This is a genomic window from Methylocystis sp. MJC1 (genome assembly GCF_026427715.1).
GTDB lineage: Bacteria > Pseudomonadota > Alphaproteobacteria > Rhizobiales > Beijerinckiaceae > Methylocystis.
The window spans coordinates 3,397,964-3,452,669 of record NZ_CP107558.1; the positions used below are offsets into that span (position 1 = coordinate 3,397,964).

The following is a 54,706-nucleotide window of genomic DNA, read 5'->3' on the forward strand; positions in this document are numbered from 1 at the left end:
TCGATAGAATGGCGCAGAGATGGCCCGCCATACCCAAAGTGGCCGAAGTCGTTCATCGCGTGGCGAAAATCCTCGAAACCCTCGGGCGCCCCCGCGCCCTCCACGAGTTCGGTCCGATAGGCCGGGAGATCATAGGCCGCCCAGAGGTAAGATTTGTTCGCCGACTCGCCCGTGTTCGTGCATAAAACAACGAAGCTTTTGGCGTTTGCTGGCGCTTCGCTCCATTGAAGCGCCGGAGAGATATTCCCTTCCTCCCGAGCGCATTGCCGCGGAAGTTCAGCGCCGTCGTTGAATGCGGGAGACGTCAGACGCATCAGTATTGCCCTCTGAGGAAGACTTTCCTCTCCGAGGGGTAAGCTCCAAAGATGTCGTGAAGCTTGAGAACCGGCGCAGATGGCGCCTCAAGAGGTCGCGCTCGGCTTGTTGGCCGGGCCGGAGGCGGGCGGCTTGATGAGTTCATCCAAATCCGGCTCGCCGCAACTCGCCAATATTGCTCGCCTCGCTTCGTCGCGCAGCTTCAGCAGGGAAGCGAAATCTTTTCCGGCGGCGCCTATGGGTTTAGCGATAACGACGCTGAGCGGCGCCCATCGCGGAAACCACTGCTCGCCGCGCAACATGGAGCGCGTCCCTCGCAATGCGCCCGGCGCCACCGCAAGGTTTGCTTCCGCGGCGATTTTGAAGGCGCCCAGATAGAAACCCGAAAGCCCTGCTCTGCGGGTGAAAGTGCCTTCGGGAAAGTAAACGAGATTGCGCCCGCCGCGCGCTGTGGCGATCAGCGCGTCGACATCGCCGAGGCTGCTCGCGACATCGTAACGTTCGACAAATTGTACCCCGAGGCGACGGAGGAAAGTTCCAGCGAACATCTGCCGGGCCAGCTCCTTTTTCGCGACGAAGGCCGGCTCGCCGGGCAATATAGCGGTAAGGAGAATGGCGTCGGCGTAGCTCGAATGGTTGAAAACGAGCATGGCGTTTCCCGCCGGGATATTTTCGAGCCCGCTCTTGGAGACCGGCACGCGCAACGCCGCGAGCGCGCCATTTGCGAGGCTTCTCACGAACGCCCAACGTCGCCTGAGTCCCGGAAGCGCCATCACGCCCAACCAGGCGGCGGCATAGCCCAAACCGACGACCAGCCACCACCAGACCGCATAAAGGCCGCTACTGACGAAGGTGACGGATCGGCGCAGTTGCGGACCGAGGCCGGCGAGCGCCAGGTGCAAAAATTGCCGCCATACCGCCTGCTGCGCGCCGCCAACGGCGCCGCGCTCGTAAAGAGCCTTGGCGGCGCTTCTGCGAATTTTGCCGCTCGATGTTTTCGGCACGCTGCGGGGCGGGGCAAGCAGGATTTCATCGGCGATGGTCCCGCTGACATCCGCTGTGACCTCCTGCACCTGTGCTTCGAGCGTCGCGCGCGCCATTGAATCTGTCTCGGCGGTTTCGGCGAGCACGACGACGCGCTCGGTGGCCGAACGCGGATCGGCGGCGCCGAATACGGCGACGCAGCCTTTGCGAATTCCAGGTATTCGAGCGACGGCCTCCTCGATCTCCTGCGGATAGAGATGCTGGCCGGCGCGGATGATAATGTCCTTGATCCGCCCCGTGATGAAAACGTCGCCATTGGCGACATAGGCGCGGTCGCCGCTGTCGAGCCAGCCATTGTGAACGAGTTCCCGGGTCTTCGCTTCATTCATGAAATAACCTGACGTCGCCGATGGCCCTCGGAATTCGAGCCGTCCTTCCTGGCGCTCGCCGAGCTCGCGGCCGCCATCGTCGACGATGCGTATGTCGTTGCCTGGCAAAGGCTGGCCACTCGCGGCGAGCTCAATCGCCTTGGCGTGCGAGTCCGCAGCCGGCTTGGCAAGACCGCGGCTTGTCAATGCGTCGCGTTCGATGCGGTCAATCAAGGGACGACGGCCCATCGGCGGAAAGGCGAGGCCGACGGCGTTTTCGGCGAGGCCGTAGACCGGCGCCATCGCCTCTTCCCTGAAGCCGAAACGGCCGAACTTTTCGCAAAAGCGGCGGAGCGTGTAGACGCTCACCGGCTCGGCGCCATTCGCAACCATTCGCAACGCGCCGAGATCAAGCCCGTGAAGGTCCGCCTCGTCGATTTTGGCGACGCATAGCTCGAAGCCGAAATTCGGCGACGCGCTCAGGGTGGCGCGATAGCGATGCATGGCCCAGAGCCAGTTCGCCGGCCGCGCCAGAAAGCTCAGAGGCGACATGACGAACAGCGGCGCGGCATAATAAAGCGAGCCGAGCCATGCGCCGATGAGCCCCATGTCGTGATAGAGCGGCAGCCAGCTCACAAACACATCTTTGGAGCTTGCGCCGATCGCCTCGCCCATTGCCCTCACATTGGCGAGCAGATTGGCGTGGCTGAGCACGACGCCTTTGGGGTCGCCCGTGCTACCGGAGGTGTATTGTATGAGCGCCGTCGATTTTTCATCAAGCGCGGCAGGCAGGGCGACGTCCTCAGCTGCGGATAGGCTCTCGGCGCTCTCGATCGAATCGAGACTCTCGACCTGAGCGCGCAACAGCTTCGCAAGGCGCAGTCCCTCGGGCATTGTGACGAGAATTCTCGCGCCGGCGTTGCGCAGGATGCCAGCCTGGCGCTGCAGATGATCCTCGATCTGCGACAGCCGCATCGGCGGATAGATCGGAACCGGCGTCGCGCCCGCATATAAAATCCCGATAAAGACCGTGAAAAAATCGAGCCCGGTCGGAAGCATGATCGCGACCCGGTCGCCTGGAATAATGTCGCGATCGACAAGACCGGCCGTAACGCGGCGGGCCTGCGCCGCCAGTTGTCCATAGGTCAGTTCGCCAATGATTTTGCGATCGTCTTCCAGCACGCTGAGATGACGCCTCTCGGGGTGATGCGCGACATGCCATTCGAGCGCCTCGATCAAGGTGCGCGCCATGGTCGGCGTCGCTGCGCTCGGCAATGGCGGCGCGGCGGAGACAACCGCCGGCTCGGCGGCCACGCCGCCGGCCGGCGCATTTCCGAGCGCCGTAAGAAGATCTCCGACTGTCTCGGCTTGGCTAACCGCGTCGAAAGGCAAGCGAACGCCGAAACGCCGCTCCATGCGCGCGCTCAATTCGGTTCGCGCCAGACTGTCGATCCCGAGGTCCTGCTCGAGCCTGCTCGGCATTCGAATGTCGAAGGGCTGGCTTTGCTTTGGGCGCAGCTCATGCAAGAGCGCCTCTAGCAAAGCGATGAGGACGGCCTCGCGCGATGGCCCGCTTGAAGCTGAGCCCGATCGCGCATTTACGTTCATGTCCATGGGCAACTTCGATTGCGCAGCGCCGGAAATGAAACTCGTTCGTCTCGTTAGCTAGAGCAGATTCCTGAAAAGTTGAGAGCGCTTCTCGGATAAGAATTCGCTCTCCTGTCGCCCGCCCTTCGAACGCTACTCCGGCGCCTTTTCGGCGATCGGCATGACGCGGCTGGCCTGCGGCCCCTGCCCGCCGTCCTCTTCGATGAAGTTGACGCGAACGCCGAGCTCGAGATGATCAAATCCCGGCTCTCTCACGCTATTGCGATGGAAATAGATTTCACGCCCATCAGCGCTTTCGAGAAAGCCATAGCCGTCCTCGCGCATCAGCCTCCTCACAACCCCCGTCGGCGCCTCCTCGTGATGCTTAACTTTCCCGCGCATGTGCCCCACTTGGTCCTGCAGCTGACGTCCGGCGCGGCTGAAAGCGTCGTTGAGGGCGAATTCAAATCGCTGGAAGCGCTCGTCGAGATGCGGCGTGCGATCGACGGCGACTTCTCTTTCATCCGGCAAGGCCAAGTAGATATGAACCTCATAGAGGCCGCCGGTACGGTGGCGCCCGCCAGGCGCCTCGACCACGACGCGGCAGGCAGTCAGCCGGCCGTATTTGTCCTCGAGTCGCTCAATGTGTTCTAAAATTTGCTCGCGATAAGCAGGCGACGGCTCCATGCCCTGAAAATCGATTTGAGGCGTTGTTTCCATGCTCGCGCTCCCTCGCCGGGGTCGGCCGCGGCCGACCCCGTTTTGAGCATCTAGTTCAGAGCCGGACATGAGCCAGCGTGGGCAGCTGCGACATTTTGTTTGACGTAAGACGCCACAGCCTTGTTAGCCTTTTACGCAAATCAGCGGTTTCAAATAGGCCACCTTCCTGGCAAGGCCAGCCGCCTCCGCTGAATCGACAACGGCGCGAACGTCCTTGTAGGCGCCGGGCGCCTCCTCGGCGACGCCGCGCATCGAGGGGCTCTTGACGATAATGCCCCGGGCGCGAAGCTCGTCGACCACCTGTCGCCCGCCCCAGATGCGTGTCGCCGCGTGGCGGCTCATGCGGCGGCCGGCGCCATGGCAGGCGGAAGAAAAGGCTTGCGCCTCGCTGGTCGCCATGCCGGCAAGAACATAGGAGCCGGTTCCCATGCTACCGCCAATGAGCACCGGCTGCCCGAAGAGCCGCAATGCTTCCGGAAGGCGGTTGTCTCCTGGGCCAAACGCCCGGGTCGCGCCCTTGCGATGCAAGTAAAGCTCGCGCTCCTCGCCGTCGACCTCATGTGTCTCGACTTTGCACGTGTTGTGAGACACGTCGAACATGAGCGGCAATTCAGCGTGCGAAAAGAGCTGCGCAAACACCTGCCGGGTGAGATGGCCGATGATTTCGCGATTGGCCAAGGCGCAATTGATTGCGCCGCGCATCGCGCCGAGATAGCGCTGGCCGAGTTCGGACAAGATCGGCGCGCACGCCAGTTCCCGATCCGGCGGAGAGACGCCGAGCGCCGGCCCAGAGACGACCATTTCCCGCAGAAATTCAGTGCCGATCTGATGCCCCAGCCCGCGTGAGCCGCAATGGATCGTCACCACGCATTCGCCGAGACGAAGGCCGAAACCCGTCGCCGCAACATCGTCGAAGATCTCTGCGATCTCCTGAACTTCGAGGTAATGATTGCCCGAGCCCAGCGTGCCCATCTCGTGACGCTGACGCTTGCGCGCGAATTCCGAGACGGCGGCAGGGTCGGCGGCCGCCGCGCGGCCACCTTCTTCGATACGCTCCAAATCCTCAGCGCGCCCATAACCATTTTCAACCGCCCAGACCGCGCCGTCCGACAGCATGAAGGTCATCGCCTGGTCGTCGAGGTGAATTCCGCCTTCCGAACCGAGCCCCGCCGGCACATGCTCATAGAGCGCATTGGCCAGCTTCTCACGGACGGCGAAAATTTGCTCGCGTTTGAGCCCAGTAAGATGCGTGCGCACGCCGCAGGAGACGTCGAAGCCCACTCCGCCTGCCGAAACGACGCCGCCGGACTTCGCGTCGAAAGCCGCAACGCCGCCGATCGGAAAGCCATAGCCCCAATGTGCGTCGGGCATGGCGTAGGACGCGCGAACGATCCCCGGCAGCTTGGCGACATTGGTCACCTGATCGAATACCTTGTCGTCCATTTCGGCGATCAGCGCGCGCGAGGCATAAATGATCGCCGGCGCGCGCATCTCCCCAAAGGGCTCGACGCGCCAAGCGGTGTCGGACAGCTGCTCGAGGCGAGACATATCCATGGCGTTCCGCCTTTTTAAACGTCGACGACGCATTGAGCGCGCCACTGGCCAGGCGCAATTTCGGAAACATCGAGTTCTGTGAAAGTAGCGCCCTTCGGCTCAACGGCTGGAGCGTGGCGTTCGCGCGAAACCGCCTCGCCATGCGCGCGCGCAATTAGCTTCGTGGCGCTTATCGTCACTTCGAAAGCGCCGAAGATCATTCGCCGTTCAGCCATCTCATAAACAATCGCGTTGAGCCAATCGACGAGAAGCAAATCGAGCGACGGCGCCTCAGCGTGAATTTCGACCGTCTCTTTCGGCGTTATCGACGCCAGCTCAGCGATGGCCGCGGCGAGCGCTAACGCCGCCTGCTCGAAGGCCTGCGCGGGCGTTGCGCCATAGCCGCGCACGCCGAGATCAGCGTCATGGGGAAAATGTTCCCAACACGCAACATTTGTCGTGGCGCTCTCCCATGCCCGCGGAGACCGAGCTGCCAGAATATTTTCAGGTACACTCCGCGCTAGCAAGGACATTTGTAGCGATCGCGGGCGCGCCGAAAAAATGCTCGGCTTACGTGCAGACGCGGCAGCGCCTTACCATCGCCGGCTTCGCCGCCGTTTGAATTCGCTCCTTTCGAGATCGCTGGCGGCAGTGTGCGCATTGAGGCGCGATGGCGCGTGGCCGCGTCTTTCCGCCATGGTCTCTATCCTCCGTAGCTCACCGCGCGCAGGCTGCCAATGCGACGCGACAGCCTCTTGCGCCGAGCGAAGCGCGTGCAGCATGGGTTCGCATAAAAGACGGCCGGCGCAGGGATCGTGACGATGCAAAGGATCCCACAAGCCCATAGGCGTCCAGACGTTTCGATCATGCCATTCTGGCATGCCCAGGATCGGGTAAAGACACACGCCCCGCAGCGGCGCGCCTTCGCCGAGCAGCGTCTCGCAAGCGCTTGCGACCTCAAGCAGCCAGGGTCCGCGATTGTCGCCGACGTGGCTTGTTTCCGTAATCATCACCTCGCGGCCGTAGCGCTTGCAAACCGCTCGCACGAGATCGGCAAGCGGCGCGCGGCGCGGATCATCGTCGGCAAGCGGCGGAATGACCCCTTGCTCATTTGGGAGATCATCGAGCGCCCACTGGTTCGTCCAGTAGTAATTGATTCCAATCACGTCGAGATGTTCGGGGCTACCGCCCAATTCCGGTAGCAGCCGTCCGCAAAGCATATCCCAAGACTGGAAGACGAGCGTCTCATTGAAATGATGCGCTTCCGCCGCGAGATCGGGCCGATTGGGCGGCGCGACGACCCGGCACAGCGGATCGACGTTGACGAAACGCGCATTCGGACAAGCCGCCCGGATCGCGTCTATGCCCGCGATCGCCGCGCGCGCGAGCGCGACCTTGAGCTCCAGGCCGCGGCCTGTCCCATGCGGCGCGAACAAGCCCTTTTCGCCCGCCGCATAGGACATGAAGGACGGTTCGTTCACCGGGGTGAAAACATGGGGCCCTTCCATATGCGCGGCGACATAGCGAGCGAAGGCGTAGCAATAATCCGCAAAGCGCCGCGGAAATGCGTTCGACCAGAGATCGAGGTCGCTCGGGAAGCCGTAGTGGAAGAGATCCCAGATCACTTCCACACGGTGACGCTTCGCCGCCTCGATGAAAGGCTTCACAGTGGAAAAGTCGTGGCGCCCTGCGATATCGACAAGCGGCCACCGAACCGTTTCCCGGACCGCATGCAGTCCGACCCCGGCGATGTCGCGGTAATGCTCATCGACTAAAACATCGTGGCCGGTCGCGGCCACCTGATCGAACCATTCGCCATGCCGATTGTAGCCAGTCGACCCTTCAAAACCGGCAAGAAAGAAGCTGCGAAACATGATTGTTCCTCCGCATTCGTCGTTGGCCAAAGAGGAGGCGAAGCGCGCGCTATCCGACGCGCAGGCTGTCAAGAGAAGCCTCGGCTTTTGCGAGGCGTCCCACCGCCGTGGCGCCGCCGGAAATTAAACCGCGATAAGCGCCGACCAGCGGGGTTTCGATCCGCGCCAAACGTCCCTTTGGATCTGGATCGAGATTCCACAGACCCATTTGCAGGAGATGGTCGTGCAGTGGCCGGAAGCCTTGGCGATAGGCCCAGGTCACCAGCGCGAACATCGGCCACCATGTGTAACCGACCATGGGAATTCCCTGCGCGCGAAGGGCGCCGACCGCGGCGACGGAGCGGCGCAGCCATTCGAGCCGCCGCTCGACGGAGCCCTTATCGGCCGTCTCGGAGATCATCAACGGGACGCCATAGCGCTCGAAATACATGTGGCCGATCTTCTCGACCAGGTCGCCGGACGCATAGGGCATTCTAATTCGCAGCCGCCCCGCGTGGTCGCGCAGCATCCGTTTTTTGGTGAAGATCGGATAGAGGTTGACGCCGATGATCTGCAGTTCCTGAGGCTGTACACGGAAACTTTCCAGCTGCTTTTCATCCGCCCCATTGCTCAGCAGCCAGCCCCATAGCGCGTGCTGCGAATCGACCCGGCCGCTGATGAGATCGAGCGCGAGGAAGACGATCTCTTGGCGCCTGCCAGCCTCCGTCGCGAGCGCAGGATCGTCGGTCTCGAACACATCCGTGGCGTCCACATGGAATGGCGTGATTTCGGGATCGACGTTGCGCAACGCGCGGACCGTCTCGACAATGCCCTGGCAGATCGCGAGCATGAGCGCGACGAAGCCGCGCCAGCTCCGCTGATATGGCGGCCACCAGCCGAGCCGGCCACAATACCAGGCTGTGATGCGCGGTTCGTTGAGCGGCGTGTACCACTTCACGCGTCCACGAAACCGCTCCGCCAGCCGCGCGGCGTATTCAGCGACGTAACGGGGGTAATCGGGGTTGAGGAAAGCTTGATCGATCCAGGCTGGCAAGCCGTAATGGACGAGATCGACGATCGGGTCGATCTTCAGCGAGAGCATCCGCTCCAGCGCCGCGTCGACGAACTCCCATTGCCAGACAGTGGGCGCAGGTTGAATGCGATGCCACGGGACGCCATAGCGCGCGCAGGGGGCCCCCAGCTGCGCCATCAGGCCGATGTCGTCGCGCCAGCGCCCGTAATGGTCTGTCAGCTCATATTCGTCCAGCGTCCGCCCGGTCTTGTGATCCGGAGCGGTGATGAAAGTATCCTCGATTCCGACCGCCCATAGAAATGCCTCGGGCGAGGTTAGTCGCCCGATATCGGACGCGAGGGGGAGCATGATCAGCTGTGACCTGAACAGGACCAACCGCCGGTCCCGCGCGTTACAGGCGGGAGCGACATGGGTCGCTGGGCGGTCGATCTCTGAGCGAAAGGCATTTTATTCCCTTCAAGCGTCGCGTCCGCGGCCGGTTTTCAACCGGGGCCACGAATCGTCTCGGCAAAGCCGAAAAACGCGGTCGGAAGGGTTTTGTTCCTGCTGGCAGGGCAGCCTGCCAGCCGAATTGATCTTCACCGCGCGGCTTTTACTGCGCGGTGAATGAAGAAGATCACTGCCGGGGCTTAGCGTGGCGCTTCGCATGAGCCGCGTGATCTGCGTGCGCCGGCTGTGGCTCGGTCTTCACCGGGGCCGATTGCGAGATAGGCTGGGCCGCGGGTTGGGCGGCAGGCTGCAGGACAGGCGCCTCGGCTGTTCTTTCGGCCGCTGGTTCGGCGACAGGCGTAGAGGCAGCGGCAGGCTCGGGGGCTATGGCGGGCGTAGGCGCCAGCTCGACGGCGAGAGGAGCGCTCTCTTCCGCCGGCGGCTTTGTAGCCGTCTCCAACTTACCCGGCGCGGGAATCCAGCCGGCGTTCATGGCGAAAGCGATAACGCAGAGCGCCGCTCCGGCAATCAGATAGCCCTTCACTTTTGATCCTTTTCGAATGAAGCCGCGAGAGGATGCCGATCTTTCGGCGCAAAAAATACGCGTGAGTGGCCCTCACGCCCGAGGGATGTAAGGTCGATTAGTCGATAATATGACGTGCGCCGCACCGCGGCATTGCTCGTTTGTTTCCTCTGCCCCTCGCATCGGCAGATAATATCTCGGCGCATGTTTCTCCTGATATTGACCAGAAGACAGACAGGTGCGCGCAGAAACAATCTGGAAACAGTGAACCCTCAGCGACAATCAGACAGGAGCCTCGACCATCGCCTCGGCTTTATAGCAATTGTCGAATTCCATCTGAACGAGGCCGGCCGACATGCAACGATGCAGGGACGCGTTCGCGCGCGCCATGAAACCCGGCGTGATTGTGCGGCCGTAGACCGCCTTGCCATCTTTGCGCCTCGCCCCGTCATTGAGGCGTTTTGCGCCGACGAACCGCACCATCTGCTCGCCCTGCTCAGAAACGGCGATCATAAAGACGGGCAGACGCGGCAAAGCGAGCCGAGTCATTTGCGTCATGCGCCAGGAAAGAAGGCTCGCCAGCAAAATCGAGCGGGTGACCATGCTGAAGCCGTCTTTCACAACGACGGAGCCGACGTAAGCGTGGCCCGTTTTGAAATTCGGATCGGACAGAGGAAACAGCATATCGGGAGTTAAATCCGGCTCCGCCAGCTCCCCGGAAATAAATTGGAGCGCATACTCCTGTCTCATAAGGAAGACGCTCGAATATCCGACAATCTCGCCCGTTTCCTCATAGATGGCAGAATAAACTTCCGGACAAAAATCAAAAATTGCCAATGAATCGTCGGGGGATAAAGCCATTCCCCCGAAGAGCTCGTTCTCCATCTCGACTATTTTGAGGAAATCGGACTTGCTTCTGGGAACGTCGCACACGAACATCAAACCCGCCTTCCACACCCTTCGGCCCCGGCCGCCAACTATGAAAGCTGTGCGAGGGGCGAGCGTCAAGTAGATCATTTTAGACGCTTTTTAGCATCTGGACAAAATCGGCGTCGCCATCGATTTTGAGCCCGCGAAGATCATCGAAGGCGCTCGTCACAAAGAAACAGGCCCGCAACAATGCTGTTTTGTAAAACCCGTATCACAAAATCAGCAACTCGCCAGTCGCGATTCTAGCTGCACAGCAAAATAAGGGGACAATCGGCCGTGCAAGCGCTCGTGCACCAGCTTCAGCAACAGATCGTGAGCATCCTTCAAAATATGACGCCGTCGCTTCTGGCAGGCGGCGTCATTTTCACGGGGCTGGCTCTCATCCCGGGCGCCGCCTGTAATCCCCGAAAGCCATGGTGGCGAAATCCCGGCCTCTCGATCGACGGCTTCTATGCTGTGCTGAACGCCCTCCTGGCCCCATATCTTTCATCGGCGGTCGTGGTCGTTCTTGCGCTTACTTTGACCTTATTCCTCCCGACGACCCAAGTTATCGAGATCTTAAAAGGGCGCGGCTTGTTCGCCGGTTTGCCGTTTCTGACGCAATGCGCTCTCTATTTGGCAATATCCGATTTTTCTCTTTACTGGATTCACCGCGGGTTTCACCGAAAGATTCTCTGGCCGTTCCATGCCATTCATCACGCCAGCGAGGAGGTTGATTGGACAACTGGATATCGCATGCATCCAATCAATTTGATGCTCGGCGCCAATTTGGTTCCGTTCCTGATGCTTTATCTTGGAATCCCGCTCGACGTGATCATCCTGCTGGCGCCCTTGGATACGGCGGTCGGCTATTTTGTGCATTCCAATCTCAACTGGACTCTCGGCCCGCTCAAATATGTGATTGCGACGCCTGTCTTTCACCGCTGGCATCACACTCGGGTAAATCAGGGAGGCGGCGCTAATTTCGCGCCGACTTTCGCGATCTGGGACGTTTTGTTTGGCACATTTTTCATGCCGGCCGGGGAGCTTCCCGCAGGCTATGGAATCGACGACGAGTCCTTTCCCTCGAGATTCTCGAGCCAGCTCGTCTATCCGTTCAAAGCGCTGATCCGCCTTATCGGCTTTCGTAAGCGCTTGCCGCCGGCTGGAGAACTAACGCCTTAATCTGCTTGACTGCTTTTTCGATCTTTATCGCGAGCAAAGCCTGCCCACGTTCTGCCGAAGCTCGCTTCGGGTTGCCGATGACGCCGCTCGCTGCAAAGGGAGACTTTTCATCATAGCGAGATAGATCGACGCTCTTCGGATTTATCGCCATCAGTTCGGACGTATCGACAATGCCGGCATGCTCTCCGATCGTCGCCGGCGTCTCGCCTTGGGCTTTCAGAAAATCATTCTGAGCCGGGATCGATCCGTAGTAGTCGGAAACGTCGAAGACGCGCACGCCGTCGGCCGCCCATTCGCGCGTCAGGCGAGATGCGACCTCCGCTTGCGGCCCCACGCTGCCGCCGTGGTCGGCAATCAGACAGATATTCTTGAACCCGCTTGCCCTCAGGCTCCGCGCGACGGCTTCGAGCACCCCGGCGAAAACCTCTTCGGGCACGCCGATGGTCCCGGGAAATTGCATGAGCGCCGCCCCAGGATCGCCCTCCGGCACAAAGGAGATCACCGGCGCCACAAGCGTGTTTCCGAGCGCTCGCGCAATGTCGTGGGAGGTCCGCCGCACGATCTCATCATGTTTTCCCAGGACCATGTGAGGCCCGTTTTCCTCGATCCCCCCGCTCGGGACAATGACCGTCGTATAGCCATGTTCGATCGCCTGGCGCAGCTCCACCCAGGTCATATCGGCAAGGTCGATCTGTTCCGGCTTGCTTGTTTCCGCGGCCGCGCCGGACGCAATGAGAATTGCGGTCAACAGGCTCACCGCGCCGCGAAACGAACTCATGAACATCAGCGATCCTCGAACATATCGGCGCGCGCGCTTGTTGGCGCGCTCTTGACGCCGTTGGCTGCAGCGAAGCAGCGCTATCTATTATGCTTGAGGCTCAGCATATAGGCCACGACCTCGTCGATCTGGAAATCGGCGAGCTCGGGATTGGGCATCTTCCCATGCGGCGTCCTCAGAAAACCGCGAAGGAACGCTTCGGTCACGCTCGAGCGCCGCGCAAGGACGAGAAACCTCGGCGCAGGCGGCTTCAGGATGGGCCGCTTCGTCTGATCTCTCGCAACGACATGGCACGCCGCGCAAACCTGGAGCGCGAATTTATGTCCTGCCGCGACGCGCGCATCGGCGGCGCCCGGATTAGATTCCTCGCCTGCGCGCGCGGCGACGCCCCCGAAGAGGCTCACTATCACCGCAAACGCAAAGATCAACGGCCGCATCACCCGCGCCTCACTCATATCGAAGCGCCTGGATGGGATCGAGGCGCGCCGCTTTCCTGGCGGGATAATAGCCGAAAAATATGCCCACCGCAGCGGAGAAGATAAAGCCGATCGCGATGGCGCTGAAGGAGACGGGCGAGGACCACGCCGAAAACAGGGCGATGACTTCCGATATGGCGACGCCGGCTGCGATCCCTGCGAGCCCGCCGCTGACGCTGATCAACACGGCTTCCGCGAGGAACTGCATCAAGACATGCAGACGCTGCGCGCCGACCGCCATGCGCAGGCCGATCTCACGCGTGCGCTCGGTCACGGAAACGAGCAAAATATTCATGATGCCGATCCCGCCGACGATCAAAGAAATCGAGGCGACGACGGCGAGGAGCGCCGCCATGACCCTGCTGCTGCCCTGGGCCGTCTCGGCGATCTGGCTCAGGTTGCGGATGTCGAAATCCTTGACGTCCGTCGGCTTGACGTGATGGCGTCGCATGAGAAGGCGATTGATCTCGCCGATCGCGGCCGGAATCTTCTCCTGCGCCGTAGCCTGCACATAGATGGAATTCACGTAGCCGGTCAGGCGCGGCTGCAGATTGAAGGGATTGGGCGGCGGCGGATAGAGGCTCGTGAGATTGGTGGGCTGATTGGGCGACGCGACGCCTAAGACTTTCTGCTCGCCGGTCTTGAAGGGGATCATCACCAGATCGTCCTGGTCCTGCCCCCACATGCTTTGGCCCTTCGCCGCCAGCACGCCAATGACGCGCAAAGGCGAACCCTTGACCAATATCGTCGCGCCCAGAGGATTTTCGCCGCGCGCGAAGAGCTGCTTGTAGATTGTGCGGCCGATCACCACGACCAACGCCCCGCTCCTTTCGTCGTCGGAGCTGATCCCCCGCCCCTCGGCGATGCGCCAGTTGGTGACGGGGGGATAATTCAACGAGACGGCCTGTATGTTGGTCGTCCAGTTCTGGTTGCGCAATTGCACCTGTCCCATTTGCCGCATCATATAAGCGACAAGTCCAACGGCCGGGGCTTCGCGCCTGATCGCTTGCGCGTCGGCCACCGTCAGTGTGGAGGCGCTGCCAAATCCCGCGCGGGCGCCGCCGGTCAGGACAGCGCCGGGCAACACCACGACAAGATTGGTGCCCAGGCTCTCGATTTGCTTACGCACGGCCGCATTGGCCCCATTGCCCACAGCCACCATCGCGATGAGCGCGGCGACGCCTATGAAGACGCCCAGCATCGTCAAGGCGGAGCGCAGCTTGTTGCGCAAGATGGCTTGAGTGGCGGCGGAAACGATCATCGACGCGAAGGCGAGCGTCGAAACCTGCGCCAAAGCTTTCCGCGCGGGCTGCGCGGGGTGGAAGATCGAGCTCGCGGCCGACGTCTCGGTCTCCTGTGACGAGCGCGCGGTCGAAGCCGCTGGCGCAACGCGCGCGGCGCGTCTCTCGTCGGAGATAATCCGGCCGTCGCGCATGGTGATGACCCGGTCGGCATATTCGGCGATGTCCGGCTCATGCGTGACGACGATGATCGTCACGCCCTGATCGCGGTTGAGCGCGACCAGCGTCTCCATGATCTCATGCGAGGTTTTGGTGTCGAGATTGCCGGTGGGCTCGTCCGCGAACAAAACCGAAGGAGCGTTGATAAGAGCCCGCGCGATCGCCACGCGCTGCTGCTGGCCGCCGGAGAGCTGCGCCGGCGTATTCTGCGCGCGCTCGCCGAGGCCAAGCAAGGTCAGGGCGGCGCGCGCCTTTTCCAGCCGTTGCGCGCCATCCATCGCCTTGTCCGAATAGAACAAGGGGAGCGCGACATTCTCAATTGCGCTGGCGCGGGCAAGCAGATTGAAGCTTTGGAAGACAAAGCCCAACCGTTCGCGGCGCAGTCTGGCGAGCTGAGGTTCGTCTAGAGCGGCGACGTCGACGCCTTCGAGCAGGTAACGCCCGCCCGTCGGCGAATCCAGACAGCCAAGTATCGCCATGAGCGTAGATTTTCCGGAGCCGGACGCGCCCATGATCGCCACGAACTCCCCGCGCGCGATTGCAAGATCAACGCCCCGCAAGGCGCGCACTTCCACATCGCCGACAAGAAAGGTCCGGGTAAGATTTTGGACCTCTATGACAACATCTGGCGCCGTCACAGCGAACCTGGGGACCGAGTTTTCATGGCGCGGCTTCTTCCCCGACAATGATTTGGTCGCCAGCCCGCAAGTCGCCTTTCAAGACTTCGGTGAAGCTGTCGTCGTCGAGGCCGGGGATGATCACTTCCATTTTCGGCGCGCCGTCTCTGAGCACCCAAAGTCGGACGCCGCCGGATCCATCGAGTTGGGGCGGGGCGCTGGCGAGGCCGGGAATGGCCCCCGGCTGATAGCGAAACGCCTGGTCGGGGATGCGCAGAACGTCCCTGCGTTCATCGACGATAACGCGCGTCGTCGCCGTCATTCCCGGCTTCAGAACGAGATCCCCGTTGGAGGTCCCGACGACGACATCATAGGTCACGACATTCTGGATCGTCTGCGGCGACTGTCGGACCTCCGTCACTTCTCCCGAGAAGGTCCGATTGGGAAAGGATTCGACCGTAAATGTCGCCCTGTGGCCGCGCCTGATGGCGCCGATGTCGCTCTCGGAGACATTGGTGTCGACCTGCATCGTCGTCAGATCGGTGGCGACAAGGAAAAGCGTTGGCGTCTGGAAGCTCGCGGCGACGGTCTGTCCCATCTCGACGCTGCGGCTGACGACCGTGCCGTCGACGGGGGACACGATGTCGGTGTAGCCGAGGTTAATTTCTGCGGCGCGCAACTGCGCCTCCTGCAGAGCGATGGTCGCCTCGTCCAGGCCGATCTGCGCCGTCGCGCGGTCGAGGGCGCTCTTCGAGGCGTCGAGCACGTCGAGCGACACGGATTTCGTCGCCGCGAGCCTCCTGTTGCGATCATAGGCGATCTTCGCATAAGTCAGATCCGCCTGATCCTTGACCATCTGAGCGCGCCCGACGCCAAGCGTGGCCTTGTCCTGATCCACGACGACCTGATAAGGTCGCGGATCGATCTTGGCGCAAACTTGGCCTTTCCGAACCCGTGTATTATAATCGCAGTAGCGCGCCTGGATGACGCCCGAGACATAGGTGCCGACCTGAACCGTGATGACCGGATTCACCGTTCCGCTTGTCGTTACGGCTTTGACCACGGGCCCGCGCGTTACCTGCTGGGTCAGGTAGCGCACCCCCGCCCCCTTATTGACGAAGCGGTAGATTTCAACGCCCGCGAAGGCGGCGGCGGCGAGGCCGATGATCACGGGAACAAGCCAGCGTCGACTTTTCGGTGAATAGGCGTTTTGGGCTACCGCCGCTTCTTCCGCTGTCAGGGCCATCTGGTCACGCCGAGCAGGCTACGAGTTAGGCGCTAGCATATTGCTTTCGGGTCGAATGGGACAGCACTGAGTAATCGTCGCGCGGCGGCGCCCTCGCCTGCATGGCAGATTTTGTCAGATTTCAGTTCTTTTCGGCGAATCGGCGACTGACAGGGCCCGCTTATGACGAAAGGGCCCGACCCGGCTGGACCTAGGAAGGGCCGCTTTCAGCGGGCGTCCAGTGTCAATTTATGTTGCACAAGTACCGCAGCGACCGCGAATGTCGACCGGTTTGACCAAGAGCAAGGACTTTTTGAGTTATTGGCTGTTTCGTTTGTGTTAGGCCGATTTACCGTCGCCTGCAAATTGGGATCAAAGACAAATGCAGAAAATTGCTCTTTCGGCTCTTGCCCTGACGATGACCGTCGGGTCGGCGCTCGCCGCCGACCTCCCCTCGCGCAAAGGCCCGCCGCTCCTTCCGCCGCCGCCCCCGCCGCCGCTGTGGACGGGCTTCTACGTCGGCCTGAACGCTGGCGGCACCTGGTCCAACAGCAATACTATTTCTTATGCGTCTTTCCCGGGCGCGTGTAATCCCGGGTTCCCCGGCTGCGCCGCTGTTCCGAACTCCAGCCAGCTCCTGGCCGCGGTTTCTTCCGGCAATCTCAACTCTGGAAACCAGGGCGGCTTCATCGGCGGCGGCCAGGTTGGCTACAACTGGCAGTTCTACAACAGCTTCCTGGTCGGCATCGAAGCCGACATTCAGGGCATCGCCTCGTCGCGCCGCAACACGACCTCGTCGGCCGCGCTCCAGAACCCGAACTTCGTCAATCTGCTGGTCCAGACGACCTCCGTGTCGCGTTCGCTCGATTACATCGGAACGGTGCGCGGTCGTCTCGGCTGGTTGGCCACGCCGACCCTGTTGGTTTATGGCACGGGCGGCCTTGCTTACGGCGGCGTCAGCCTGAACTACGGCTCCGTCGGCACGGAACTCCGGGATCCGAGTCTGCCGAACAGCTATTTCTCCGGCGCGGCGTTCTCGGATACGCGCGTCGGCTGGACGGCTGGCGGCGGCGTCGAATGGATGTTCTGGCCGAACTGGTCCGCCAAGGTCGAGTATCTCTACTATGATCTGGGCCGCGTCACTGTGGCCGCTAGCCCGCTGATCAATGTCGGCGGCCCGACGTCGGCCGTTCCCGGCGGCACTTACAGCTCCGCCTTCCCGCAGGTCACGACCCGCTTCAACGGCAACATCGTCCGCGCGGGCCTGAATTACCACTTCAACTGGGGCGCCCCCGCTCCGGTCGTGGCGAAATACTGAGCGAACAACTCCAGTTTCTTGTTCGTGAAGTAAGAGATGGCCCGGCTAACGCCGGGCCTTTTCTTTTTGCGGCTCCTATGCCGCCAGACGGCCAAATCCGCTGTCCCTGCCCCCGGTCGACGACCCCACCCTGGACTGGTCGACAAACCCGCTCGCCACCTCTGCGACGAATCTCACCGCCGCCCCAGCCACGCCATGCGCTCTGTGGCCGTGGAATGCGCGCGCGCAGCGCGTAGGAGCGCCCCTGCGTAAGACCGCCCGAAAGCCGGTCGGATGTGGTTCGGCCTGGGATATCGGGCCCGGAAGACGCCTCCCTCCCGAGCTGTAAGCCGGACTTCCGGTTCATCTGCTCGCCCAAAACGGAAAGGGCGAGCGACAACCAGATGAAAATTCAGCGTTAGTCCATCGAGAACACGAACTTGCGTGTCCGGATCAGCGTTTTGCCTCCATTCAGAGTGATGACGGAGGCCGCCTAGAAGTCGAACGCGGGGAATCGGTCGAGCGGCGCTGCCGCCAACCTGAAGAGGGCTTCGGATTTGGATCGATGTTCTGAACGGTTGCGAGCGGAGCAACTATCGGCGCTTATGCGCCATTTCCCGGTAGTTATGCTCGCCAACGTCTGCAACGCGTTCGTCTTCGCGATCGCAAGCTGGGGCACTGAGAAATTTCTTCTGGCCCTCGGGTGGGCGACTCTCATCTGGTCGATCGTAAGCGTCATGGTTCTGCGGCAATGGATGCGGCGCGCAGCGGCAAGGGGCGTTGCGCGCCGCCGCCGGGGCGTGCGACGGCTGCTGCTCTATGCACTCGCGCTCGGCTCGGCCTGGGCCGCGCTCCCCTTGCTGTTTTTCGGCGACGCGAGTCTCGGCGGCAAGCTTCTGATTACGTGCTTGAGCTCCGGGATGCTCGGTGGCGGCGTCTTCGTGATGGCCAGCTTGCCGGTCGCGGCGATCGCCTTCTCGGGCCCGATCGCGATTGGAGCCCTCATTGCACTGCTCCAAGTCGGCGATCGCGATCATGTCCTGATGGCGGTCGTTCTCGCCGTTTATTCGACCATTCTCTTTCTCGGTTCGTTCAACTACGCCAAAGAGCTGAGGACCCTGGTCGCGACGCAGATCGCCGCCGAGGAGAAGGCGAGCGCGAGCGCAAAAAACCTGGGCGCTCTCGCTGAAATGGCGGCAGGACTGGCCCATGAAATCAGCCAGCCGCTCGCTGCGGCGGCTGCCTATATCCAGTCGGCGGAGCGTCTTTTGCTGGTCCCAGCGGAGAAGAGGCCTGTTCCAATCGCGCAACCGCTACGAGACGCTGCTACGCAACTGGAAAACGTTCACCAGATTATCGTCCACTTGCGAGACTCGATCACAAACCGCAAAGCTGAGAGAAAGCCCTTGCACTTGCACGAGACGATCCAGGACGTGATCCAAGCCAATCGCAGACGGCAGGAAAACGCCGGCATCCGAATCGACGCAAATCTCAAGGCTGCCGATGATCTTGTCCTGGCCAACCCCGTGGAGATGCGACAGATCTTCACCAATCTCATCAGCAATGCGTTCGACGCCATGGAATCGAGCCCCGAGCGCGCGCTCGCCATATCCTCCCGAGCGACCAGCGATAATGCGATTCGCATCGACTTCGCGGACACAGGCGTCGGGATTTCCCCCGCGATCAAGACAAAGCTATTCGAGCCCTTGATGACGACGAAGTCCCGAGGGCTGGGCGTCGGGCTCTCGATCACGCGCTCGATCGTCGAGGAGCATGAAGGGCAAATATGGGCCGAGCCTAATCCTGGCGGGGGAGCTGTTTTTACTGTGGTGCTGCCCGTCGAAAAGGCGCCGGCCAGTTAAAGCCGCTGAGGCGGGCATATCCAAGCGGCGCTCCGCAAGCCGCAGTTGGTTGCAGCGCCCGCCGGAGCCATTCCGGATGCTTTGTTCGCCTCGGAGCCGTTGGGGCCCCGGAAGCAGGCTTCGGAAAAGTTCGGCAGGCGCGACAATATGATAGGTGCATGACAGCTAGGCCGACCGCAACGCGACAAATCATCTCATTCGTCGAACTACGTACGGCGATCGCAGTTTCATCCTCGAGGCAGCGGGGGTGAAGCGGACACTCGCGCTGCCATGGCAGGGAAGACCAGCCGCGCCAAAGCCGCTTGCCTCGTCGTTGACGAATAGCCAAAGCCGGCGACGCAAGTAGAATTTAGATTCAGCCAGCTGTCTCCGAGGCCGCCAAAGTATTACATCAGGCGGCCACGTCCCTGCTTCGTTCGGTCAGCAGATCTCTTATCTCATCGATTGGTTTTGGTTCGCTATACCGGAACCCTTGCAAGCACTGACAACCGGCCAACCGCAACATGTTCGCTTGTTCTTCCGTCTCGACCCCCTCGGCCGTTACCGCCATGTCCAATCCATTTGCCATGTAGACCGCGCCGGCGACGAGCACGCCGGCTCTTTTGTCGGTCGCGATCTGACCGGCGAGAGACTTGTCGATCTTGATCCTGTCGAACCCATATCGTTGCAGGTAGGAGATGCTCGTGTAGCCGGTGCCGAAGTCGTCCAAGGCGATCGAAATGCCCATGCCTTTGAGCGATGAGATCACCGCCATGGCGCGCTCTGGGTGATCGATCAGATAGCCCTCGGTCAGTTCGAACTCGAGGCGCTCCGCGGGAAAATCTGTTTCGGCGAGAACGGCGGCGATCTTCGCTTCGAAGTCGGGATCGCGGAACTGCGCCGGGGAAACATTGACGCTGAGCTTTACTTTGGCCTCGAGAATGTCCCGGCAGGCCCGCCGCAGAACTAAAAGGCCCAGGGGATTGATCAAGCCGCTCGCCTCGGCGACGGAAATGAACTGATCGGGACCGATGGGACCGGCCAGACGGCGCGGCCATCGCAACAGCGCCTCGACGGAGACGATCTCTTTCCTGTCGGCGTCGACGATCGGCTGATAGAAGACGTCGAATTGTCCTTCGATCAGTCCTTGCCGGATTTGTGCTTCGAGTTCCTGCTGTCTCTGACGTGCTGCGTCGAGTGCGGCAGAGTAGACCCTTACGTCTGCTTTGCCATTTGCTTTCACGTCGTACATGGCCGCATCGGCCCGACGAAACAATTCCCTGGCGTCACACGCGCCTTGCGCGGCGCAGGCGATGCCGACGCTGGCCCCGATTTGGATGGCGCGCTCTCTGATCCGGATCGGCTCATTGAGGCTCGACACGACACGCGCCGCGAACATATCCGCCTGTTCCGCCGCGTCGCTGCCCGAAATCAGCCCCGCAAACTCGTCGCCGCCGAGGCGCGCCAGCACAGCGCCTTCAGGCAGCAAGCTCTGGAATTCACGCGCGACGATCTTGATCACCTTGTCGCCCGTTTCGTGACCGTAGGTGTCGTTGACGTCTTTGAAGCCGTCCAGATCGACGAATATCACCGCGGTCTGCGTATTCGCTTTCCCGGTTGCCTGATGTATCGCCTCGAGTTGCGACATGAGCGCTCGACGGTTCGGCAATCCGCTCAACGCGTCGAGATTGGCGAGTCGAAGATTCTCTTCGCTGAGACGCTGTGTCTCTTCCTGCTTTTCGAGCAGGGAGCGGCGCGACGAGACGAGATTGGCGAAATCGCGATTGTAGATCATCAGGATCACGATCATGCCAAGGGAAACGAGCGCAAGATTGATCGCGGCCGATCTGAAATGCCCTTGTTCGGCGAAGAAAAAGTAGATGCTAAATGGCGCGATGCCGAACAATGTCAGGCTGAAAACGGCGGATCGAAGATGCATCAGGCAGAAAGCGCCGCTGATCAGCGACAGGCCGAGGAAAAACACGATCTGACCCTGGGCGTAAGCGTCGCCATAAGGGAAAAGCGCTATTCCCCACGCGATGAACGTCATCGAGGATATGAAAGCGAACTTGTTGGTGCGTTGCATATAACGGATGACGACGTCGTCGGAGACGGCGGAGCGGCCGATGCGCCACCAAGCAACGCCGCGTCCGAGACCCGCGATACACAAGGCAAGCGGCAAGTAAACGGAAATCCACGGATGACCGAACTTCGCGAATGTAAACACGACTGCGAGCGTGTTGATCGCAAGGATAAGATAAAGCAAAGGTATTTGCTTGGCGAAAGCATGGAACTGCGCGCGCACAAGCTCGATATCATCGGTCGGCACTTGGAAGAGCCGAACAAATTTAGCGGCAATTTCTCTTCCCAAGGCCTTCGTTCCTCGTATCCAAGCCCGGCGGGCTGGAGGCGTGCGACGCCAAATGGCCGAACATTACGAAGATCGCGTGCATAAGTTATTAACTGAAAAGGATTTGAAGCTGGGCCGTTTGGGGATAGCGAACGCCGAGGGCCGGCACCTTGGCGTCAACCGAGCCTGATCTCGAGCCCGGGAGGAAGGCAACGGCATCGTCGTCGGCTCACGCTATTGGCGCGCGGACCGGGGTACATCCTCGGGTGCATGGGTTTTCGGCTCGAACCCTATGGGCGCAAACCGATTGGTTGCCCTGTTGTCTTCAGGGGACTTGTGGGCGGTGAGTTATGGTGCCGCAAGAGGGATTCGAACCCCCGACCCCATCATTACGAATGATGTGCTCTACCAGCTGAGCTATTGCGGCATGCGCGGCTCTTGGCGCGCGGATTTCTCATATCGGCGTGCGGCCAGTTTTTCAAGCGTCTTGGCCGCAAGATTTTGTGGGGCGCGTCTCCGGCTCGGTTGAACCGTCAACGCTTGGCCCCCTTGGACTCGGCAGGCAATTCTGCAAGCGCCTGTTGGCGAAGCTTCTCGATCTCGAGCCTCGTCTTCTTGGCTTCGGCGCGGGCGACCTTGGCCGCGCGGCGCACGGGCAAATGGCCTAGCCAGGACGAGACGCCGCCCGCCAGCACGCCGATCGCAATCGCGGCGAGGACCACGAGATACATCGGCGCTTCGACAGAGAGCGCCTCGGCCGGATTGGCCGAGAAAGGATCGAGCCCGATCTTCACCATCGCGCGATTCGCCATGGAGAAGAACAGGATGACCAGCGCCAGAGGAACGAAGACAAGTATTCGCAGGACAGATTTCATGGCCCCTCCTAACGTCGACCGCGCACCGGCTGTTTTCGGCAGCGCATCGGCCGCGGGAGCCCGGCGTCATGATTGCGCCGCACCCCATCAAAGCGCAGCGAATGGCGTCAGCCCTGGTAATTCTCGTTCAGGCGCTCGCGCATCTCCTTGCCCGTCTTGAAGAAGGGCACGGATTTTTCCTGCACGGAGACTTGCGCGCCCGTGCGCGGGTTTCGGCCAGTGCGCGCGTCCCGCTTCTTGACGGAGAAAGCGCCAAAGCCGCGTAGCTCGACACGGTCGCCGCGCGCCAGAGCCGCTGTGATCTCATCGAGGATCGTGCTGACAATCGTCTCCACGTCACGCTGATAGAGATGACCGTTGCGGCGTGCAATTCGCTGAATAAGCTCCGACTTGATCATGTGAATCTACTGTCCTGTTCTGATGAAAAACCGCCCTGCGATTGGGCGTCAGCGCGCGTCGAAACCCTGCCAAATCGCCAGAAGACCGTCAAGACTCGCGCTCCTCTCGGCGCTCGAGGCCTGCTCCAGAATCTCGGCGAAGGAAGCGAGACCCGCGACCCTCGCGAGCGCAGCCGCGCTGTCCACGAGCCCTAAACGTTCGATGCTCGATTTCTTCTTCCAGTCCCGGACCGGCAGGTCCTTGGCGATGTTCTTGTTGGTCTCGAGCCAGGCGACCGCCTCGCGTTCGCCGCCGATAACGTCCACGAGCTTGAGCGGCACGCCCTGACGCGCTGTGAAAACCCGGCCGTCTGCGACCTTGGCGAGCTCGGCGTCGTCGAGACGCCGCCGCTCCTTCACCAGATCCTTGAACCAAGCGTAGGAGTCCGTGACGAGACTGGCGATGGCCGCCTTCGCCGCCTCGCTTGTGGGTTCGTAGCCGTTCGGCGAGGCTTTCAGGGGTGAGGACTTCACCTCCTCGACCTTCACGCCGACGGAATCCAAAAGCTTGTAGAAATTGGGGTACTGAAACAGGACGCCGACCGAGCCGACGAGCGAGTTGCTCTCCGCGACGATTGTGTCGGTGGCGAGCGCCGCAATATAAGCGCCGGACGCGGCAACCGTGCCGACGACCGCGACGACAGGCTTCTTTTCACCCAGGCGGCGCAGCTCGTTGTAGAGCTTCTCGGCCCCCGTCGTCGTGCCGCCGGGACTATCGATCGTGAGCAGCACCGCCTTCGCCTGATTCGATTGCCCGATCTTTTTGATGAGGTCGATCGTGTCCTTGTCGCCCGTGATCATGCCCTGCAGGGACAGACGGGCAATGTGGGGCGTGAGCTTGTCAGGCGAATCGGCGCCCGTCAGTCGCGCCACGGCGATGAGCGCGGCGATAGCCGCCGCGGCGATGGCCGCCATGCGCCACCAACCGAGTTTTCGCCGCAGCCGTCGGCGGTCGAGCAGATAATCCGTAGTCGCCGTCATTCTTGGCTCCTGGCAGCGCTGTGCTTTGGCGCAGTAGGTAAGCTCGGCGGCGCAGTTTGCAAAGCCCGCGCCGCAATGGGTGAAACGTCGTTTCGTCAGTCGCGCTGAGTCGACTCGCGCAGCCAGGCGGCGTAGGCGGGCTCTACATCGGCCACGTCGATGCGGATGATCTCCGGCGTCGCGTAGCTATGAAGGCGACGCACCAAAGCGACGAGCTCGGCGTAGTCTTGCGTCCGGTGCTTCATCTCGAGCCGGAACTCCGCCTCCTCCCGGCTTTCGCCTTCCCAGACATAGAGGCTGGAGATTTGGGTGATCTGCACGCAGGCGGCGAGCTTTTCGGCGAGAGCGGCTTGCGCCAAAGCGCGCGCCTTCTCCTGCGAATCGATCGTCGTCACAAGCATCGAAACGCCACTCATCCTAGCCGCCGACGACGGTGGTGAAGACCTGCCCGCCGCGCGCCAGCGTGATCTTCCAGTAATAAGCGCGGTTAGACGCCACCTTTTCGAGATCGCGCGTCGTGTCGATCTTCTGATCGTTGACGGCGAGCACGATGTCGCCGCGCTGCAGATTCAGCTGCTGGGCCAAGGAGCCGTCGTCGATCTCGGACACGACGACGCCATTCGTGGCGCCCTGCACCGACATTTCCTCGATGACCGCCGGAGAAATATTGACCACTGTCGCGCCGGTGAAAGGCGATTGGCCCTTGAGCTTGACGCTGTCACGCGCCGGCGTCTCGGGCGCTGGGGTCAGGCGCATTTGCGCGACGATCTTTTTGCCGCCGCGGAGCACGCCGAGCGTGACCTGCCCGCCGACCGGCTTGGTGCCGAGACGATAGCCGACGGCCTCGGGGTCGTCCGCCGTTTGACCATCGACCGACACGATGACGTCGCCGCGCTTCAGCCCGGCGTCGGCCGCCGGCCCCTTGGGATCCATGTCGGCAAGCAGCGCGCCGGTCGGGCGATCCAGTCCCAACCCTTCGGCGATCTCCTGGGAAATGCTTTGCAGCGTCGCCCCCAGCCAGGGACGCTTGACCATCTTGCCGCCGCCCTTGGCCGCGAGCAGCACGCTTTTGACCATATTGACCGGGATCGCAAAGCCGATGCCGATCGAGCCGCCGGACTTCGAGAAGATCGCCGAATTGATGCCGACGACGCGGGCGTTCATGTCGACAAGCGGACCGCCCGAATTGCCGGGATTGATGGCTGCGTCCGTCTGGATGAAGAAGCCATAGTCGGAAATGCCGACATGGGTGCGCGCCAGCGCTGAGACGATGCCCTGCGTGACAGTCTGGCCGACGCCGAAGGGATTGCCAATCGCGAGCGCCAGATCGCCGACCTCGAGCGCGTCGGAATCGCCAAGCTCCATGGTCGGGAAGTTGGCCCCCTCCGTGAGCTTCAGCACGGCGAGGTCGGTTCGGGGATCGCGCAGCAGGATTTTGGCGGGGATCTCGCGCTTGTCGGCGAGCGCGACCTTCACGTCTGTCATGCCTTCGATGACGTGATTATTGGTCACGACAAGCCCGGCAGGATCGACGATGACGCCGGAGCCGAGCGACTGCGCCGTATTGGAGCGGCCCGGCATGCCGCCCCCCTCGCCGAAGAAGCGGCGGAAGATCGGGTCGTCGAGGAAGGGATTGGCCGGCATGCGCTCGACACGCGAGGCGAAGACGTTGACGACCGCCGGCTGGGCCTTTTTGACGACCGGGGCGAAGGAAAGCGTGATCTCCGCGCGGCTTTTCGGAACGACGCTTCCCTCGACCACGGGCGTCTGCGCAACCGCCGTCGCGGGCTCCGCTGCGCGTTCAATATAGGCCGCGTTGACGCCGGCCGCGCAGGCAAGGGCTGCAAAAATAAGGTGGCGCAGATCGAGGCGCATCAGCCGCTCCGGCAAGAGAATCGAACGGAGCCGTATATAAGCATGAATTCTGGCGGCCGCGAGGATGCGCGGCATGGACCGCGCGCCTTTGGGCGCGCTTACAGGCGAGCCTGAAGGCTCGCGGTCCGAGACGCCGCCCGACCAACGGGACCAAGATGCGTCGCGGAGAAGTTTACGCCATATTTGAGCCCGAAGCCCAGCAGCCGATCGAAGCCGATATGGGCCAAGTGGATCGCCGCGAGCTGCATCAGCAACGGCTGTCCCGTCGCCGCCCCCAAGGCGCCATAGGCGAGCGGGCCGATCGTCGTATGGGCGATGTTGTATAGGATCGCCCCTGGGCGCGGCCCGGCGAGATAAGCGAAAAGCGAAAGGTCGGGCGCGAGGAAGAGAAGCGCGAAACGCCCCCAATCGCCGCCAGCCTGCGCATAATAAAAAAGGGCGGCCGCCATAAGCGCCGCCCCTTCGAGTCTCAGCAGAAGCTTCGGCGCGCCGGAAACGAAACCCGATTCCGCGCCGATTGCTTTCATGGCTTTACTCCGCCTCGTCTTCGCCAGGAACCTGGCCGGAGTCCTGGCCCCGCGCGTTGACGTCGCGGTCGACGAATTCGATGACGGCCATCGGCGCATTGTCGCCATAGCGGAAGCCCGCCTTCAGGACACGGGTATAGCCGCCGTTACGCTCCTTGTAGCGCGGGCCGAGCACGTCGAAGAGCTTCGCGACGAGCTTGACGTCCTTGATCTGGGCGATCGCCTGACGGCGGGCGTGCAGATCGCCGCGCTTGCCGAGCGTCACAAGCTTTTCGACCACCGGGCGGAGATCCTTCGCCTTCGGAAGGGTGGTGATGATCAGCTCATGCTTGATGAGCGCCTGCGCCATATTCGCGAACATGGCCTTGCGGTGCTCATGGGTGCGGCCGAACCGGCGCTTCTTGTGACCGTGATACATTTGGCTCTCCGTTGGTTATGCGGCCGCCGTGCCAAGGTACGGCCGTCTCCTTATTTCCCTCTCCCGCTTTCGGGAGAGGGCAGCCCCTGCATTAGCAGGGGTGAGGGCCCTCATCCGTCGTCACTTCGTGGCGACAGCTTCTCCCGCTCGCGGGAGAAGGGAGGAAACTCAATAATGCTCCTCGAACCGCTTGGCGAGATCGTCGATGTTCTCCGGCGGCCAGCCGGGGACTTCCATGCCCAGATGCAAGCCCATCTGTGCGAGGACTTCCTTGATCTCGTTCAAGGACTTGCGGCCGAAGTTCGGGGTCCGGAGCATTTCCGCCTCGGACTTCTGGATGAGGTCGCCGATATAAACGATATTGTCGTTCTTCAGGCAGTTCGCCGAGCGCACCGAGAGCTCCAGCTCGTCGACCTTCTTCAGCAGAGCCGGGTTGAAGGCGAGCTGCGGGATCGACGGGGCGGCCTCTTCGCGGCGCGGCTCCTCGAAATTGACGAAGACGTTGAGCTGATCCTGTAGGATGCGCGCCGAAAAGGCGAGCGCGTCTTCCGGCGTGATCGCGCCATTCGTCTCGATGGTCAGCGTCAGCTTGTCATAGTCGAGCACCTGGCCTTCGCGGGTGTTCTCGACGCGATAGCTGACCTTCTTCACCGGCGAGTAGAGGCTGTCGACCGGAATGAGCCCGATCGGCGCGTCCTCGGCGCGGTTGCGGTCGGCCGGGACATAACCCTTGCCAGTCGAAATGGTGAATTCGACGCGGAACTCAGCGCCCTCGTCGAGCGTGCAAATGACGAGGTCGGGGTTGAGAACCTGAACGTCGCCAGTCGCCTGAATGTCGCCGGCGGTGACGATGCCCGGGCCCGTCTTCTTGAGCGTGAGGCGCTTCAGGCCCTCGCCCTGATATTTGACGGCGATGTCCTTGATGTTGAGGACGATGTCGGTGATGTCCTCGCGCACGCCGGGAATCGACGAGAATTCGTGGAGCACCCCGTCAATGTGAATCGAGGTGATCGCCGCGCCCTGCAGCGACGAGAGAAGAATGCGGCGCAGGGCGTTGCCGAGCGTCACGCCGAAGCCCCGCTCCAGCGGCTCGGCGACGGCTGTCGCCACGCGGCGCGGATCGTCGCCGGGCGTAACGTCGAGCTTGTTCGGCTTGATGAGTTCCTGCCAGTTCTTCTGGATGCTCACTGGGGCGCCTTTCCTTGAAGCTCCTGAACGCGGCTCCGGCGGGAGGAGCCGGGGCCGCGCGAAATATGCTCGATTGAAAGCAGGCTTCTATTGCCGCAGCGTCAGACGCGGCGGCGCTTGCGCGGGCGGCAGCCGTTGTGCGGGATCGGCGTCACGTCGCGGATCGAGGTGACGGTGAAGCCCGCCGCCTGCAACGCGCGCAGCGCCGATTCACGGCCCGAACCGGGGCCCGAGACCTCGACTTCGAGCGTGCGCACGCCATGCTCGCCGGCCTTGCGGGCGGCGTCCTCGGCGGCCATTTGCGCGGCGTAGGGGGTCGATTTGCGCGAGCCCTTGAAGCCCATCGAGCCGGCCGACGACCACGACACAGTATTGCCCTGAGCGTCGGTGATGGTGATCATAGTGTTGTTGAACGTCGAGTTCACATGCGCGACGCCGGAGACGATGTTCTTGCGCTCACGGCGACGAACGCGGGTAGTGTCCTTGGCCATTTAACTCTTGCCTTTCGATATCGACGCCGCCGTAACGCCAGCGGCTCCACCTTCGGTGCGGTCGACGATGAACTCGGCAGTGCGACGAGCGCGACTACCGAACCCTGATGAGCGACTGCCCGATTACTTCTTCTTGCCGGCGATCGGCTTCGCCTTGCCCTTGCGGGTGCGGGCGTTGGTATGGGTGCGCTGGCCGCGAACCGGCAGCTGGCGGCGGTGACGCAGGCCGCGGTAGCAGCCGAGATCCATCAGGCGCTTGATGTTGATGGCAACTTCACGACGCAGATCGCCCTCGACGAGATAATCGCGGTCGATCGTCTCGCGGATCTGCAGGACTTCCGCGTCGGTGAGCTGGGCCACGCGGCGCTCGGCCGGGATGTTGACCTTCTCGCAGATTTCCTCGGCCTTCTTGGCGCCGATGCCGTGAATATACTGAAGCGCGATAACGACGCGCTTGTTGGTCGGGATGTTGACGCCTGCGATACGTGCCACGATTTTCTCCATTTTCGGGCGACAGCCATGCGGCGCCGCCGAAGGGACCCCGCGTCCGGTGGAGGCCGGCCCTTGCGGGTGATTCGGATTGTCCGAAACGCAAAAACGGAAGCCCTCCGGAGAGAACTTCCCTCGAATTTTCGTCGGAAGTCAGGCGATAGCCAGCGATCGTGCGCGAGTCAAGCAAAACCAGCAAGGGAGACGCGATTTTCTTCCCTCGGGGGACTCAAGCGCTGCGACGCAAACCATCAGACCCGAATTTTCGCCGCGCGTCCAGCCCCAAGCCGAGACCGACGGCGCCGAACATGTCGCCTTCGACGATTTTGGCCGATGGCGTCTGGCCGGTGACGGCCGCGCGCACGGCGGGAATCGCAGTAGAGCCGCCGGTGAGGAAGACCGCGTCGATGCGCTCGCCAGACAGACCCGAGGCGACGAGGGTTTCCTTCAGCGTGCGAGACAGGGAGCCCAGTTGATCGGCGATCGCTTGATGGAGCAGTTCAGCGGTGGCCTCGATTGAAAAATCACGTTGGACTTCTGCAAGATCGATCAAAGCGGAGTCCGCTCCCGAAAGCTCGATCTTGGCATGCTCGACCGACAGCGCGATCGAGTGGCCGCGGCGCGTTTCGATCACCTCCGCAAGACGCTCGATCTTCTCGGGCGAGAGCGAATAGCGCTCCATTTCCTCGAGCTCCCGGGAAACCTTGGGCGTATAGAGGAGATTGATCCGGTGCCAGGTGGCGAGATCGACGAAAAAGGCGTTTGGGGCAGGCAACACCTTGTCGCCGAAAGGCAGGCGCATCTCGCTCCCGAGGCCCAGATGCGGCATGACGGACTTCAAACTGAACAAGCGATCGATATCCGTGCCGCCGATATGCACGCCCTTATTGGCGAGAACGTCCCCTGCCCTGTCCGCGCGCAGACGCGCCTGGGGCGAAACGCGCACGACCGAAAAATCGGACGTGCCGCCGCCGATGTCGGCGATCAGCGCATATTGCTCCTCCCGCACGCTCTGCTCATAGGCGAGCGCCGCGGCGATGGGCTCATACTGGAAAGCGATGTCACGGAAACCCCGAGCCCGCGCGATTTCCTCGAGCGCATCCTGCGCTCGGCGGTCGGCGGCGGGATCGTTGTCGACGAAATGCACAGGGCGGCCGAGCACGACCTCGGTCACGTCGTCGCAAGCAACGGCGTCGGCGGCGTCTTTCAACCTGCCGACGATGAGCCCGATAATGTCTTTGAACGTATATGCCTTGGTCTTGATGCGGGTCGTCTCGTCCATTAGCGCCGTGCCCAGCACAGACTTGAGGCTTCTCATCAAGCGGCCCTCGACGCCGTCGACATAAGCCTTGATCGCCGCGCGGCCAAAGATGGGCGAACCGTCCGAAAAATCGAAAAAGATCGAGCTCGGCAATGTGCGGCTCTCCCCTTCGAGCCGCGCGAGCTCCATTCCCTGCGCCCCCTCGACGGCGACGGTCGAATTGGACGTGCCGAAGTCGAGGCCGCAAAATGACTTTGCTTCCATCCGTGAAGTTTCCGGGTTTGTCAGGAGGGACAAAAAGCATCGGCCCGGCAGAGCCGGGCCGATGTCTTATTTCTTGAGGCTTTTCTATCAGGCGGCGAGTGATCTGTCGATCGCCGCCGTGACCTCGTCGATCGGCAACATGCCGTCGATCCGCTTCAGCTCTCCGCGTCCGGCGTAATGCGCCGAGACCGGAGCCGTCTGAGCCCGATATGTGTTGAGCCGCGTCTTGAAGCTTTCCGGATTGTCGTCGGCGCGAACCGGTTTGCCGGCCGCGAGCGTCTCGTCAACGCGTTTGCGCATGCGATCGACGAGCGCATTCTCGTCCACGACGAGCTCGAGCACGGCGTCGAGCTTCAATCCCTTGCGGTCCAGCAGAGCGCGAAGCGCATCCGCCTGCGCGACAGTGCGCGGAAAGCCGTCGAGGATGAAGCCGTTGGCGCAGTCCGGCTCATCGATCCGTTGGTCGATGATGCCGATCACCACCTCGTCGGGAACGAGCTGGCCCGCGTCCATCAGCGCCTTGGCCTTCAAGCCGATCGGCGTTCCGGCCGCGACGGCGGCGCGCAGCATGTCGCCCGTCGAGAGCTGGGGCACGCCCAGCCTTGCGACGAGACGAGCGGACTGCGTTCCCTTGCCGGCGCCCGGAGGGCCGAGAAGGACGAGTCTCATTTACGACGCCCCTTGAGCTTGGTCTTGCGGATCAGCCCCTCATATTGCTGGGCCTGCATATGACCGTGGATTTGGGAGACCGTGTCCATGGTCACGCTCACGACGATGAGCAAAGAGGTGCCGCCGAAATAGAAGGGCAAATTCGCGTAAGCGATGAGACCTTCCGGCAGCAGGCAGATGATGGCGAGATAGGCAGCGCCCAGCACAGTGATGCGCATGAGCACGTCGTCGATGAACTTCGCCGTGCGATCGCCCGGACGAATGCCCGGAATGAAGCCGCCGTGCTTCTTGAGATTGTCCGCCGTCTCCGTCGGGTTGAAGACGATGGCCGTATAGAAGAACGCGAAGAAGACGATGAGGCCGACGTAGGCCAGCATATAGAGCGGACGCCCGTGGCCGAAATAGGCGGAGATCGTCGCGAAAATGCTGTCCGAGCCAGTCGACTGGTAGAAGTTCGCCACCGTCGTGGGCAGCAGCAGCAGCGATGACGCAAAGATCGGCGGAATGACGCCGGCCGTGTTGAGCTTCAACGGCAGGAATGACGTCTGGCCTTCATAGACGCGGTTGCCATGCTGGCGCTTGGGATAGGTGATCAGCAGGCGGCGCTGGGCGCGCTCCATGAAGACGATGAAGCCGATCACCAGGAAGGACATCGCAATGACGCCGAGGATGATGCCGGTCGAGATCGCGCCCTGGCGGCCGAGTTCGAGGGTCGACACGATCGCGGAAGGGAAGGCTGCGACGATACCCGCAAAGATGATGAGCGACGAGCCGTTGCCGATGCCACGCGAGGTGATCTGCTCGCCGAGCCACATCAGGAACATGGTGCCGCCGACCAGCGTCACGACCGTCGTAACGCGGAAGAAGAGGCCGGGCTCCGTCACGACGCCCTGCTGTCCTTCGAGGCCGATCGCCATGGCGTAGGCCTGGAAGGTGGCGAGCGCGACGGTGAGATAGCGGGTGTATTGGTTGAGAACCTTGCGCCCCTGCTCGCCCTCCTTCTTCAGCGATTCGAGCGACGGAAAGACCGAGGTCAGGAGCTGAATGATGATCGACGCCGAAATATACGGCATGATGTTGAGAGCGAAGATCGCGCGACGCTGCACGGCGCCGCCGGCGAACATGTTGAAAAGCTCCAGCATGCCCTTCGACTGACCGAAGAAGCTCTTCGCGAAGGCTTCCGGGTCGATGCCCGGCAGCGGCACATAGGTGCCGAGACGGTAAACAATCAGCGCGCCAAGCGTGAACAGGATGCGCTTCTTGAGTTCCTCGGATTTGCCGAAGGCGGAGAGATTGACGTTGGCCGCGAGCTGCTCGGCTGCCGATGCCATGGAGAAACTCCCCTTTGTCGCGCCGGTTCTTTTTGGCGCTTTTTTGTTTGTGAGCGCGGAGGCGGCGGCCGCCTATCGCGCGCGCGATTGGTGACGCTTCTATAAGGCAGAGCGGCCGCTCTTGCGAGAGCGGCCGCTTAAAAACATGGCTTTAGGCCGTCGCGGCGTCGCCCGAGAGGAGCTTCACCGATCCACCGGCACCCTCGATCGCCGCGATTGCGCCCTTGGAGGCGGCGGCGACTTCGAAGGCGAGCTTGGTCTTGATCTCGCCCTGGCCGAGGATCTTGACGCCGTCGCGCGCCTTGGCCACCAGGCCGGCTGCGATCAGCGCTTCAACCGTCACCGGCGTGCTCGCGTCGAGCTTACCGGCCTCGACCGCCTGCTGGATCCGCCCGACGTTGATTTCGTTGTAGTCCGTCGGGAACGGGTTATGGAAGCCGCGCTTCGGCAGGCGGCGATGCAACGGCATCTGACCGCCTTCGAAGCCCTTGATGGCGACGCCGGTGCGGGCCTTCTGGCCCTTGACGCCGCGTCCGCCGGTCTTGCCCTTGCCCGAGCCAATGCCGCGGCCAACGCGCATCCGGTTCTTGCTGGAGCCCGGATTGTCCGAGATTTCGTTGAGTTTCATTGCCGCGTCCTCACTTCTCGTCGACGATTTTGACGAGATGCGCCACCTTGGCGATCATGCCGCGCACAGCCGGGGTGTCTTCCAGCTGGCGCTTGCGGCCGATGCGGGTCAGGCCAAGGCCCAGAAGCGTCTTACGCTGACGCTCGGGACGGCCGATCGCGCTGCCCGTCTGCTCGACGGTGATCTGCTTGCCATTCGACATGTCGAGAGCCTCCCTTACGCGTCGACGGCGTCGGCGTCGACGCCCTGGCGGCGCGCCTGCAGCGCAGAGACCTTCAGCGAACGGCGCGCAGCCACGGAGCGCGGCGAGTCCTCGCGGCCAAGCGCGTCGAAGGTGGCGCGGATCATGTTGTAGGGGTTCGAGGAGCCCTGGCTCTTCGCCACCACGTCATGCATGCCGAGCGTCTCGAAGACGGCGCGCATCGGGCCGCCGGCGATGATGCCCGTGCCGGCCGGCGCGGCGCGCAGAATGACGCGGCCCGAACCATGGCGGCCGTACACGTCGTGATGCAGCGTGCGGCCTTCGCGCAGCGGAACGCGGATCAGCGCGCGCTTGGCGGCTTCCGTCGCCTTGCGGATCGCTTCCGGCACTTCGCGCGCCTTGCCGTGGCCATAGCCGACGCGGCCCTTCTGGTCGCCGACGACAACGAGAGCGGCGAAGCCGAAACGCCGGCCGCCCTTCACCACCTTCGCGACGCGATTGATGTGGACCAAGCGGTCCACGAATTCGCTGTCGCGCTCTTCTCTATCCCGGTCGCGACCGCGACCGCCTTCAGCTTCACGCGCCATTTTTTCTTCCGTCACTTACGCGGCTCTATGAACCGCTCGCTTCGTATCCGATCGCGCGATGCGCGCGACGTCCCCTCCCCGCGTGCGGGCAAAGGAAAATCAGAACTGCAGGCCGCCCTCGCGAGCGCCTTCGGCCAGCGCCTTCACGCGGCCGTGATACATATAAGCGCCGCGGTCGAACACGACTTCCGTGACGCCCTTCTCGGCGGCGCGCTCGGCGAGCAGCTTGCCCACGAATTTCGCGGCCTCGACATCTGCGCCGGTCTTCAGAGATTCGCGGTTCGCCTTCTCGATCGAGGAAGCGGCGACAACGGTCTGTCCCTTCTCGTCGTCGATGATCTGAGCATAGATCTGCTTCGACGAGCGGAACACGGAGAGACGCGGGCGGCCATAGGCGCGCTCGCGGATCGCCTTGCGGACACGCGCCTTGCGGCGCTGTTCGATGCTGACATCCTTGGCCATGGAGCCTGGTCCTTACTTCTTCTTGCCTTCCTTGCGGAAGATGAATTCGTTGGCGTATTTGACGCCCTTGCCCTTGTAGGGCTCGGGGCCGCGCAGCGCACGGATCTCGGCCGCGACCTGGCCGACCTGTTGCTTGTCCATGCCGCTGATCGTGATTTCCGTCGGCTTCGGCGTCAGGATGCTGATGCCGTTGGGAATCGGATAGTTCACGTCATGCGAATAGCCGAGCGCAAGCTGTAGCACCTTGCCCTGGACGGCCGCGCGATAACCGACGCCGGTGATTTCGAGCTTCTTCTCGAAGCCCGACGTCACGCCGACGATCAGGTTGTTGACGCGGGCGCGGGACGTGCCCCAAAGCGCGCGGGCGCGCTTGGTGTCGTTGCGCGGATCCACCTTGATGGCGTTGTCCTGATGCACGACGGTAACGTCGTCCGGCACCAGGAATTCGAGCTGGCCCTTCGAGCCCTTCACGGACACGAGCTGGCCGTCGACCTTGGCGGTGACGCCGGCCGGGACGACCACAGGCTTCTTGCCGATACGAGACATTGTTGCAATTCCTGTTCAGTCTGAGCGCAAGGCAAGGTCAGAAGACCTTGCAGAGCACCTCGCCGCCGACGTTGTTCTCGCGAGCCGCATGATCGGCCATGACGCCCTTGGGCGTCGACATGATCGTCACGCCGAGGCCATTGGCCACACGCGGAACGGCGTCGACGGCCGCATAGACGCGGCGGCCCGGGCGCGACACGCGCTCGATCTGCTTGATGACCGGCTGGCCGTCGAAATATTTGAGCTCGATTTCGAATTCGGTCCGGCCATTGCCGAAATCCGTGCTCGAATAGCCGCGAATATAGCCCTCGTCCTTGAGAACATCGAGGACATGGGCGCGCAGCTTCGAGCCCGGCGAGGACACTTTGTCCTTGCGGCGCATCTGAGCGTTGCGAATACGGGTGAGGAGATCTCCCAACGGATCATTGATCGCCATTACAGAGTCTCCTTACCAGCTCGACTTTACCAGGCCCGGGATCAAACCCTTGGACCCGAGTTCGCGCAGCGCGATGCGCGACATCTTCAACTTGCGATAAAAGGCGCGCGGCCGGCCGGAAACCTCGCAACGGTTACGAACGCGAATCTTCGCGGAGTTGCGCGGGAGCTCCGCGAGCTTCAGACGAGCCTCGAACTGCTCCTCAATGGAGAGCGACCTGTCATTTGCCTTGGCCTTCAGCCGCTCGCGGCGGCCGGCGTAAGCCTTGACGAGCTTCGCCTTTTTCTTGTTGTTTTCGATCGCGCTTTTCTTCGCCATCAGTATTAGCCTTTCGGTATCCGCGTTTGAGGGGGATTAACCCCTCACTGCCGGAACGGGAAATTGAACGCACGCAGCAGAGCGCGCGCTTCGTCGTCGGTCTTGGCTGTCGTGCAAACGATCACGTCCATGCCGAGGATCGACTCGGCCTTGTCGTAGTCGATCTCGGGGAACACGATGTGCTCCTTGATGCCGAGCGCAAAATTGCCGCGTCCGTCGAAGGACTTCGGATTCAAGCCACGGAAGTCTCGCACGCGCGGCAGAGCGATCGTGATCAGACGATCGAGGAACTCGTACATGCGCGTCTTGCGGAGAGTCACCTTCGTGCCGATCGGCATGTTCTCGCGAACCTTGAAGGTCGAGATGGCCTTGCGGGCGCGGGTGATCACCGGCTTTTGCCCCGAGATGAGGCTGAGATCGCTAGCCGCCGAGGTCACCTTCTTGGTGTCGTTGACCGCCTCGCCGACGCCCATGTTCAGCACGATCTTCTCGATCGTCGGCACTTCGAAAGCGTTCTTGTAGCCGAACTGCTCGATCAGCTGCCCGCGAACGACTTCGTCATAGTGCTTCCTCATGCGCGGCGTATAGCCGGCGATGCTCGCTTGGGCGACGGCGGCGACCGACGGAGCTTCCTTGGCGGCCTTCGGCGCTTTGGCTCCCTTGGCTTTCTTTTCCTCAGCCATCGATCAATTCTCCGGAACGCTTGGCGACGCGGACCTTGCGGCCGTCGTCGAGAATCTTGAAGCCCACGCGGGTCGCCTTGCCGTCCTTGGGATCGGCGATCGCGAGATTGGAAAGGTCGATCGGGGCAGCCTTGTTGATGATGCCCGCTTCACGGTCCTTCGTCTGGCGCTGATGGCGCTTGACGATATTGACGCCGTCGACAATGGCGCGACCCTCGTCGGGGTTCACGCTCATCACTTGGCCGGACTTGCCCTTGTCGCGGCCGGCGAGAACGACGACCTTGTCGCCCTTCTTGATTTTGGCGGCCATTACAGCACCTCCGGCGCGAGCGAGATGATCTTCATGTGGTTCTTGGCGCGCAGCTCGCGCGGGACCGGCCCAAAGATACGGGTGCCGATCGGCTCCTTCTGATTGTTGATCAGAACGGCAGCATTCGAGTCGAAACGGATCACCGAACCGTCCGACCGCTTGATGTCCTTCGAGGTGCGCACGACGACGGCCTTCAGCACATCGCCCTTCTTGACGCGCCCGCGCGGAATCGCCTCCTTGATCGACACGACGATAATATCGCCGACGCCAGCGTATTTCCGCTTCGAGCCGCCCAACACCTTGATGCACATCACGCGGCGGGCGCCGGAGTTATCGGCGACGTCGAGGTTTGTTTGCATCTGAATCATGGCATTTCCGCCTTTCACTCCGGTCTGGTTTCGGACCCGCCCAATCGCGACGACCGACTTCGTCCGGAAAACCTTTGTTTCCAACTTCCAGCGCGCTTCCCCATCGCATGAGCCATGCGATCGAGAAGCGCGCCAGTTTTTTCAGGGCACGGGCGGTGGGGTCCGAGAAAACTCAGTGATCCCGTGAACCGCCTCGAGCGGGGTATTTACGCGTTCGCGCCGTTTTCCACAACCCGCCAACGCTTCAATTTTGAGATCGGCGCGGTTTCTTCGATGAAAACCGTATCCCCGACCTTGAAAGCGCCGTTCTCGTCATGCGCGTGGTAGTGCTTGGTGCGGCGCACGGTCTTCTGGAACAGCGGGTGCGTGAAACGGCGCTCGACCTTCACGACAACAGTCTTGTTCTGTTTGTCGCTGACGACGACGCCCTGGAGAATTCGCTTCGGCATGGCGCTTTAACCTTACTTTTCCGTGCGCTTCTGCGCGGCGATGGTCTTGGCCCGGGCGATGTCGCGACGTATGACGCGCACGCGGGCGGTGTTCTCGAGCTGGCCCGTCGCCCGCTGGAAGCGCAGGTTGAACTGCTCCTTCTTGAGCTTCAGAACCTCGTCGTTGAGCTGGTCCTCGGTCATCGTCTTGATGTCTGAGAGGCGCTGCTTGGATTTCATCTCGTCCTCCCTTTACTCGGCGATGCGTTCGATGAAGCGAGTCTTGATCGGCAGCTTGGCCGCCGCAAGCGTCAACGCCTCGCGGGCGAGCGCCGCGGGAACGCCGTCGACCTCGAACATGATGCGGCCGGGCGCGATGCGCACGGCCCAGAAATCGGGAGCGCCCTTGCCTTTACCCATGCGGACTTCGGTCGGCTTGGTGGAGACCGGCACGTCCGGGAAGACACGGATCCAGACGCGGCCGGCGCGCTTCATATGGCGCGTCATGGCGCGGCGGGCCGCTTCGATCTGACGGGCGGTGACGCGCTCTGGCTCGAGCGCCTTCAGGCCGAACTGACCAAAGTTCAGCGAGAAGCCGCCTTTCGCGACGCCGTGGATGCGGCCCTTGAAGGCCTTGCGGAACTTTGTGCGCTTGGGTGACAGCATGATGGGTGCTCTTTAAATCGTTTGTTGCGCCTTAGGCAGCGTCGCCGCGGGGTTCGCGCGGCTCGCGGCGACGCCGATCGCGATCGCCGCGGTCGCCACGCTCACGCTCGCCATGATCGCCGGAAGACGCCTGCTCCGCCGCGCGACGCTCCGACGCCATCGGATCGTGCTCGAGGATCTCGCCCTTGAAGATCCAAACCTTGATGCCGCAAGCGCCATAGGCGGTATGCGCGGTCGAGACCCCGTAATCGACGTCCGCACGCAGGGTATGCAGCGGCACGCGGCCTTCGCGGTACCATTCGAGACGGGCGATCTCAGCGCCGCCGAGACGGCCCGAGCAGTTGATGCGGATGCCCTGGGCGCCGAGACGAATGGCCGACTGAACGGCGCGCTTCATCGCGCGGCGGAAGGCCACACGGCGCTCGAGCTGCTGCGCGATCGACTCGGCGACGAGCGCGGCTTCCGTTTCCGGCTTGCGCACTTCGACGATGTTGATCACGACCTCGCTGCCCGTCAGCTTGGCGACGAGCTTGCGAATCTTGTCGATGTCCGCGCCCTTCTTGCCGATCACGACGCCGGGACGGGCGGAATGAATCGTAACGCGGCACTTCTTGTGCGGACGCTCGATGATGATCTTCGAGACAGCCGCCTGCTTCAGCGTCTTCGCAACCGCCTCGCGGATCTTCATGTCCTCGTGCAGAAGCTTCGCGTACTCGCCCTTGCTCGCGAACCAGCGCGAGTCCCAGGTGCGATTGACGCCGAGGCGCAGCCCGATCGGATTAACCTTCTGACCCATGGTTGTTATCCTTTAGGCGTTCGCTTGCGCTTCGACTTCGCGCACGATGATCGTGAGGTTCGAGAAGGGCTTCTCGACCCGGCTCGCGCGGCCGCGGGCGCGGGCGTGGAAGCGCTTCATGACCAGCGCCTTGCCGACATAGGCCTGAGAGACGATCAGATCGTCGACGTCGAGCCCGTGATTGTTTTCGGCGTTGGCGATGGCGCTTTCCAGCGTCTTCTTCACCTCATGCGCGATGCGCTTGCGGGAAAATTCCAGATCGGCGAGCGCGCGATCGACCTTCTTGCCGCGAATGAGCTGGGCGAGAAGATTGAGCTTTTGCGGCGACACGCGGATCATGCGCGCGACGGCTCGCGCTTCATTTTCCGCGACGCGGGGGGGATTAGCCTCTTTGGACATTGCTTAGCCCCTCTTCGCCTTCTTATCCGCCGCGTGGCCGTGGAAGGTGCGCGTCGGAGAGAATTCGCCGAACTTGTGCCCGATCATGTCTTCGCTGACATTCACGGGAATATGCTTCTGTCCGTTGTGCACGCCGAAGGTCAATCCGACGAACTGGGGCAGAATGGTGGAGCGGCGGCTCCAGATTTTGATAACTTCGGAGCGGCCGGAAGCGCGCGAGGTTTCCGCTTTCTTCAGCAGATAGCCGTCGACGAACGGGCCTTTCCAAATCGAGCGAGCCATGGATTAGCCCTTCTTCTTGCGATTGTGCCGCGAGGACACAATGAAACGATCGGTTGACTTGTTGCTGCGGGTCTTCTTGCCCTTGGTCGGCTTGCCCCAGGGCGTAACCGGATGACGGCCGCCCGAGGTGCGGCCTTCGCCGCCGCCGTGCGGATGGTCGATCGGGTTCATGGTGACGCCGCGGTTATGCGGGCGACGGCCAAGCCAGCGCGAACGACCGGCCTTGCCGATCGAGGTGTTCATGTGGTCGGGGTTCGACACCGCGCCGATGGTGGCGAAGCACTGCCCGTGAACGAGACGCTGCTCGCCCGAATTCAGTCGCAGGATGACGTAACCCTGGTCGCGGCCGACGATCTGGGCGTAGGTGCCCGCGGACCGCGCGATCGCGCCGCCCTTGCCGATCTTCATCTCGACATTGTGGACGATCGTGCCGACCGGAATATTGGCGATCGGCATCGCATTGCCCGGCTTCACGTCGACCTGATTGCCGGCGACCACCGCATCGCCGACAGACAGACGCTGCGGCGCGAGGATGTAAGCCAGCGTGTCGTCCGCATAGCGGATGAGCGCGATGAAAGCCGTGCGGTTCGGATCATATTCCAGACGCTCGACCTTGCCGACGACGTCGAGCTTACGACGCTTGAAGTCGACCAGGCGATACGTCTGCTTATGTCCACCGCCACGGAAGCGAACCGTGACGCGGCCATTATTGTTGCGGCCGCCCTTGGAGCTCTTGCCCTCGGTGAGGGTCTTGACGGGCTTGCCTTTATAAAGATCGCTGCGGTCGACGATGACGAGCTGGCGAAGGCCCGGCGTGACCGGCTTGAATGTCTTCAGCGCCATGGTTCTCTAAGCCTTCCTTACAGTCCGGTCGTCACGTCGATCTTGTGCCCTTCGGCAAGCGTCACGACGGCCTTCTTGACGTCGCTCTGCTGGCCGCGCACGCCGCGGAACGCCTTCACCTTGCCCTTGCGGACAAGCGTGTTCACGGATTCGACCTTCACGTCGAACAGACCCTCGACCGCCGCCTTGATCTGCGGCTTGGTCGCGGTCTTGGCGACCTTGAAGACCACCTTGTTGCTCTCCGAGGCGATGGTCGCTTTCTCGGTGATGATCGGGGCGACGATCACGTCGTAATGGCGAACGTCCTTGCTCATTTCAGGCGCGCCTCCAGCGCGTCCACCGCTTCGCGGGTCAGGACCAGCTTCTCGCGACGGATAATGTCGTAAACATTGACGCCCTCGACCGGCAACACGTCGATCAGCGGGATGTTGCGGGCGGCAAGCGCGAAATTCTGCTGCGGCGCGCCGCCGACGATGATGATCGCGTTCTGCAGGCCGGTCTTGGCGAAGCCGGAGGCGAGAACCTTCGTCTTGGCGGCGTCGAGTTCGGCCTTCTCCCAGACGATGATGCCGCCGTCCTTGGCCTTGGCCGAGAGGGCATGCTTCAACGCAAGGGTGCGGACCTTCTTCGGCAGGTCGTGCTCATGGCTCCGGACCAGCGGGCCGAAGGCGCGACCACCGCCGCGGAACTGCGGCACGCGGGCGGAACCGTGACGGGCGCCGCCGGTGCCCTTTTGCTTATACATCTTTTTGCCGGTGCGGGCGATGTCCGCGCGGTTCTTCACCGCATGGGTGCCGGCGCGACGCTTGGCGAGCTGCCAGCGGATCATCCGGTGGATGAGGTCCGTGCGCGGCTCGAGGCCAAAAATCTCATCGGAAAGTTCGATCGAACCGGCCGCCTGGCCGTCGAACGACGTGACGTCGATCTTCACGGCTCAGTCCTCCTTGTTTGCTTCTTGAGCGGGAGCGGCGGCGTCGGCAAGACGGAACTTGCCCGGCTGCGGAGCTTCCGCGGGGAGCGCGCGCTTGACCGCGTCGCGGACATAAATCCAGCCGCCGGCGACGCCCGGAACGGCGCCTTCGACGAGCAGCAGGCCGCGCTCGACGTCGGTCTGCACGACGCGCAGATTCTGCGTGGTCACGCGGTCGACGCCCATATGGCCGGCCATCTTCTTGTTCTTGAAGGTCTTACCCGGATCCTGACGGCCGCCGGTCGAACCATGCGAACGATGCGAGACCGAAACGCCGTGAGACGCGCGCAGACCGCCGAAGCCCCAACGCTTCATCGGGCCGGCGAAGCCCTTACCCATCGTAGTGCCCGTCACGTCGACGAACTGACCGACGACGAAGTGATCCGCCGTGATCTCGGCGCCAACGGGAAGCAGCGCTTCCTCGTTCACGCGGAACTCGGCGAGCTTCAGCTTCGGCTCGACCTTCGCCGCGGCGAAGCGCGTGCGCTCAGCCTTCGACACATTCTTCACCTTGGCGCGGCCGATGCCGAGCTGAACGGCAGTGTAGCCGTTCTTCTCCTTGGTCCGCTGAGCGACGACTTGGCAGCCGTCCAGCTTCAGCACCGTGACCGGCACATGCTCGCCCGCCTCTGTGAAGACGCGGGTCATTCCGACCTTTTGCGCGATGACGCCCGACCGCATGTTCAATATTCCTTCGCGAAGCGGCGGCCTCTAGAGCGCGCCGCCCAATCCGTTCTTAGAGCTTGATCTCGACGTCGACGCCGGCGGCGAGATCGAGCTTCATCAGCGCATCCACCGTTTGCGGGGTGGGATCGACGATGTCGAGAACGCGCTTATGCGTCCTGATCTCAAACTGCTCACGCGACTTCTTGTCGATGTGGGGCGAACGGTTCACCGTGAACTTCTCGATTTTGGTCGGCAGCGGAATCGGGCCACGAACCTGAGCGCCGGTGCGCTTCGCCGTGGAGACGATCTCCTTGGTCGACGTGTCGAGAATCCGGTGATCGAACGCCTTCAAGCGAATCCGGATATTTTGACCGTTCATTGCTTCATCCTTTGGGACCGCGATCCCGGAAGATCGCTTCTGGATCGTGAGCCCGACAGGCTCGCGATCGTCTTTTCACAAGCGAGCCGGAAGGCTCGCGGTCCAGATCCGCTCAAATTACTCGATGATCGAAGCGACGACGCCCGCGCCGACCGTGCGGCCGCCTTCGCGGATAGCGAAGCGCAGCTTCTCTTCCATGGCGATCGGAACGATCAGCACGACTTCCATCGTGACATTGTCGCCCGGCATCACCATCTCGACGCCCTCAGGGAGCGTCACGATGCCGGTCACGTCCGTCGTGCGGAAGTAGAACTGCGGACGATAGTTGGTGAAGAACGGCGTATGACGGCCGCCTTCTTCCTTGGTGAGGATGTAAGCCTCAGCCTTGAACTTCGTGTGCGGCTTCACCGAACCCGGCTTGCACAGAACCTGACCGCGCTCCACGTCCTCGCGCTTCGTGCCGCGCAGCAGGCAGCCGACGTTGTCGCCCGCCTCGCCCTGATCGAGCAGCTTGCGGAACATTTCGACGCCGGTCACCGTCGTCTTGGTCGTCGGGCGGATGCCGACGATCTCGACTTCCTCGCCGACCTTCACGACGCCGCGCTCGATGCGGCCCGTCACCACCGTGCCGCGGCCCGAGATCGAGAACACGTCCTCGACCGGCATCAGGAAGGGCTGATCCTTCGGACGCTCCGGCTGCGGGATGTAGCGATCGACTTCCTGCATCAGCTTCAGGATCGCGTCATGGCCGATCTCGGGATTCTTGTTCTCGAGCGCGCACAGAGCCGAGCCCTTGACGATCGGAATATCGTCGCCGGGGAAGTCATACTTCGACAGCAGCTCGCGGACTTCGAGCTCGACGAGCTCGAGCAGCTCCGGATCGTCGACCATGTCGACCTTGTTGAGGAACACGACGAGCGCCGGCACGCCGACCTGACGGGCGAGCAGGATGTGCTCGCGGGTCTGCGGCATCGGGCCGTCGGCCGCGGAGCACACGAGAATGGCCCCGTCCATCTGCGCCGCGCCGGTGATCATGTTCTTCACATAATCGGCGTGGCCGGGGCAGTCGACGTGGGCGTAGTGGCGGTTCGCCGTCTCATATTCGACGTGCGCCGTCGAAATGGTGATGCCGCGCGCCTTCTCTTCCGGAGCCTTGTCGATCTGATCGTAGGCCGTAAACGTCGCCCCGCCCGTCTCCGCCAGAACCTTGGTGATCGCCGCCGTCAACGACGTCTTGCCGTGGTCGACGTGCCCGATCGTCCCGATGTTGCAGTGCGGCTTGGTGCGCGAGAATTTTTCCTTGGCCATTGCCGTGCTCCTTTAGAGAGTTCCGTTTAACCCGAGCGTTCGTGAGATCAGGCGTATTTCGCCTGGACCTTCTTCGATTCCGCCTCGGGCACTTGTTCATAGTGATCGAAAAGCATCGTGTAGCTGGCGCGGCCCTGCGTGCCGGAACGCAGCTGATTGACGTAGCCGAACATGTTCGCGAGCGGCACCATGGCGTTGATCACCACGGCGTTGGCGCGCATGTCCTGGCCCTGGATCTGACCGCGACGCGAATTGAGATCGCCGATGACGAAGCCGGTGTATTCCTCCGGCGTCACCACCTCGACCTTCATGATCGGCTCGAGCAGCACCGAACCGCCCTTCTGCAGGGCCTCACGGGTCGCCGCGCGGGACGCGATTTCGAAGGCGAGAACCGACGAGTCGACGTCATGGAAAGCGCCGTCGATGAGCGTCGCCTTGAGATCGACGACCGGGAAGCCCGCGAGGATGCCCGAGGTCGTGACGGACTGAATGCCCTTGTCGACACCCGGAATGTATTCCTTCGGAACCGAGCCGCCGACGATCTTCGAGTCGAACTCATTGCCCGCGCCCGCTTCATTGGGCTCGTAGATGATCTTCACGCGGGCGAACTGGCCGGTGCCGCCGGTCTGCTTCTTGTGCGTGTAGTCGATCTCGACCTTCTTGCCGAGACGCTCACGATAGGCGACCTGCGGCGCGCCGATGTTGGCGTCGACCTTATAGGTGCGCTTCAGAATGTCGACCTTGATGTCGAGGTGCAGCTCGCCCATACCCTTGAGGATGGTCTGGCCGCTCTCCTGATCGGTCGACACGCGGAAGGACGGATCCTCGGCCGCGAGCTTCTGCAGGGCGATGCCGAGCTTCTCCTGGTCCGCCTTGGACTTCGGCTCGATCGCGATCTCGATGACCGGATCGGGGAACTCCATGCGCTCCAGAATGACCGGCTTCTGCTGATCACAGAGCGTGTCGCCCGTGCGGGTTTCCTTGAGGCCGGCGAGCGCGACGATGTCGCCCGCATAGGCTTCCTTGATGTCCTCGCGGTTGTTCGCGTGCATCAGCAGCATGCGGCCGATGCGCTCCTTCTTGTCCTTCGTGGAGTTCAGAACGGTCGTGCCCGACTCGATCTTGCCCGAATAGACGCGCGCGAAGGTGATGGTGCCGACGAAGGGATCGTCCATGATCTTGAAGGCGAGCATGGAGAAGGGCTCGCTATCCGAAGGATTGCGGACCATATCGGCGCCGGTATCCATGTCGACGCCCTTGATCGCTTCGCGATCGATCGGCGACGGCAGGAAGTCCACGACGGCGTCGAGTAGAGGCTGAACGCCCTTGTTCTTGAACGCCGAGCCGCAGAACACCGGGTGGAACACGATGTTGCGCACAGCCTTGCGGATCAGCGTCTTCAGAGTCGCGTCGTCCGGCTCGACCCCGTCGAGATAGGCCGCCATGGCGTCGTCATCGAGCTCCACGGCCGCTTCGATCAGCGCCGTGCGATATTCCTTGGCCTTGTCGAGAAGGTCCGCCGGAATCTCTTCGTCGTGATATTTCGCGCCGAGGCCTTCGTCTTCCCAGACGACCGCCTTCATGCGGATCAGGTCGATAACGCCCTTGAAATTGTTTTCAGAGCCGATCGGCAGCTGCACGCAGACCGGACGGCCGCCGACGCGGGTCTTGATCTCTTCCGCGCAGCGGTAGAAGTCGGCGCCGATCTTGTCCATCTTGTTGACGAAGACGATGCGCGGAACGTTGTATTTGTCGGCCTGACGCCAGACGGTCTCGGTCTGCGGCTCGACGCCCTGGTTGCCGTCGAGCACGCAAACCGCGCCGTCGAGCACGCGCAGCGAACGCTCGACTTCGATGGTGAAGTCGACGTGGCCGGGGGTGTCGATGATGTTCAGACGCTTGCCGTTCCAGAACGTCGTCGTGGCGGCCGACGTGATGGTGATGCCGCGTTCCTGCTCCTGCTCCATCCAATCCATCGTCGCGGCGCCTTCGTGCACCTCGCCGATTTTGTGGCTCTTGCCGGAGTAATAGAGGATGCGCTCCGTCGTCGTCGTCTTGCCCGCGTCAATGTGGGCCATGATGCCGAAGTTGCGGTAGTCCTCGATCGGATGCGAGCGGGCCATAACTATAGTCCTCGTGAGAGCTCGGGCTTACCAGCGATAATGCGAGAAGGCGCGGTTGGCTTCCGCCATGCGATGCGTGTCTTCGCGCTTCTTCACGGCGGCGCCGCGATTGTTGGAAGCGTCGAGGAGCTCGGCCGACAGACGGTCGACCATGGTCTTGTCGTTGCGCGCGCGGGCCGCCGTGATGATCCAGCGGATGGCCAACGCCTGACGGCGCTCGTTGCGCACCTCGACCGGCACCTGATAGGTCGCGCCGCCGACGCGGCGGGAACGCACCTCGATCGCCGGCGCGACATTGTCCAGCGCCTGCTTGAAGACCGCCAGCGGATCGCTCTTGGCCTTCGCCTCGACCTGGTCGAGCGCGCCATACACGATCGCCTCGGCGACCGACTTCTTGCCGTCGTACATGATCGAGTTCATGAACTTCGCGAGCACGATGTCGCCAAACTTGGCGTCCTCGATGACTTCGCGCTTTTCCGCCCGGTGACGTCTCGACATTTGTGTCTCCCTACTTCGGCCGGATTACTTCGGACGCTTCGCGCCGTATTTCGAACGGCGCTGCTTGCGGTCCTTGACGCCCTGCGTGTCGAGCACGCCGCGCAGAATGTGGTAGCGAACGCCCGGAAGATCCTTGACGCGGCCGCCGCGGATCATGACCACCGAGTGCTCCTGAAGGTTGTGGCCTTCGCCCGGAATATAGCCAATGACCTCGAAGCCGTTGGTCAGGCGCACCTTGGCGACCTTACGAAGGGCCGAGTTCGGCTTCTTCGGCGTCGTCGTATAGACGCGCGTGCACACGCCGCGCTTCTGCGGGCAGGCGCCAAGATGGCGGGCCTTCTCGCGATACGTCTTCGGGTGACGCGGCTTGCGGATCAATTGGCTGATCGTGGGCATCAAAAAGTCCTTCGCTTCGCTTCTGACGCGAATGGCGGATGTTCGGGTGAACCCGCGAGCGCATTTCCTAAAACGCGCAAACGAGCGAAGCGCCGATGGCCGCAAAGCCAAGGCGCTCCTGACGCAGAGGACCCCAGGAAACCCGGGATCGTGCCTTCCTGTCCGTCGCCGCAAAGCGACGGGATGATTACCAAACCGACCGAGGCCGGTCTTTACTGGCGGTCACAGGCAAGGCGACAGCGTTTAAGTTCGGAAGATCGAGAGCGAGGCGCTCATCGACGGCGTGAACTTACGGCCTGTCGAAAGTGGGCGGAACCTAATCGCGACCCGCCATCGCGTCAAGCGAAGATTGTGCGGACGCCAAGAAAAAATTGGCCATGACTGCGAATGTTGCGCAAGCGCGTTTCACGGTAGGCGTCCGCAGCGCGGTTTTACCTTATCAAACCGCAAATCCGGATATTGAAATTGCAAGCGACAGCACGGCGAGCGTCATCGCGGCCGTGGCGATCCAGCCAAGCGCGGCGAGCCATCCCGGCGACACATGCGCGCCCATTGCGCGCTCATTTCCGGCGACGATCATCATTGCGAAAAGGAAGGGCGGCGCAATGATCCCGTTCAATAGCGCCGTCCAGAGCAGCATTTGCATCGGCTGTATCGCGGTGAAATCCAGCGCCGCCCCCAAGAGCGTCGCAAAAATAACGATCCCGTAAAAACCCGGCGCTCGCGTGAAAGGCGCTTCCAGGCTGAAGCTTCCGCCGATGACGTCGCTGACGGCATAAGCGGCGGAGCCAGCGAGAACGGGAATCGCCAGAAGTCCTGTTCCAATGATGCCAAGCGCGAAAAGGAAAAAGGCGAAATCGCCAGCAAGCGGCCGCAAGGCTTCCGCTGCTTGGGCTGCGGTTTCGATGTCGGTTACGCCATGGGCGTTGAGCGTCCCGGCTGTCGTCAGCATGATGAAGAAGGCGACAAGATTGGAAAGGACGACGCCGGCGCCCGTATCGAGGCGCAATCGCCGTAATTCGCCCCGCATGGACGCGTCGCGCAATGGGCGTTTGCGCGCGACACCCATCTCCTCGATCTCCTGAGCCGCCTGCCAAACGAAAAGATAGGGGCTGATGGTCGTGCCGAGCACGGCGACGATCATCATCATCCTCTCGCGGCCCCAAACGGCGTTGGGCAGAAAGGCGCCGCGCAGGGCGGCGGGCCAGTCGATCTCGACCGCGAAGGCGGCGGCGACATAGGCGAAGAGCGCGAGCGTGGACCAACGCAGAAACCGCGCATATTGCCGGTAGGGCACAATGACTTGCGCAAGAAGGCCGGCCGCGCCGATGGCGAGCCCATAATTACGCTTTCCGCCCTGCAGGATCAGCTGCAGCGCTTCCCCCATCGCGGCGAGATCGGCTGCAATATTGGCGACATTGGCGACGAGCATCAGCACGACAAGCCCGAGCGCCACGCCTCTCGGCAGATGCTCCCGCGCATTGGCGACGACGCCCGCGCCGGTCACCCGGCCGATCCTTGCGCTCACGAGCTGGACGGCGAGCATCAATGGCGTCGTCAGCATCACAACCCAAAGCAAGCCATAACCGAAAGCGGCGCCCGCCTGCGAATAGGTCGCAACGCCAGAAGGATCGTCGTCGGCGGCGCCGGCCACGAGACCGGGGCCGAGAAGCTTGCGCCAGCCTGTCGTCGCCGCCTTTTTGTCTTCCGTCAAAGAAAGACCTCACTTGCGCGCTTTGGCCGCATGGTCCGAGGGCTTGGGCTTTACCCTTGCGGGCCGGTAACATTGGTAGGAGGACGCGCAAGGCGCCACCCGGATAACTAAGAGGGAGAGAAACGAAAATGAGCCATGTCGCCCATGAACTGCACGAAGAGTTTCCCGAGAAGGCCGAGGCGATACATGCGCTGAAGGCCAGCAACGCTCATTTCGCGCGTCTTGCCGAAGAATATCACACGCTCAACCGCACGATTCACCGCATTGAGACCGAAGTCGAGCCGGCGGACGACGCCACCGTTGAGGATCTCAAAAAAAAGCGTCTGACGTTGAAGGACGAGATCGCAGGCCTGATGGCCGCACTCTGACGCGGCGCCGCGGCGGGGCGCGAGGATGCGCGTCCGCCGCGGCGACGTTTTGGTGAGCAAACCGGAAGGCGCGCGGTCCGAGGCCGCGCGCTTCGTTAGCTTGCATCAACTGCGCGAGAGCTGCGCCAATTCGACCAGCATCTGCCGCGCTTCCTCCGGCGTCTTCACGGCTCTGAGGAACGCGACGCGCGCCGTCTCGTCGCCGCAGACGAGGTCGAGTCCCTCCGGGTCGATCCCGCTCGCCCGCCATTGGCCGCCCTTGGCTCCAGCGAGCTTCTCCGCATAGAGGGCCAACGCGTCGACATGGTCGGCGTTCATATGACTGATGATATCCGTCTCCGCGGCGATCAGCCCCTCGGCGCCGTCGATATCGGTCAAAAGCGGCGCTGGGCCAAAGTCCGCCGCCCGTGCGAAGCCGCCGTTGAGATGCACGGCCTCGATCTCCGCCCGCCAAAATGAAAAGTCGGGAAAATCGGCGTAAAGCTGCGCCTTGGCATTGCGGCTCAAAAATCGCGCCCGCGCCGTGGAGCTTTGCGTGCGCGCGGCCCGGGCGACCAGCGTCAGACGCGGATGGGCCATGGGGTCCCCACGACCGCCCTGGGCCAGAAGCAGAGAGCAGCGCCCGTCGCGTTCGAGATTGCGCATGTGCTGCGCGAGCTTCGACAGCAGAAGGATCGGCGTCCCGTCATAATCCGTAGCGATGGCGGTCAGTGTCGCAAAGGGGGCGCCGCTTTCGGTCAATGTGGCCAGCGTGGTGGTTCGGATCGTCCGCAAAAGCCGTTTGGATTCACCCACCGGATCGAAGGACGGATCCTGCCGCGGATCGCGCGGCGGCGCGCTATTATTTTCTACCGTCATGATTTTGCCCGCATTTCTAACTCAAAAAGGCACCGGGTCGCATTGCCGACCAAATGTGTATATAAGAGAGGCGTGAGGCTGTCGCAGCTGGAGCGGGTTTCAAGGACGCGCTCCAGAAATGAACAAGCGCCTCTTCGATGCGCATTAGGCGTTTTTGGCCGTTGTATAGGCCACATTTCAGCCGCGATGGGCCGGGACTCTGGTCGGATCGAAAAAACCGCGGAGTCGCCGGGCGTTACGGGCCGGCGCCGCCCGAAGCCATTGGCGCTGCCGGAGCTTTCGCGGATCGAGAGGATCCGCGAGCGCGACAGACGCTCATCGCGGCCAACAGCAAAGGATGCTCATGCCGACCATCGCTCTCGTCGACGACGATCGCAACATCCTGACCTCGGTGTCCATCGCGCTCGAGGGCGAAGGCTATCGCGTTCAGACCTACACAGACGGCGTACAGGCGCTCGACGGCTTGCGCGCCAATCCGCCGGATCTTGCTATCTTCGACATCAAGATGCCGCGCATGGACGGCATGGAGCTTCTGCGCCGCTTGCGGCAGAAATCGGACCTTCCGGTGATTTTTCTCACCTCGAAGGACGAGGAAATCGATGAGCTCTTCGGCCTCAAGATGGGCGCCGACGACTTCATCCATAAGCCCTTCTCGCAGCGCCTCCTCGTCGAACGCGTGAAGGCGATCCTGCGCCGCGCCAACCCGAAGGAAGCCGCCGCGCAAAAGGAAACCGAAGCGAAGGTTCTGGAGCGCGGCGCGCTGGTGATGGACCCCGAGCGCCATACCTGCACATGGAAAGGCGACCCCGTCGTGCTCACCGTGACGGAGTTCCTGATCCTGCAATCGCTGGCGCAGCGCCCGGGCGTGGTCAAAAGCCGCAATGCGCTGATGGACGCAGCCTATGACGACCAAGTTTATGTCGACGATCGCACGATCGACAGCCACATCAAACGGCTTCGCAAGAAGTTCAAGGTTGTCGACAACGATTTCGAGATGATCGAGACGCTCTATGGCGTCGGCTATCGCTTCAAGGAAATGTAACGGGACGCGCAGCTGATGAGCGCATCCGAGACCGGCGACGTCCTTGCGTCGGGGGCTTCCGGGGCCCCGGCCAGCGCCGCCGCGCACGCCGAGACTCAGAGCCGGCCGCCGACGCGGCGCGCCCGGACGCTGAACGTCCGCCTCCGACGCCTGTCGCGGGCGGCGCAGTCACATCTTTCCTCCTCGCTCACGCGCCGCATCGTCGTCCTCAATCTGGGCGGACTGGTCGCTCTGCTCGGCGGCTTTCTCTATCTCAACCAGTTTCGTGAAGGCCTGATCGACGCCCGCGTGCAGAGCCTGCAAACGCAGGGCGAGATCATCGCCGCCGCCGTCGCCGCTTCTGCGACCGTCGACACCGACGCGATTACGATTGATCCGGAGAAGCTTCTTCGGCTTGCGCCTGGCGAGAGCGCGAGCCCCGGCGAAGACCAGCCGTCGATGGAATTTTCGCTCAATCCGGAGCGCGTCGGCCCGCTGCTGCGCCGTCTCGTTTCTCCGACGCGGCTGCGCGCGCGCATCTATGATCGCGACGGCTATCTGCTGCTCGACTCGCGCTCGGTGTCGGGGCGCTCCAATATTTTACGTTTCGACCTCCCGCCCTCGCCCAACACGACGACCATCGACGCCTCATCTTTTCTGCAGAAATCCCTCGATCTTCTGCGCAGACTGACGCGCCGTCCCGAGCTGCCGCTCTATGAAGACATCGGCATGGGCAACGGCAAGGCCTATCCGGAAGTCGTGAGCGCGCTCGAAGCGCGCGCCCATTCGGTCGTGCGCGCCAACGCCAAGGGCGAAACGATTATCTCGGTCGCTGTGCCCGTGCAGCGCTTCCGCTCGGTGCGCGGGGCGCTGCTGCTCTCCACCATGGGCGGCGACATCGACGCCATCATCGCGACGGAGCGGTGGGGCATCATTCGCATCTTCCTCGTCTCGGCGGGAGTGATGCTGCTGCTCTCGCTCTTCTTCACCAACACCATCACCGAACCGATGCGCCTGCTCGCGGAAGCCGCGGAGCGCGTGCGCCGAGGCGCCAAGTCGCGTCAGGAAATCCCCGATTTCTCCGACCGCCAGGACGAGATCGGCCATCTCTCCTACGCGCTGCGCGATATGACGACGGCGCTGTATAATCGCATCGAGGCTATCGAGCATTTCGCCGCCGACGTCGCCCATGAGCTGAAAAACCCGCTGACGTCGCTGCGCAGCGCCGTCGAGACGCTGCCGATCGCCAAGACTGATTCCGCGCGTGATCGGCTGCTCGCCATCATCAAGCATGACGTGGGCCGGCTCGACAGGCTTATCAGCGACATTTCCGACGCCTCGCGTCTCGACGCCGAACTCGCCCGCGCCGACATGGGCGACGTGGATCTCTCCAGGGCGCTCATCACCGTCGTCGACATGGCCCGCGCGGTGGATCGCGGCGACGGGGTCAAGACCGAGCTGACCATCCGCCATCTCTCGAGCGAGCCCCGCAATCGCTGGCGGGTGACCGGAAACGATTCTCGGCTGGGGCAGGTCTTCAACAATCTCATCGACAACGCCCGGTCATTCTCGAGGCCCGGCGGCGTCGTGCGCGTTCTCCTATGGCCCGAACGCGCCAAGGGCCCTGGCGGCGCGCCGATCGACGGCTATGAGATCATCGTCGACGACAATGGGCCCGGCATTCCGGAAGACGCCTTCGAGCGCGTTTTCGAGCGTTTCTACACCGACCGGCCGGAACATGGATTTGGCCAGAACTCCGGCCTCGGCCTCGCCATTTCCCGGCAGATCATCGACGCGCATGGCGGCCGCATTCGCGCGCTGAACCGCACGCTCGCGCATCCCAACGGGACTGACGAACCGGAAGCCGGGGACAAGGTGCTCGGCGCGCGATTTGTCGTGTGGCTGCCCGCCGCGCGATGAGCGCCGCAGCCCGCGCCCCTTATATCCACGCCAATGCCCTGGTTTTGGGCGACAAGGGCGTGCTGCTGCGCGGTCCCTCGGGAAGCGGGAAAAGCGCGCTCACCCTCGCCTTGATCTCCCGCTACCAGTCACAGGGCGAGTTCGCCCGCCTCGTGGGTGACGACCGGGTGAGAGTAGAAGCGTTGAACGGACGCCTCATAGCGCGGCCGCATCCGGCGATCGCCGGCATGATCGAGATCCGCGGCCACGGCCTGTCGCGCGTCGAAACTGAGGCCGCCTGCGTCCTTCGCGCCATTGTCGATATTCGCACGCCCGACGACCCGCCGTCGCGCTTGCCAGATGCGGCCGAAAAATCGGCCAGTTTGCACGCAATCGCTCTGCCACGCCTATGCACAGAGGGCTGCAGCGATGTCTCAGTTGCACGAATCATCTTTTTCATTCAATCAATTGCGACGATTTGACGTGCGGCTGCGCTTTTCGCTTGCCAATTTCGCCGCATCGCACAAAATGGCCCCTCTGACGCGCGCCCAGGAAAAAAGAGGATGGGCGAGGCGGCTGAGCTTGTATATGCTGTCGTCAGGGGACGAAAAGCGGCGGCGGGCCTATCTGCAACCCGTCGCAAGGCCATCGCGTAGCGCGAGACGTCTTCATGAGTGGTAGGGTCGAATGATCGGAATGGTCTTGGTGACCCATGGCCACCTCGCCACGGAGTTCCGCGCGGCGCTCGAACACGTCGTGGGTCCGCAAAAACAGCTTGTTTCCATTTCAATCGGTCCCGAGGACGACATGGAGCGTCGTCGGGCCGATATCCTTGAGGCTATTCACAAGGCGGACAGCGGCGACGGCGTCGTCCTGCTGACCGACATGTTCGGCGGAACGCCATCGAACCTCGCGATTTCGGTAATGAATGGCGGTAATGTCGAGGTTCTCGCCGGGGTGAATCTCCCCATGCTGATCAAGCTCGCCTCGGTCCGAGACACCGCTACTTTGGATCAGGCGGTTCTCCAGGCGCAGGACGCCGGCCGGAAATATGTTTATATCGCCAGCCGCGTGTTGAACCCAAAGTAACGTCCCCCCACCTGCCGTCTCTAAGCAACCTTTTCCAGAGAGCCTTTTTCAGCTAGCCCTCTCCCTCCGAGAAACCTAGCGAAGCGATCTTCCTATGCCTAATGGTGATGAGCGGGCGGCTGAGGCCGCCATCTCCCGTGATTTGCCGATCATCAATAAAAAAGGCCTCCACGCCCGGGCGACGGCGAAGTTCGTGCAATGCTGCGAGAAATTCGACGCCGAGATCACAGTCTCGAAAGACGGCGAAACGGTAGGAGGCAGCTCGATCATGGGCATTCTGACGCTCGGCGCCGGCCAGGGCTCGACGATCACCGTCGCCGCGAATGGCCCTCAGGCCCTGGAAGCGATCGAGGCGCTCGAGGCGCTCGTCGCCAATCGCTTCGGCGAGGACGAGTAGAACAGGCGCCGGCTCGGCCTCGATGCTTGCGCGACGGGACGCCCGCGAGGTAAGCGCGTCCCAAAACAAAACAGCGGGCGAGAGATGTCGGTCCTCAAGATTTACGCGCGCGTTCTGGGCCAGCTGCGCCCGCAGGCAAGGCTCGCCTCCATCCTTGTCGCGGCCAATCTGGCGCTCGCCATTGCGCAATTTGCGGAGCCGCTTCTTTTCGGCCGCATCATCGACCGGATGACCCAAGCGCAAGCGCCAGGCCAGACGCTTGTCTGGGGGGATCTGGCGCCCCTCCTTGCCGCCTGGGCTGGCTTCGGCCTGTTTTCGATCGTCGGCGCTATCCTTGTCGGGCTCAACGCCGACCGCTTGGCGCATCGCCGCCGCGTCGCCGTCATGTCCGAATATTTCGAGCATGTTCTCAACCTGCCCCTGAATTATCACGCCAATGTGCATTCCGGCCGTCTGCTGAAGACCATGCTCGACGGCGCCATGGCGATGTTCAGCCTCTGGCTGTCCTTCTTCCGCGAGAACTGCGCCTCCTTCGTCGCGCTGTTCATTCTTCTTCCGGCGACCCTGTTTCTCAATTGGCGGCTGGGCGGGCTTTTGGTCGTCCTTGTCCTCGCCTTTTACGTGTCGACGAGCTTTGTCGTCCGGCGCACGGAGCGGCTGCAGGGAAAGGTCGAGCGCATCAATTCGGCGCTCGCCGAACACGCCTCCGACGCGCTGGGGAATATTCCGGTCGTCCAGAGCTTCACGCGCGTGGAAAGCGAGTCCCGCGCGCTCAAG

At 62.4% G+C, this 54,706-nt stretch carries 64 protein-coding genes and 1 tRNA gene (2 of these 65 cut by a window edge); 10 read left to right on the forward strand and 55 right to left on the reverse strand.

Features of this window, described 5'->3' with window-relative positions:
- The 9 genes from OGR47_RS16335 to OGR47_RS16375 form a co-directional block, all read right to left on the reverse strand.
- Positions 1-314, reverse strand: the 5' portion of a protein-coding gene (locus OGR47_RS16335) for a YbhB/YbcL family Raf kinase inhibitor-like protein (RefSeq protein ID WP_165055062.1). Its footprint begins 169 nt before the window's first position; the window shows 314 of its 483 coding nt (coding positions 1-314); its start codon is at positions 312-314; the stop codon falls past the left edge of the window.
- 87 nt (positions 315-401) lie between these two features.
- Positions 402-3,149, reverse strand: coding sequence for an AMP-binding protein (locus OGR47_RS16340; protein ID WP_267270091.1), 2,748 nt, complete (start codon positions 3,147-3,149; stop codon positions 402-404).
- Positions 3,150-3,407: 258 nt separating this feature from the next.
- Positions 3,408-3,974, reverse strand: a complete 567-nt coding sequence (locus OGR47_RS16345; RefSeq protein WP_165055060.1) for an HPF/RaiA family ribosome-associated protein — start codon at positions 3,972-3,974, stop codon at positions 3,408-3,410.
- Between the two features lie 123 nt (positions 3,975-4,097).
- Positions 4,098-5,528: an RtcB family protein gene (locus OGR47_RS16350; RefSeq protein ID WP_165055058.1), complete on the reverse strand. Its 1,431-nt coding sequence runs from the start codon at positions 5,526-5,528 to the stop codon at positions 4,098-4,100.
- A gap of 14 nt (positions 5,529-5,542) precedes the next feature.
- Complete coding sequence (locus tag OGR47_RS16355; protein ID WP_165055056.1) at positions 5,543-6,040, reverse strand: archease; 498 nt, start codon at positions 6,038-6,040, stop codon at positions 5,543-5,545.
- 60 nt (positions 6,041-6,100) lie between these two features.
- The gene (locus tag OGR47_RS16360) at positions 6,101-7,381 is read right to left on the reverse strand and encodes a glycoside hydrolase (RefSeq protein ID WP_246729807.1); all 1,281 of its coding nucleotides are present in this window, start codon (positions 7,379-7,381) and stop codon (positions 6,101-6,103) included.
- Positions 7,382-7,430: 49 nt separating this feature from the next.
- Positions 7,431-8,741: a family 1 glycosylhydrolase gene (locus OGR47_RS16365; RefSeq protein ID WP_165055054.1), complete on the reverse strand. Its 1,311-nt coding sequence runs from the start codon at positions 8,739-8,741 to the stop codon at positions 7,431-7,433.
- 268 nt (positions 8,742-9,009) lie between these two features.
- A complete protein-coding gene (locus OGR47_RS16370) occupies positions 9,010-9,366 on the reverse strand; it encodes a hypothetical protein (protein ID WP_165055052.1) in 357 nt (118 codons plus the stop codon).
- Positions 9,367-9,627: 261 nt separating this feature from the next.
- Positions 9,628-10,095, reverse strand: a complete 468-nt coding sequence (locus OGR47_RS16375; RefSeq protein ID WP_206527482.1) for a hypothetical protein — start codon at positions 10,093-10,095, stop codon at positions 9,628-9,630.
- 492 nt (positions 10,096-10,587) lie between these two features.
- Here OGR47_RS16375 and OGR47_RS16380 point away from each other — a divergent pair, with 492 nt between their 5' ends.
- Positions 10,588-11,439, forward strand: coding sequence for a sterol desaturase family protein (locus OGR47_RS16380; RefSeq protein ID WP_206527481.1), 852 nt, complete (start codon positions 10,588-10,590; stop codon positions 11,437-11,439).
- Here the strand turns inward: OGR47_RS16380 and OGR47_RS16385 are convergent.
- The 4 genes from OGR47_RS16385 to OGR47_RS16400 form a co-directional block, all read right to left on the reverse strand.
- A complete protein-coding gene (locus tag OGR47_RS16385) occupies positions 11,390-12,217 on the reverse strand; it encodes a creatininase family protein (RefSeq protein ID WP_165055048.1) in 828 nt (275 codons plus the stop codon). The two genes, OGR47_RS16380 and OGR47_RS16385, sit on opposite strands and share 50 nt — an antisense overlap.
- A gap of 80 nt (positions 12,218-12,297) precedes the next feature.
- Positions 12,298-12,672, reverse strand: a complete 375-nt coding sequence (locus OGR47_RS16390; protein ID WP_165055046.1) for a c-type cytochrome — start codon at positions 12,670-12,672, stop codon at positions 12,298-12,300.
- Positions 12,665-14,791, reverse strand: a complete 2,127-nt coding sequence (locus OGR47_RS16395) for an ABC transporter permease (protein ID WP_165055044.1) — start codon at positions 14,789-14,791, stop codon at positions 12,665-12,667. Before OGR47_RS16395 ends, OGR47_RS16390 begins: the two co-directional genes overlap by 8 nt.
- 22 nt (positions 14,792-14,813) lie before the next feature.
- Positions 14,814-16,016: an efflux RND transporter periplasmic adaptor subunit gene (locus OGR47_RS16400; protein ID WP_165055042.1), complete on the reverse strand. Its 1,203-nt coding sequence runs from the start codon at positions 16,014-16,016 to the stop codon at positions 14,814-14,816.
- Between the two features lie 361 nt (positions 16,017-16,377).
- On the opposite strand from OGR47_RS16400, the gene OGR47_RS16405 reads away from it, so the two are divergent.
- The gene (locus tag OGR47_RS16405) at positions 16,378-17,313 is read left to right on the forward strand and encodes an outer membrane protein (RefSeq protein WP_165055040.1); all 936 of its coding nucleotides are present in this window, start codon (positions 16,378-16,380) and stop codon (positions 17,311-17,313) included.
- Between the two features lie 584 nt (positions 17,314-17,897).
- Entirely contained in the window at positions 17,898-19,154 is a 1,257-nt protein-coding gene (locus OGR47_RS16410) for a sensor histidine kinase (RefSeq protein WP_165055038.1), read from the forward strand.
- 391 nt (positions 19,155-19,545) lie between these two features.
- Here the strand turns inward: OGR47_RS16410 and OGR47_RS16415 are convergent, their stop codons facing one another.
- The 41 genes from OGR47_RS16415 to OGR47_RS16615 form a co-directional block, all read right to left on the reverse strand.
- Complete coding sequence (locus OGR47_RS16415; RefSeq protein ID WP_165055036.1) at positions 19,546-21,462, reverse strand: putative bifunctional diguanylate cyclase/phosphodiesterase; 1,917 nt, start codon at positions 21,460-21,462, stop codon at positions 19,546-19,548.
- Positions 21,463-21,834: 372 nt separating this feature from the next.
- Positions 21,835-21,910 (reverse strand) — tRNA-Thr (locus OGR47_RS16420).
- Positions 21,911-22,016: 106 nt separating this feature from the next.
- Positions 22,017-22,358 (reverse strand): LapA family protein, encoded by a 342-nt coding sequence (locus OGR47_RS16425; RefSeq protein WP_165055034.1) that lies wholly within the window; start codon positions 22,356-22,358, stop codon positions 22,017-22,019.
- Between the two features lie 107 nt (positions 22,359-22,465).
- Entirely contained in the window at positions 22,466-22,756 is a 291-nt protein-coding gene (ihfB, locus tag OGR47_RS16430) for an integration host factor subunit beta (RefSeq protein ID WP_036285063.1), read from the reverse strand.
- A gap of 48 nt (positions 22,757-22,804) precedes the next feature.
- On the reverse strand, positions 22,805-23,776 hold the full coding sequence (gene sppA / locus OGR47_RS16435) for a signal peptide peptidase SppA (RefSeq protein ID WP_165055032.1): 972 nt from the start codon (positions 23,774-23,776) through the stop codon (positions 22,805-22,807).
- A gap of 95 nt (positions 23,777-23,871) precedes the next feature.
- Positions 23,872-24,192: a divalent-cation tolerance protein CutA gene (gene cutA / locus OGR47_RS16440; RefSeq protein WP_165055030.1), complete on the reverse strand. Its 321-nt coding sequence runs from the start codon at positions 24,190-24,192 to the stop codon at positions 23,872-23,874.
- Position 24,193: 1 nt separating this feature from the next.
- Positions 24,194-25,651 (reverse strand): DegQ family serine endoprotease, encoded by a 1,458-nt coding sequence (locus tag OGR47_RS16445; RefSeq protein WP_165055156.1) that lies wholly within the window; start codon positions 25,649-25,651, stop codon positions 24,194-24,196.
- 98 nt (positions 25,652-25,749) lie between these two features.
- Entirely contained in the window at positions 25,750-26,178 is a 429-nt protein-coding gene (locus OGR47_RS16450; RefSeq protein WP_165055028.1) for a DUF4260 domain-containing protein, read from the reverse strand.
- A 4-nt stretch (positions 26,179-26,182) separates the two neighbouring features.
- On the reverse strand, positions 26,183-26,596 hold the full coding sequence (gene rplQ / locus OGR47_RS16455) for a 50S ribosomal protein L17 (RefSeq protein WP_165055026.1): 414 nt from the start codon (positions 26,594-26,596) through the stop codon (positions 26,183-26,185).
- A 168-nt stretch (positions 26,597-26,764) separates the two neighbouring features.
- The gene (locus OGR47_RS16460) at positions 26,765-27,784 is read right to left on the reverse strand and encodes a DNA-directed RNA polymerase subunit alpha (RefSeq protein WP_165055024.1); all 1,020 of its coding nucleotides are present in this window, start codon (positions 27,782-27,784) and stop codon (positions 26,765-26,767) included.
- A gap of 101 nt (positions 27,785-27,885) precedes the next feature.
- Positions 27,886-28,275 (reverse strand): 30S ribosomal protein S11, encoded by a 390-nt coding sequence (gene rpsK / locus OGR47_RS16465; RefSeq protein ID WP_014890740.1) that lies wholly within the window; start codon positions 28,273-28,275, stop codon positions 27,886-27,888.
- Between the two features lie 123 nt (positions 28,276-28,398).
- A complete protein-coding gene (gene rpsM / locus OGR47_RS16470; RefSeq protein WP_165055022.1) occupies positions 28,399-28,767 on the reverse strand; it encodes a 30S ribosomal protein S13 in 369 nt (122 codons plus the stop codon).
- A 226-nt stretch (positions 28,768-28,993) separates the two neighbouring features.
- On the reverse strand, positions 28,994-30,289 hold the full coding sequence (locus tag OGR47_RS16475) for an Hsp70 family protein (RefSeq protein WP_165055020.1): 1,296 nt from the start codon (positions 30,287-30,289) through the stop codon (positions 28,994-28,996).
- An 87-nt stretch (positions 30,290-30,376) separates the two neighbouring features.
- Positions 30,377-30,958 carry an adenylate kinase gene (locus OGR47_RS16480; RefSeq protein ID WP_165055018.1) on the reverse strand — a complete coding sequence of 194 codons (582 nt, stop codon included), beginning with the start codon at positions 30,956-30,958 and terminating at the stop codon, positions 30,377-30,379.
- Complete coding sequence (gene secY, locus OGR47_RS16485; RefSeq protein ID WP_165055017.1) at positions 30,955-32,289, reverse strand: preprotein translocase subunit SecY; 1,335 nt, start codon at positions 32,287-32,289, stop codon at positions 30,955-30,957. Before secY ends, OGR47_RS16480 begins: the two co-directional genes overlap by 4 nt.
- 151 nt (positions 32,290-32,440) lie before the next feature.
- On the reverse strand, positions 32,441-32,917 hold the full coding sequence (rplO, locus tag OGR47_RS16490; protein ID WP_165055015.1) for a 50S ribosomal protein L15: 477 nt from the start codon (positions 32,915-32,917) through the stop codon (positions 32,441-32,443).
- A gap of 10 nt (positions 32,918-32,927) precedes the next feature.
- Complete coding sequence (gene rpmD, locus OGR47_RS16495; protein WP_165055013.1) at positions 32,928-33,119, reverse strand: 50S ribosomal protein L30; 192 nt, start codon at positions 33,117-33,119, stop codon at positions 32,928-32,930.
- Positions 33,120-33,133: 14 nt separating this feature from the next.
- Positions 33,134-33,706 (reverse strand): 30S ribosomal protein S5, encoded by a 573-nt coding sequence (gene rpsE / locus OGR47_RS16500; RefSeq protein WP_165055011.1) that lies wholly within the window; start codon positions 33,704-33,706, stop codon positions 33,134-33,136.
- Positions 33,707-33,805: 99 nt separating this feature from the next.
- Positions 33,806-34,168 carry a 50S ribosomal protein L18 gene (rplR, locus tag OGR47_RS16505; protein ID WP_165055009.1) on the reverse strand — a complete coding sequence of 121 codons (363 nt, stop codon included), beginning with the start codon at positions 34,166-34,168 and terminating at the stop codon, positions 33,806-33,808.
- A 12-nt stretch (positions 34,169-34,180) separates the two neighbouring features.
- Positions 34,181-34,714 (reverse strand): 50S ribosomal protein L6, encoded by a 534-nt coding sequence (gene rplF, locus OGR47_RS16510; protein ID WP_165055007.1) that lies wholly within the window; start codon positions 34,712-34,714, stop codon positions 34,181-34,183.
- 37 nt (positions 34,715-34,751) lie between these two features.
- Positions 34,752-35,150 (reverse strand): 30S ribosomal protein S8, encoded by a 399-nt coding sequence (gene rpsH, locus OGR47_RS16515; protein ID WP_165055005.1) that lies wholly within the window; start codon positions 35,148-35,150, stop codon positions 34,752-34,754.
- Positions 35,151-35,162: 12 nt separating this feature from the next.
- Positions 35,163-35,468: a 30S ribosomal protein S14 gene (rpsN, locus tag OGR47_RS16520; protein ID WP_165055003.1), complete on the reverse strand. Its 306-nt coding sequence runs from the start codon at positions 35,466-35,468 to the stop codon at positions 35,163-35,165.
- Positions 35,469-35,512: 44 nt separating this feature from the next.
- Positions 35,513-36,151, reverse strand: coding sequence for a 50S ribosomal protein L5 (rplE, locus tag OGR47_RS16525; protein ID WP_305801359.1), 639 nt, complete (start codon positions 36,149-36,151; stop codon positions 35,513-35,515).
- Complete coding sequence (rplX, locus tag OGR47_RS16530; RefSeq protein ID WP_165055002.1) at positions 36,144-36,461, reverse strand: 50S ribosomal protein L24; 318 nt, start codon at positions 36,459-36,461, stop codon at positions 36,144-36,146. The genes rplE and rplX overlap by 8 nt, the downstream gene beginning before the upstream one ends.
- Complete coding sequence (gene rplN / locus OGR47_RS16535) at positions 36,461-36,829, reverse strand: 50S ribosomal protein L14 (protein WP_138166882.1); 369 nt, start codon at positions 36,827-36,829, stop codon at positions 36,461-36,463. The genes rplX and rplN overlap by 1 nt, the downstream gene beginning before the upstream one ends.
- Before the next feature lie 206 nt (positions 36,830-37,035).
- Positions 37,036-37,278: a 30S ribosomal protein S17 gene (gene rpsQ, locus OGR47_RS16540; RefSeq protein WP_165055000.1), complete on the reverse strand. Its 243-nt coding sequence runs from the start codon at positions 37,276-37,278 to the stop codon at positions 37,036-37,038.
- A gap of 12 nt (positions 37,279-37,290) precedes the next feature.
- The gene (gene rpmC, locus OGR47_RS16545; protein ID WP_165054998.1) at positions 37,291-37,497 is read right to left on the reverse strand and encodes a 50S ribosomal protein L29; all 207 of its coding nucleotides are present in this window, start codon (positions 37,495-37,497) and stop codon (positions 37,291-37,293) included.
- A gap of 12 nt (positions 37,498-37,509) precedes the next feature.
- Positions 37,510-37,923, reverse strand: a complete 414-nt coding sequence (gene rplP, locus OGR47_RS16550) for a 50S ribosomal protein L16 (RefSeq protein WP_165054996.1) — start codon at positions 37,921-37,923, stop codon at positions 37,510-37,512.
- 31 nt (positions 37,924-37,954) lie between these two features.
- On the reverse strand, positions 37,955-38,719 hold the full coding sequence (gene rpsC, locus OGR47_RS16555) for a 30S ribosomal protein S3 (RefSeq protein ID WP_165054994.1): 765 nt from the start codon (positions 38,717-38,719) through the stop codon (positions 37,955-37,957).
- 12 nt (positions 38,720-38,731) lie between these two features.
- Positions 38,732-39,118 carry a 50S ribosomal protein L22 gene (gene rplV / locus OGR47_RS16560; protein WP_165054992.1) on the reverse strand — a complete coding sequence of 129 codons (387 nt, stop codon included), beginning with the start codon at positions 39,116-39,118 and terminating at the stop codon, positions 38,732-38,734.
- Positions 39,119-39,121: 3 nt separating this feature from the next.
- On the reverse strand, positions 39,122-39,400 hold the full coding sequence (rpsS, locus tag OGR47_RS16565) for a 30S ribosomal protein S19 (RefSeq protein WP_165054990.1): 279 nt from the start codon (positions 39,398-39,400) through the stop codon (positions 39,122-39,124).
- Between the two features lie 3 nt (positions 39,401-39,403).
- A complete protein-coding gene (gene rplB, locus OGR47_RS16570; RefSeq protein ID WP_165054988.1) occupies positions 39,404-40,243 on the reverse strand; it encodes a 50S ribosomal protein L2 in 840 nt (279 codons plus the stop codon).
- A gap of 17 nt (positions 40,244-40,260) precedes the next feature.
- Positions 40,261-40,557 carry a 50S ribosomal protein L23 gene (locus tag OGR47_RS16575; RefSeq protein WP_165054986.1) on the reverse strand — a complete coding sequence of 99 codons (297 nt, stop codon included), beginning with the start codon at positions 40,555-40,557 and terminating at the stop codon, positions 40,261-40,263.
- A complete protein-coding gene (gene rplD / locus OGR47_RS16580) occupies positions 40,554-41,174 on the reverse strand; it encodes a 50S ribosomal protein L4 (RefSeq protein WP_165054984.1) in 621 nt (206 codons plus the stop codon). The genes OGR47_RS16575 and rplD overlap by 4 nt, the downstream gene beginning before the upstream one ends.
- A gap of 3 nt (positions 41,175-41,177) precedes the next feature.
- Complete coding sequence (rplC, locus tag OGR47_RS16585) at positions 41,178-41,894, reverse strand: 50S ribosomal protein L3 (protein WP_165054982.1); 717 nt, start codon at positions 41,892-41,894, stop codon at positions 41,178-41,180.
- A 55-nt stretch (positions 41,895-41,949) separates the two neighbouring features.
- On the reverse strand, positions 41,950-42,258 hold the full coding sequence (gene rpsJ, locus OGR47_RS16590) for a 30S ribosomal protein S10 (RefSeq protein WP_003613511.1): 309 nt from the start codon (positions 42,256-42,258) through the stop codon (positions 41,950-41,952).
- 117 nt (positions 42,259-42,375) lie between these two features.
- Positions 42,376-43,566 carry an elongation factor Tu gene (tuf, locus tag OGR47_RS16595; protein ID WP_216697900.1) on the reverse strand — a complete coding sequence of 397 codons (1,191 nt, stop codon included), beginning with the start codon at positions 43,564-43,566 and terminating at the stop codon, positions 42,376-42,378.
- Between the two features lie 47 nt (positions 43,567-43,613).
- Positions 43,614-45,689 (reverse strand): elongation factor G, encoded by a 2,076-nt coding sequence (fusA, locus tag OGR47_RS16600; RefSeq protein ID WP_165056198.1) that lies wholly within the window; start codon positions 45,687-45,689, stop codon positions 43,614-43,616.
- Positions 45,690-45,716: 27 nt separating this feature from the next.
- Positions 45,717-46,187 carry a 30S ribosomal protein S7 gene (rpsG, locus tag OGR47_RS16605; RefSeq protein ID WP_165056196.1) on the reverse strand — a complete coding sequence of 157 codons (471 nt, stop codon included), beginning with the start codon at positions 46,185-46,187 and terminating at the stop codon, positions 45,717-45,719.
- 24 nt (positions 46,188-46,211) lie between these two features.
- Complete coding sequence (gene rpsL / locus OGR47_RS16610) at positions 46,212-46,583, reverse strand: 30S ribosomal protein S12 (protein WP_026015930.1); 372 nt, start codon at positions 46,581-46,583, stop codon at positions 46,212-46,214.
- A 439-nt stretch (positions 46,584-47,022) separates the two neighbouring features.
- On the reverse strand, positions 47,023-48,297 hold the full coding sequence (locus OGR47_RS16615; protein ID WP_165056194.1) for an NRAMP family divalent metal transporter: 1,275 nt from the start codon (positions 48,295-48,297) through the stop codon (positions 47,023-47,025).
- Between the two features lie 128 nt (positions 48,298-48,425).
- Between OGR47_RS16615 and OGR47_RS16620 the strand changes: the two genes are divergently transcribed.
- Positions 48,426-48,665: a YdcH family protein gene (locus OGR47_RS16620; RefSeq protein ID WP_165056193.1), complete on the forward strand. Its 240-nt coding sequence runs from the start codon at positions 48,426-48,428 to the stop codon at positions 48,663-48,665.
- 105 nt (positions 48,666-48,770) lie between these two features.
- Here the strand turns inward: OGR47_RS16620 and OGR47_RS16625 are convergent, their stop codons facing one another.
- Complete coding sequence (locus OGR47_RS16625) at positions 48,771-49,523, reverse strand: HugZ family protein (protein ID WP_165056192.1); 753 nt, start codon at positions 49,521-49,523, stop codon at positions 48,771-48,773.
- A 343-nt stretch (positions 49,524-49,866) separates the two neighbouring features.
- Here OGR47_RS16625 and OGR47_RS16630 point away from each other — a divergent pair, with 343 nt between their 5' ends.
- The 6 genes from OGR47_RS16630 to OGR47_RS16655 all read left to right on the forward strand — a co-directional run.
- Positions 49,867-50,565, forward strand: coding sequence for a response regulator transcription factor (locus tag OGR47_RS16630; protein WP_165056190.1), 699 nt, complete (start codon positions 49,867-49,869; stop codon positions 50,563-50,565).
- A 15-nt stretch (positions 50,566-50,580) separates the two neighbouring features.
- A complete protein-coding gene (locus OGR47_RS16635; protein ID WP_165056189.1) occupies positions 50,581-52,464 on the forward strand; it encodes a stimulus-sensing domain-containing protein in 1,884 nt (627 codons plus the stop codon).
- Positions 52,461-52,925, forward strand: coding sequence for an HPr kinase/phosphorylase (locus OGR47_RS16640; protein ID WP_165056188.1), 465 nt, complete (start codon positions 52,461-52,463; stop codon positions 52,923-52,925). The genes OGR47_RS16635 and OGR47_RS16640 overlap by 4 nt, the downstream gene beginning before the upstream one ends.
- A 205-nt stretch (positions 52,926-53,130) precedes the next feature.
- On the forward strand, positions 53,131-53,532 hold the full coding sequence (locus OGR47_RS16645) for a PTS sugar transporter subunit IIA (protein WP_165056186.1): 402 nt from the start codon (positions 53,131-53,133) through the stop codon (positions 53,530-53,532).
- 94 nt (positions 53,533-53,626) lie between these two features.
- Entirely contained in the window at positions 53,627-53,929 is a 303-nt protein-coding gene (locus OGR47_RS16650; protein ID WP_165056185.1) for an HPr family phosphocarrier protein, read from the forward strand.
- 84 nt (positions 53,930-54,013) lie between these two features.
- Positions 54,014-54,706 carry the start of a glucan ABC transporter ATP-binding protein/ permease gene (locus OGR47_RS16655; protein ID WP_165056183.1) on the forward strand. Its footprint extends 1,125 nt past the window's final position, so the window shows 693 of its 1,818 coding nt (coding positions 1-693); its start codon is at positions 54,014-54,016; its stop codon lies beyond the right edge, outside the window.

Excerpts from the sequence above, each read along its gene's own strand:
- OGR47_RS16340 (WP_267270091.1), bottom strand. The coding sequence starts at position 3,149 with ATGCCGAGCAGGCTCGAGCAGGACCTCGGGATCGACAGTCTGGCGCGA.
- OGR47_RS16345 (WP_165055060.1), bottom strand. The coding sequence starts at position 3,974 with ATGGAAACAACGCCTCAAATCGATTTTCAGGGCATGGAGCCGTCGCCT.
- OGR47_RS16350 (WP_165055058.1), bottom strand. The coding sequence starts at position 5,528 with ATGGATATGTCTCGCCTCGAGCAGCTGTCCGACACCGCTTGGCGCGTC.
- OGR47_RS16355 (WP_165055056.1), bottom strand. The coding sequence starts at position 6,040 with ATGTCCTTGCTAGCGCGGAGTGTACCTGAAAATATTCTGGCAGCTCGG.
- OGR47_RS16360 (WP_246729807.1), bottom strand. The coding sequence starts at position 7,381 with ATGTTTCGCAGCTTCTTTCTTGCCGGTTTTGAAGGGTCGACTGGCTAC.
- OGR47_RS16365 (WP_165055054.1), bottom strand. The coding sequence starts at position 8,741 with ATGCTCCCCCTCGCGTCCGATATCGGGCGACTAACCTCGCCCGAGGCA.
- OGR47_RS16375 (WP_206527482.1), bottom strand. The coding sequence starts at position 10,095 with ATGAGACAGGAGTATGCGCTCCAATTTATTTCCGGGGAGCTGGCGGAG.
- OGR47_RS16385 (WP_165055048.1), bottom strand. The coding sequence starts at position 12,217 with ATGAGTTCGTTTCGCGGCGCGGTGAGCCTGTTGACCGCAATTCTCATT.
- OGR47_RS16390 (WP_165055046.1), bottom strand. The coding sequence starts at position 12,672 with ATGAGTGAGGCGCGGGTGATGCGGCCGTTGATCTTTGCGTTTGCGGTG.
- OGR47_RS16400 (WP_165055042.1), bottom strand. The coding sequence starts at position 16,016 with ATGGCCCTGACAGCGGAAGAAGCGGCGGTAGCCCAAAACGCCTATTCA.
- OGR47_RS16405 (WP_165055040.1), top strand. The coding sequence starts at position 16,378 with ATGCAGAAAATTGCTCTTTCGGCTCTTGCCCTGACGATGACCGTCGGG.
- OGR47_RS16410 (WP_165055038.1), top strand. The coding sequence starts at position 17,898 with ATGCGCCATTTCCCGGTAGTTATGCTCGCCAACGTCTGCAACGCGTTC.
- OGR47_RS16425 (WP_165055034.1), bottom strand. The coding sequence starts at position 22,358 with ATGAAATCTGTCCTGCGAATACTTGTCTTCGTTCCTCTGGCGCTGGTC.
- ihfB (WP_036285063.1), bottom strand. The coding sequence starts at position 22,756 with ATGATCAAGTCGGAGCTTATTCAGCGAATTGCACGCCGCAACGGTCAT.
- sppA (WP_165055032.1), bottom strand. The coding sequence starts at position 23,776 with ATGACGGCGACTACGGATTATCTGCTCGACCGCCGACGGCTGCGGCGA.
- cutA (WP_165055030.1), bottom strand. The coding sequence starts at position 24,192 with ATGAGTGGCGTTTCGATGCTTGTGACGACGATCGATTCGCAGGAGAAG.
- OGR47_RS16445 (WP_165055156.1), bottom strand. The coding sequence starts at position 25,651 with ATGCGCCTCGATCTGCGCCACCTTATTTTTGCAGCCCTTGCCTGCGCG.
- OGR47_RS16450 (WP_165055028.1), bottom strand. The coding sequence starts at position 26,178 with ATGAAAGCAATCGGCGCGGAATCGGGTTTCGTTTCCGGCGCGCCGAAG.
- rplQ (WP_165055026.1), bottom strand. The coding sequence starts at position 26,596 with ATGTATCACGGTCACAAGAAGCGCCGGTTCGGCCGCACCCATGAGCAC.
- rpsK (WP_014890740.1), bottom strand. The coding sequence starts at position 28,275 with ATGGCCAAGGACACTACCCGCGTTCGTCGCCGTGAGCGCAAGAACATC.
- OGR47_RS16475 (WP_165055020.1), bottom strand. The coding sequence starts at position 30,289 with ATGGAAGCAAAGTCATTTTGCGGCCTCGACTTCGGCACGTCCAATTCG.
- OGR47_RS16480 (WP_165055018.1), bottom strand. The coding sequence starts at position 30,958 with ATGAGACTCGTCCTTCTCGGCCCTCCGGGCGCCGGCAAGGGAACGCAG.
- secY (WP_165055017.1), bottom strand. The coding sequence starts at position 32,289 with ATGGCATCGGCAGCCGAGCAGCTCGCGGCCAACGTCAATCTCTCCGCC.
- rplO (WP_165055015.1), bottom strand. The coding sequence starts at position 32,917 with ATGAAACTCAACGAAATCTCGGACAATCCGGGCTCCAGCAAGAACCGG.
- rpmD (WP_165055013.1), bottom strand. The coding sequence starts at position 33,119 with ATGTCGAATGGCAAGCAGATCACCGTCGAGCAGACGGGCAGCGCGATC.
- rpsE (WP_165055011.1), bottom strand. The coding sequence starts at position 33,706 with ATGGCGCGTGAAGCTGAAGGCGGTCGCGGTCGCGACCGGGATAGAGAA.
- rplR (WP_165055009.1), bottom strand. The coding sequence starts at position 34,168 with ATGGCCAAGGATGTCAGCATCGAACAGCGCCGCAAGGCGCGTGTCCGC.
- rplF (WP_165055007.1), bottom strand. The coding sequence starts at position 34,714 with ATGTCTCGTATCGGCAAGAAGCCTGTGGTCGTCCCGGCCGGCGTCACC.
- rpsH (WP_165055005.1), bottom strand. The coding sequence starts at position 35,150 with ATGGCGATCAATGATCCGTTGGGAGATCTCCTCACCCGTATTCGCAAC.
- rpsN (WP_165055003.1), bottom strand. The coding sequence starts at position 35,468 with ATGGCGAAGAAAAGCGCGATCGAAAACAACAAGAAAAAGGCGAAGCTC.
- rplE (WP_305801359.1), bottom strand. The coding sequence starts at position 36,151 with ATGGCTGAGGAAAAGAAAGCCAAGGGAGCCAAAGCGCCGAAGGCCGCC.
- rplX (WP_165055002.1), bottom strand. The coding sequence starts at position 36,461 with ATGGCCGCCAAAATCAAGAAGGGCGACAAGGTCGTCGTTCTCGCCGGC.
- rplN (WP_138166882.1), bottom strand. The coding sequence starts at position 36,829 with ATGATTCAGATGCAAACAAACCTCGACGTCGCCGATAACTCCGGCGCC.
- rpsQ (WP_165055000.1), bottom strand. The coding sequence starts at position 37,278 with ATGCCGAAGCGAATTCTCCAGGGCGTCGTCGTCAGCGACAAACAGAAC.
- rpmC (WP_165054998.1), bottom strand. The coding sequence starts at position 37,497 with ATGAAATCCAAGCAGCGCCTCTCAGACATCAAGACGATGACCGAGGAC.
- rplP (WP_165054996.1), bottom strand. The coding sequence starts at position 37,923 with ATGCTGTCACCCAAGCGCACAAAGTTCCGCAAGGCCTTCAAGGGCCGC.
- rpsC (WP_165054994.1), bottom strand. The coding sequence starts at position 38,719 with ATGGGTCAGAAGGTTAATCCGATCGGGCTGCGCCTCGGCGTCAATCGC.
- rplV (WP_165054992.1), bottom strand. The coding sequence starts at position 39,118 with ATGTCCAAAGAGGCTAATCCCCCCCGCGTCGCGGAAAATGAAGCGCGA.
- rpsS (WP_165054990.1), bottom strand. The coding sequence starts at position 39,400 with ATGGCTCGCTCGATTTGGAAAGGCCCGTTCGTCGACGGCTATCTGCTG.
- rplB (WP_165054988.1), bottom strand. The coding sequence starts at position 40,243 with ATGGCGCTGAAGACATTCAAGCCGGTCACGCCGGGCCTTCGCCAGCTC.
- OGR47_RS16575 (WP_165054986.1), bottom strand. The coding sequence starts at position 40,557 with ATGAGCAAGGACGTTCGCCATTACGACGTGATCGTCGCCCCGATCATC.
- rplC (WP_165054982.1), bottom strand. The coding sequence starts at position 41,894 with ATGCGGTCGGGCGTCATCGCGCAAAAGGTCGGAATGACCCGCGTCTTC.
- rpsJ (WP_003613511.1), bottom strand. The coding sequence starts at position 42,258 with ATGAACGGTCAAAATATCCGGATTCGCTTGAAGGCGTTCGATCACCGG.
- tuf (WP_216697900.1), bottom strand. The coding sequence starts at position 43,566 with ATGGCCAAGGAAAAATTCTCGCGCACCAAGCCGCACTGCAACATCGGG.
- fusA (WP_165056198.1), bottom strand. The coding sequence starts at position 45,689 with ATGGCCCGCTCGCATCCGATCGAGGACTACCGCAACTTCGGCATCATG.
- rpsG (WP_165056196.1), bottom strand. The coding sequence starts at position 46,187 with ATGTCGAGACGTCACCGGGCGGAAAAGCGCGAAGTCATCGAGGACGCC.
- rpsL (WP_026015930.1), bottom strand. The coding sequence starts at position 46,583 with ATGCCCACGATCAGCCAATTGATCCGCAAGCCGCGTCACCCGAAGACG.
- OGR47_RS16620 (WP_165056193.1), top strand. The coding sequence starts at position 48,426 with ATGAGCCATGTCGCCCATGAACTGCACGAAGAGTTTCCCGAGAAGGCC.
- OGR47_RS16625 (WP_165056192.1), bottom strand. The coding sequence starts at position 49,523 with ATGACGGTAGAAAATAATAGCGCGCCGCCGCGCGATCCGCGGCAGGAT.
- OGR47_RS16630 (WP_165056190.1), top strand. The coding sequence starts at position 49,867 with ATGCCGACCATCGCTCTCGTCGACGACGATCGCAACATCCTGACCTCG.
- OGR47_RS16635 (WP_165056189.1), top strand. The coding sequence starts at position 50,581 with ATGAGCGCATCCGAGACCGGCGACGTCCTTGCGTCGGGGGCTTCCGGG.
- OGR47_RS16640 (WP_165056188.1), top strand. The coding sequence starts at position 52,461 with ATGAGCGCCGCAGCCCGCGCCCCTTATATCCACGCCAATGCCCTGGTT.
- OGR47_RS16645 (WP_165056186.1), top strand. The coding sequence starts at position 53,131 with ATGATCGGAATGGTCTTGGTGACCCATGGCCACCTCGCCACGGAGTTC.
- OGR47_RS16650 (WP_165056185.1), top strand. The coding sequence starts at position 53,627 with ATGCCTAATGGTGATGAGCGGGCGGCTGAGGCCGCCATCTCCCGTGAT.